The 56,250-nt window shown below is 45.1% G+C and carries 67 protein-coding genes, 1 tRNA gene, 9 pseudogenes and 2 CRISPR repeat arrays (1 of these 79 only partly in view); of the genes and pseudogenes, 43 read left to right on the forward strand and 34 right to left on the reverse strand.

The window, feature by feature from the left end; genetic code table 11:
- Positions 1 to 37 precede the first annotated feature (37 nt).
- Both JCM16161_RS02400 and JCM16161_RS14300 read right to left on the reverse strand, forming a co-directional pair.
- A complete protein-coding gene (locus tag JCM16161_RS02400) occupies positions 38 to 955 on the reverse strand; it encodes a hypothetical protein (protein WP_243668730.1) in 918 nt (305 codons plus the stop codon).
- Positions 956 to 974: 19 nt separating this feature from the next.
- Positions 975 to 1,205, reverse strand: a complete 231-nt coding sequence (locus JCM16161_RS14300; protein ID WP_243668732.1) for a hypothetical protein — start codon at positions 1,203 to 1,205, stop codon at positions 975 to 977.
- A 625-nt stretch (positions 1,206 to 1,830) separates the two neighbouring features.
- Here JCM16161_RS14300 and JCM16161_RS14305 point away from each other — a divergent pair.
- The 3 genes from JCM16161_RS14305 (at position 1,831) to JCM16161_RS14315 (ending at position 2,836) form a co-directional block, all read left to right on the forward strand.
- Positions 1,831 to 2,019, forward strand: coding sequence for a hypothetical protein (locus JCM16161_RS14305; protein WP_243668733.1), 189 nt, complete (start codon positions 1,831 to 1,833; stop codon positions 2,017 to 2,019).
- Positions 2,020 to 2,213: 194 nt separating this feature from the next.
- A complete protein-coding gene (locus tag JCM16161_RS14310) occupies positions 2,214 to 2,429 on the forward strand; it encodes a hypothetical protein (RefSeq protein ID WP_243668735.1) in 216 nt (71 codons plus the stop codon).
- Positions 2,426 to 2,836, forward strand: coding sequence for a hypothetical protein (locus JCM16161_RS14315; protein WP_243668737.1), 411 nt, complete (start codon positions 2,426 to 2,428; stop codon positions 2,834 to 2,836). The genes JCM16161_RS14310 and JCM16161_RS14315 overlap by 4 nt, the downstream gene beginning before the upstream one ends.
- Before the next feature lie 481 nt (positions 2,837 to 3,317).
- Here JCM16161_RS14315 and JCM16161_RS02410 read toward each other — a convergent pair whose 3' ends face one another.
- The 6 genes and pseudogenes from JCM16161_RS02410 to JCM16161_RS02440 all read right to left on the reverse strand — a co-directional run bounded on the left by JCM16161_RS02410 (position 3,318) and on the right by JCM16161_RS02440 (position 7,207).
- The gene (locus JCM16161_RS02410; protein WP_054854885.1) at positions 3,318 to 3,521 is read right to left on the reverse strand and encodes a hypothetical protein; all 204 of its coding nucleotides are present in this window, start codon (positions 3,519 to 3,521) and stop codon (positions 3,318 to 3,320) included.
- A 30-nt stretch (positions 3,522 to 3,551) separates the two neighbouring features.
- Positions 3,552 to 3,809: a hypothetical protein gene (locus tag JCM16161_RS02415; RefSeq protein WP_243668739.1), complete on the reverse strand. Its 258-nt coding sequence runs from the start codon at positions 3,807 to 3,809 to the stop codon at positions 3,552 to 3,554.
- Positions 3,806 to 4,279, reverse strand: a complete 474-nt coding sequence (locus JCM16161_RS02420) for an 8-oxo-dGTP diphosphatase (RefSeq protein WP_054855049.1) — start codon at positions 4,277 to 4,279, stop codon at positions 3,806 to 3,808. The genes JCM16161_RS02415 and JCM16161_RS02420 overlap by 4 nt, the downstream gene beginning before the upstream one ends.
- A gap of 134 nt (positions 4,280 to 4,413) precedes the next feature.
- Positions 4,414 to 5,564, reverse strand: a pseudogene (locus tag JCM16161_RS02425) (MFS transporter).
- A 49-nt stretch (positions 5,565 to 5,613) separates the two neighbouring features.
- A complete protein-coding gene (gene rtcA, locus JCM16161_RS02435; RefSeq protein ID WP_054854889.1) occupies positions 5,614 to 6,666 on the reverse strand; it encodes an RNA 3'-terminal phosphate cyclase in 1,053 nt (350 codons plus the stop codon).
- Positions 6,647 to 7,207 carry a hypothetical protein gene (locus JCM16161_RS02440; protein WP_054854890.1) on the reverse strand — a complete coding sequence of 187 codons (561 nt, stop codon included), beginning with the start codon at positions 7,205 to 7,207 and terminating at the stop codon, positions 6,647 to 6,649. Before JCM16161_RS02440 ends, rtcA begins: the two co-directional genes overlap by 20 nt.
- Before the next feature lie 78 nt (positions 7,208 to 7,285).
- On the opposite strand from JCM16161_RS02440, the pseudogene JCM16161_RS02445 reads away from it, so the two are divergent.
- From JCM16161_RS02445 to JCM16161_RS14320, 3 genes and pseudogenes are all read left to right on the forward strand, one after another.
- Positions 7,286 to 7,727 (forward strand): annotated as a pseudogene (locus JCM16161_RS02445) (peroxiredoxin).
- Between the two features lie 86 nt (positions 7,728 to 7,813).
- Positions 7,814 to 8,389 (forward strand): G1 family endopeptidase, encoded by a 576-nt coding sequence (locus JCM16161_RS02450; protein ID WP_243668741.1) that lies wholly within the window; start codon positions 7,814 to 7,816, stop codon positions 8,387 to 8,389.
- Positions 8,353 to 8,613, forward strand: coding sequence for a hypothetical protein (locus tag JCM16161_RS14320; RefSeq protein WP_243668743.1), 261 nt, complete (start codon positions 8,353 to 8,355; stop codon positions 8,611 to 8,613). The genes JCM16161_RS02450 and JCM16161_RS14320 overlap by 37 nt, the downstream gene beginning before the upstream one ends.
- Positions 8,614 to 8,922: 309 nt before the next feature.
- Here the strand turns inward: JCM16161_RS14320 and JCM16161_RS02455 are convergent, their stop codons facing one another.
- The 4 genes from JCM16161_RS02455 to JCM16161_RS02475 all read right to left on the reverse strand — a co-directional run bounded on the left by JCM16161_RS02455 (position 8,923) and on the right by JCM16161_RS02475 (position 11,855).
- Complete coding sequence (locus JCM16161_RS02455; RefSeq protein ID WP_243668744.1) at positions 8,923 to 9,168, reverse strand: hypothetical protein; 246 nt, start codon at positions 9,166 to 9,168, stop codon at positions 8,923 to 8,925.
- Positions 9,169 to 9,310: 142 nt separating this feature from the next.
- Positions 9,311 to 10,003, reverse strand: a complete 693-nt coding sequence (locus tag JCM16161_RS02460; RefSeq protein ID WP_054854892.1) for a hypothetical protein — start codon at positions 10,001 to 10,003, stop codon at positions 9,311 to 9,313.
- 142 nt (positions 10,004 to 10,145) lie between these two features.
- Positions 10,146 to 10,691, reverse strand: coding sequence for a type IV pilin (locus tag JCM16161_RS14325; protein WP_243668745.1), 546 nt, complete (start codon positions 10,689 to 10,691; stop codon positions 10,146 to 10,148).
- Positions 10,692 to 11,498: 807 nt separating this feature from the next.
- Positions 11,499 to 11,855, reverse strand: a complete 357-nt coding sequence (locus JCM16161_RS02475) for a GIY-YIG nuclease family protein (protein ID WP_243668746.1) — start codon at positions 11,853 to 11,855, stop codon at positions 11,499 to 11,501.
- 127 nt (positions 11,856 to 11,982) lie between these two features.
- On the opposite strand from JCM16161_RS02475, the gene JCM16161_RS14330 reads away from it, so the two are divergent.
- On the forward strand, positions 11,983 to 12,381 hold the full coding sequence (locus JCM16161_RS14330; protein WP_243668747.1) for an EVE domain-containing protein: 399 nt from the start codon (positions 11,983 to 11,985) through the stop codon (positions 12,379 to 12,381).
- Positions 12,354 to 12,857 (forward strand): hypothetical protein, encoded by a 504-nt coding sequence (locus JCM16161_RS14335; RefSeq protein ID WP_243668748.1) that lies wholly within the window; start codon positions 12,354 to 12,356, stop codon positions 12,855 to 12,857. The genes JCM16161_RS14330 and JCM16161_RS14335 overlap by 28 nt, the downstream gene beginning before the upstream one ends.
- A gap of 52 nt (positions 12,858 to 12,909) precedes the next feature.
- Here JCM16161_RS14335 and JCM16161_RS02485 read toward each other — a convergent pair whose 3' ends face one another.
- Positions 12,910 to 13,674 (reverse strand): hypothetical protein, encoded by a 765-nt coding sequence (locus JCM16161_RS02485; RefSeq protein WP_243668749.1) that lies wholly within the window; start codon positions 13,672 to 13,674, stop codon positions 12,910 to 12,912.
- Between the two features lie 418 nt (positions 13,675 to 14,092).
- Here JCM16161_RS02485 and cas4 (JCM16161_RS14340) point away from each other — a divergent pair, with 418 nt between their 5' ends.
- The 6 genes and pseudogenes from cas4 (JCM16161_RS14340) to cas4 (JCM16161_RS02505) all read left to right on the forward strand — a co-directional run bounded on the left by cas4 (JCM16161_RS14340) (position 14,093) and on the right by cas4 (JCM16161_RS02505) (position 16,735).
- Positions 14,093 to 14,473, forward strand: a complete 381-nt coding sequence (gene cas4 / locus JCM16161_RS14340; protein ID WP_243668750.1) for a CRISPR-associated protein Cas4 — start codon at positions 14,093 to 14,095, stop codon at positions 14,471 to 14,473.
- 2 nt (positions 14,474 to 14,475) lie between these two features.
- Positions 14,476 to 14,900 (forward strand): annotated as a pseudogene (cas4a, locus tag JCM16161_RS14345) (type I-A CRISPR-associated protein Cas4/Csa1).
- Entirely contained in the window at positions 14,890 to 15,066 is a 177-nt protein-coding gene (locus tag JCM16161_RS14350) for a hypothetical protein (protein WP_243665637.1), read from the forward strand. The pseudogene cas4a and the gene JCM16161_RS14350 overlap by 11 nt, the downstream one beginning before the upstream one ends.
- Positions 15,063 to 15,884 carry a CRISPR-associated endonuclease Cas1 gene (gene cas1 / locus JCM16161_RS02495; RefSeq protein ID WP_054854896.1) on the forward strand — a complete coding sequence of 274 codons (822 nt, stop codon included), beginning with the start codon at positions 15,063 to 15,065 and terminating at the stop codon, positions 15,882 to 15,884. Before JCM16161_RS14350 ends, cas1 begins: the two co-directional genes overlap by 4 nt.
- Positions 15,885 to 16,160, forward strand: coding sequence for a CRISPR-associated endonuclease Cas2 (gene cas2, locus JCM16161_RS02500; protein WP_054854897.1), 276 nt, complete (start codon positions 15,885 to 15,887; stop codon positions 16,158 to 16,160).
- Positions 16,157 to 16,735 carry a CRISPR-associated protein Cas4 gene (gene cas4 / locus JCM16161_RS02505; protein ID WP_054854898.1) on the forward strand — a complete coding sequence of 193 codons (579 nt, stop codon included), beginning with the start codon at positions 16,157 to 16,159 and terminating at the stop codon, positions 16,733 to 16,735. The genes cas2 and cas4 (JCM16161_RS02505) overlap by 4 nt, the downstream gene beginning before the upstream one ends.
- A gap of 65 nt (positions 16,736 to 16,800) precedes the next feature.
- Positions 16,801 to 17,665: direct repeats of the CRISPR family, unit length 25 nt; unit sequence CCTTCTATTCTCTTTAGAGATTATC.
- A 279-nt stretch (positions 17,666 to 17,944) separates the two neighbouring features.
- Here the strand turns inward: cas4 (JCM16161_RS02505) and JCM16161_RS02510 are convergent.
- Positions 17,945 to 18,373, reverse strand: coding sequence for a hypothetical protein (locus tag JCM16161_RS02510; RefSeq protein WP_054854899.1), 429 nt, complete (start codon positions 18,371 to 18,373; stop codon positions 17,945 to 17,947).
- On the reverse strand, positions 18,366 to 18,725 hold the full coding sequence (locus JCM16161_RS02515; protein WP_054854900.1) for a hypothetical protein: 360 nt from the start codon (positions 18,723 to 18,725) through the stop codon (positions 18,366 to 18,368). The genes JCM16161_RS02510 and JCM16161_RS02515 overlap by 8 nt, the downstream gene beginning before the upstream one ends.
- Positions 18,726 to 18,906: 181 nt before the next feature.
- On the opposite strand from JCM16161_RS02515, the gene JCM16161_RS02520 reads away from it, so the two are divergent.
- From JCM16161_RS02520 to JCM16161_RS02570, 12 genes are all read left to right on the forward strand, one after another.
- Positions 18,907 to 19,206: a hypothetical protein gene (locus tag JCM16161_RS02520; RefSeq protein WP_054854901.1), complete on the forward strand. Its 300-nt coding sequence runs from the start codon at positions 18,907 to 18,909 to the stop codon at positions 19,204 to 19,206.
- A gap of 108 nt (positions 19,207 to 19,314) precedes the next feature.
- Positions 19,315 to 20,157 (forward strand): DevR family CRISPR-associated autoregulator, encoded by an 843-nt coding sequence (locus tag JCM16161_RS02525; RefSeq protein WP_054854902.1) that lies wholly within the window; start codon positions 19,315 to 19,317, stop codon positions 20,155 to 20,157.
- A 13-nt stretch (positions 20,158 to 20,170) separates the two neighbouring features.
- A complete protein-coding gene (cas5, locus tag JCM16161_RS02530; RefSeq protein WP_054854903.1) occupies positions 20,171 to 20,374 on the forward strand; it encodes a CRISPR-associated protein Cas5 in 204 nt (67 codons plus the stop codon).
- Positions 20,375 to 20,390: 16 nt separating this feature from the next.
- Positions 20,391 to 20,894 carry a hypothetical protein gene (locus tag JCM16161_RS02535; RefSeq protein WP_054854904.1) on the forward strand — a complete coding sequence of 168 codons (504 nt, stop codon included), beginning with the start codon at positions 20,391 to 20,393 and terminating at the stop codon, positions 20,892 to 20,894.
- Positions 20,894 to 22,039, forward strand: coding sequence for a hypothetical protein (locus JCM16161_RS02540; protein ID WP_054854905.1), 1,146 nt, complete (start codon positions 20,894 to 20,896; stop codon positions 22,037 to 22,039). Before JCM16161_RS02535 ends, JCM16161_RS02540 begins: the two co-directional genes overlap by 1 nt.
- Before the next feature lie 3 nt (positions 22,040 to 22,042).
- Positions 22,043 to 23,752: a DEAD/DEAH box helicase gene (locus tag JCM16161_RS02545; protein WP_054854906.1), complete on the forward strand. Its 1,710-nt coding sequence runs from the start codon at positions 22,043 to 22,045 to the stop codon at positions 23,750 to 23,752.
- A gap of 2 nt (positions 23,753 to 23,754) precedes the next feature.
- Positions 23,755 to 24,372, forward strand: a complete 618-nt coding sequence (locus tag JCM16161_RS02550; protein ID WP_054854907.1) for an HD domain-containing protein — start codon at positions 23,755 to 23,757, stop codon at positions 24,370 to 24,372.
- 113 nt (positions 24,373 to 24,485) lie between these two features.
- Positions 24,486 to 25,325 carry a CRISPR system precrRNA processing endoribonuclease RAMP protein Cas6 gene (gene cas6 / locus JCM16161_RS02555; protein WP_243668753.1) on the forward strand — a complete coding sequence of 280 codons (840 nt, stop codon included), beginning with the start codon at positions 24,486 to 24,488 and terminating at the stop codon, positions 25,323 to 25,325.
- 181 nt (positions 25,326 to 25,506) lie between these two features.
- Positions 25,507 to 26,167: a CRISPR direct-repeat array (repeat unit 25 nt; unit sequence GATAATCTCTAAAGAGAATAGAAGG).
- 6 nt (positions 26,168 to 26,173) lie between these two features.
- Positions 26,174 to 26,551 carry a hypothetical protein gene (locus JCM16161_RS14355; protein ID WP_243668755.1) on the forward strand — a complete coding sequence of 126 codons (378 nt, stop codon included), beginning with the start codon at positions 26,174 to 26,176 and terminating at the stop codon, positions 26,549 to 26,551.
- A 271-nt stretch (positions 26,552 to 26,822) separates the two neighbouring features.
- A complete protein-coding gene (locus tag JCM16161_RS02560; protein WP_243669141.1) occupies positions 26,823 to 27,830 on the forward strand; it encodes an ATP-binding protein in 1,008 nt (335 codons plus the stop codon).
- Positions 27,831 to 27,894: 64 nt separating this feature from the next.
- Entirely contained in the window at positions 27,895 to 28,272 is a 378-nt protein-coding gene (locus JCM16161_RS02565) for a retropepsin-like domain-containing protein (RefSeq protein WP_054854908.1), read from the forward strand.
- Between the two features lie 46 nt (positions 28,273 to 28,318).
- Positions 28,319 to 28,681, forward strand: a complete 363-nt coding sequence (locus JCM16161_RS02570; protein WP_054854909.1) for a hypothetical protein — start codon at positions 28,319 to 28,321, stop codon at positions 28,679 to 28,681.
- 271 nt (positions 28,682 to 28,952) lie between these two features.
- Here JCM16161_RS02570 and JCM16161_RS14360 read toward each other — a convergent pair whose 3' ends face one another.
- Both JCM16161_RS14360 and JCM16161_RS02575 read right to left on the reverse strand, forming a co-directional pair.
- Positions 28,953 to 29,105 (reverse strand): hypothetical protein, encoded by a 153-nt coding sequence (locus JCM16161_RS14360; protein ID WP_243668757.1) that lies wholly within the window; start codon positions 29,103 to 29,105, stop codon positions 28,953 to 28,955.
- Between the two features lie 161 nt (positions 29,106 to 29,266).
- Positions 29,267 to 29,390: transfer RNA gene (locus JCM16161_RS02575), tRNA-Pro, on the reverse strand.
- A 169-nt stretch (positions 29,391 to 29,559) separates the two neighbouring features.
- On the opposite strand from JCM16161_RS02575, the gene JCM16161_RS14365 reads away from it, so the two are divergent.
- Positions 29,560 to 29,715, forward strand: coding sequence for a hypothetical protein (locus tag JCM16161_RS14365; protein WP_243668758.1), 156 nt, complete (start codon positions 29,560 to 29,562; stop codon positions 29,713 to 29,715).
- 91 nt (positions 29,716 to 29,806) lie between these two features.
- Entirely contained in the window at positions 29,807 to 29,950 is a 144-nt protein-coding gene (locus tag JCM16161_RS14370) for a hypothetical protein (RefSeq protein ID WP_243668760.1), read from the forward strand.
- Positions 29,951 to 30,466: 516 nt separating this feature from the next.
- On the opposite strand, the gene JCM16161_RS02580 is transcribed toward JCM16161_RS14370, so the two are convergent.
- Positions 30,467 to 31,255, reverse strand: coding sequence for a dienelactone hydrolase family protein (locus JCM16161_RS02580; protein WP_054854910.1), 789 nt, complete (start codon positions 31,253 to 31,255; stop codon positions 30,467 to 30,469).
- 139 nt (positions 31,256 to 31,394) lie between these two features.
- On the opposite strand from JCM16161_RS02580, the pseudogene JCM16161_RS02585 reads away from it, so the two are divergent.
- A pseudogene (locus JCM16161_RS02585) lies at positions 31,395 to 33,322 on the forward strand (beta-CASP ribonuclease aCPSF1).
- Here the strand turns inward: JCM16161_RS02585 and JCM16161_RS14375 are convergent.
- Both JCM16161_RS14375 and JCM16161_RS02590 read right to left on the reverse strand, forming a co-directional pair.
- Positions 33,288 to 33,701 (reverse strand): hypothetical protein, encoded by a 414-nt coding sequence (locus JCM16161_RS14375; protein ID WP_243668762.1) that lies wholly within the window; start codon positions 33,699 to 33,701, stop codon positions 33,288 to 33,290. The pseudogene JCM16161_RS02585 and the gene JCM16161_RS14375 overlap by 35 nt on opposite strands.
- A complete protein-coding gene (locus JCM16161_RS02590; RefSeq protein ID WP_243668764.1) occupies positions 33,623 to 35,200 on the reverse strand; it encodes a glycoside hydrolase family 15 protein in 1,578 nt (525 codons plus the stop codon). The genes JCM16161_RS14375 and JCM16161_RS02590 overlap by 79 nt, the downstream gene beginning before the upstream one ends.
- Positions 35,201 to 35,369: 169 nt before the next feature.
- On the opposite strand from JCM16161_RS02590, the gene JCM16161_RS02595 reads away from it, so the two are divergent.
- The 6 genes from JCM16161_RS02595 (at position 35,370) to JCM16161_RS02610 (ending at position 39,502) form a co-directional block, all read left to right on the forward strand.
- Positions 35,370 to 36,140 (forward strand): DMT family transporter, encoded by a 771-nt coding sequence (locus JCM16161_RS02595; RefSeq protein WP_243668766.1) that lies wholly within the window; start codon positions 35,370 to 35,372, stop codon positions 36,138 to 36,140.
- A gap of 215 nt (positions 36,141 to 36,355) precedes the next feature.
- Entirely contained in the window at positions 36,356 to 37,777 is a 1,422-nt protein-coding gene (locus JCM16161_RS02600; protein ID WP_243668768.1) for an AMP-binding protein, read from the forward strand.
- Complete coding sequence (locus JCM16161_RS14380; protein ID WP_243668771.1) at positions 37,774 to 37,926, forward strand: hypothetical protein; 153 nt, start codon at positions 37,774 to 37,776, stop codon at positions 37,924 to 37,926. The genes JCM16161_RS02600 and JCM16161_RS14380 overlap by 4 nt, the downstream gene beginning before the upstream one ends.
- Positions 37,927 to 37,958: 32 nt before the next feature.
- Positions 37,959 to 38,105, forward strand: a complete 147-nt coding sequence (locus tag JCM16161_RS14385) for a hypothetical protein (protein WP_243668773.1) — start codon at positions 37,959 to 37,961, stop codon at positions 38,103 to 38,105.
- 55 nt (positions 38,106 to 38,160) lie between these two features.
- Positions 38,161 to 39,036, forward strand: coding sequence for a recombinase RecA (locus JCM16161_RS02605; protein WP_054854911.1), 876 nt, complete (start codon positions 38,161 to 38,163; stop codon positions 39,034 to 39,036).
- Entirely contained in the window at positions 39,023 to 39,502 is a 480-nt protein-coding gene (locus JCM16161_RS02610; RefSeq protein ID WP_243668775.1) for a hypothetical protein, read from the forward strand. The genes JCM16161_RS02605 and JCM16161_RS02610 overlap by 14 nt, the downstream gene beginning before the upstream one ends.
- Here the strand turns inward: JCM16161_RS02610 and JCM16161_RS02615 are convergent.
- The 4 genes and pseudogenes from JCM16161_RS02615 to JCM16161_RS02625 form a co-directional block, all read right to left on the reverse strand.
- Positions 39,489 to 39,898: pseudogene (locus JCM16161_RS02615) on the reverse strand (Zn-ribbon domain-containing OB-fold protein). The gene JCM16161_RS02610 and the pseudogene JCM16161_RS02615 overlap by 14 nt on opposite strands.
- Before the next feature lies 1 nt (position 39,899).
- Complete coding sequence (locus JCM16161_RS14390; RefSeq protein WP_243668777.1) at positions 39,900 to 40,070, reverse strand: hypothetical protein; 171 nt, start codon at positions 40,068 to 40,070, stop codon at positions 39,900 to 39,902.
- Positions 40,071 to 40,117: 47 nt separating this feature from the next.
- Entirely contained in the window at positions 40,118 to 40,762 is a 645-nt protein-coding gene (locus JCM16161_RS02620; RefSeq protein WP_243668779.1) for a hypothetical protein, read from the reverse strand.
- Complete coding sequence (locus tag JCM16161_RS02625) at positions 40,699 to 41,055, reverse strand: hypothetical protein (protein WP_243668781.1); 357 nt, start codon at positions 41,053 to 41,055, stop codon at positions 40,699 to 40,701. The genes JCM16161_RS02620 and JCM16161_RS02625 overlap by 64 nt, the downstream gene beginning before the upstream one ends.
- A gap of 55 nt (positions 41,056 to 41,110) precedes the next feature.
- On the opposite strand from JCM16161_RS02625, the pseudogene hmgA reads away from it, so the two are divergent.
- The 5 genes and pseudogenes from hmgA to JCM16161_RS02650 all read left to right on the forward strand — a co-directional run bounded on the left by hmgA (position 41,111) and on the right by JCM16161_RS02650 (position 45,032).
- Positions 41,111 to 42,360, forward strand: a pseudogene (gene hmgA / locus JCM16161_RS02630) (hydroxymethylglutaryl-CoA reductase (NADPH)).
- Positions 42,361 to 42,474: 114 nt separating this feature from the next.
- Complete coding sequence (locus tag JCM16161_RS02635; RefSeq protein WP_243668783.1) at positions 42,475 to 42,882, forward strand: hypothetical protein; 408 nt, start codon at positions 42,475 to 42,477, stop codon at positions 42,880 to 42,882.
- A 69-nt stretch (positions 42,883 to 42,951) separates the two neighbouring features.
- Complete coding sequence (locus tag JCM16161_RS02640) at positions 42,952 to 43,563, forward strand: cysteine hydrolase (protein ID WP_054854916.1); 612 nt, start codon at positions 42,952 to 42,954, stop codon at positions 43,561 to 43,563.
- Between the two features lie 138 nt (positions 43,564 to 43,701).
- A complete protein-coding gene (locus tag JCM16161_RS02645; protein ID WP_054854917.1) occupies positions 43,702 to 43,968 on the forward strand; it encodes a hypothetical protein in 267 nt (88 codons plus the stop codon).
- A gap of 50 nt (positions 43,969 to 44,018) precedes the next feature.
- The gene (locus JCM16161_RS02650; protein WP_054854918.1) at positions 44,019 to 45,032 is read left to right on the forward strand and encodes a flippase-like domain-containing protein; all 1,014 of its coding nucleotides are present in this window, start codon (positions 44,019 to 44,021) and stop codon (positions 45,030 to 45,032) included.
- Here the strand turns inward: JCM16161_RS02650 and JCM16161_RS02655 are convergent.
- The 5 genes from JCM16161_RS02655 to JCM16161_RS02665 form a co-directional block, all read right to left on the reverse strand.
- Positions 45,010 to 47,292, reverse strand: a complete 2,283-nt coding sequence (locus tag JCM16161_RS02655; protein WP_054854919.1) for a DEAD/DEAH box helicase — start codon at positions 47,290 to 47,292, stop codon at positions 45,010 to 45,012. The genes JCM16161_RS02650 and JCM16161_RS02655 overlap by 23 nt on opposite strands.
- 86 nt (positions 47,293 to 47,378) lie before the next feature.
- Positions 47,379 to 47,693 (reverse strand): hypothetical protein, encoded by a 315-nt coding sequence (locus JCM16161_RS14395; protein ID WP_243668784.1) that lies wholly within the window; start codon positions 47,691 to 47,693, stop codon positions 47,379 to 47,381.
- Positions 47,639 to 48,187: a hypothetical protein gene (locus JCM16161_RS14400; RefSeq protein ID WP_243668786.1), complete on the reverse strand. Its 549-nt coding sequence runs from the start codon at positions 48,185 to 48,187 to the stop codon at positions 47,639 to 47,641. Before JCM16161_RS14400 ends, JCM16161_RS14395 begins: the two co-directional genes overlap by 55 nt.
- Positions 48,188 to 48,238: 51 nt before the next feature.
- Positions 48,239 to 48,547 (reverse strand): hypothetical protein, encoded by a 309-nt coding sequence (locus JCM16161_RS14405; RefSeq protein WP_243669144.1) that lies wholly within the window; start codon positions 48,545 to 48,547, stop codon positions 48,239 to 48,241.
- Positions 48,532 to 49,605 (reverse strand): phosphoglucomutase/phosphomannomutase family protein, encoded by a 1,074-nt coding sequence (locus JCM16161_RS02665; RefSeq protein WP_243668788.1) that lies wholly within the window; start codon positions 49,603 to 49,605, stop codon positions 48,532 to 48,534. The genes JCM16161_RS14405 and JCM16161_RS02665 overlap by 16 nt, the downstream gene beginning before the upstream one ends.
- 100 nt (positions 49,606 to 49,705) lie before the next feature.
- Between JCM16161_RS02665 and udp the strand changes: the two are divergent.
- The 3 genes and pseudogenes from udp to JCM16161_RS02675 all read left to right on the forward strand — a co-directional run bounded on the left by udp (position 49,706) and on the right by JCM16161_RS02675 (position 51,982).
- Positions 49,706 to 50,536 (forward strand): annotated as a pseudogene (gene udp, locus JCM16161_RS02670) (uridine phosphorylase).
- The gene (locus JCM16161_RS14410) at positions 50,533 to 50,754 is read left to right on the forward strand and encodes a hypothetical protein (protein ID WP_243668790.1); all 222 of its coding nucleotides are present in this window, start codon (positions 50,533 to 50,535) and stop codon (positions 50,752 to 50,754) included. Before udp ends, JCM16161_RS14410 begins: the two are co-directional and overlap by 4 nt.
- Positions 50,755 to 50,764: 10 nt before the next feature.
- Positions 50,765 to 51,982, forward strand: a complete 1,218-nt coding sequence (locus JCM16161_RS02675) for a cytosine permease (RefSeq protein ID WP_243668792.1) — start codon at positions 50,765 to 50,767, stop codon at positions 51,980 to 51,982.
- Positions 51,983 to 52,362: 380 nt separating this feature from the next.
- Here JCM16161_RS02675 and JCM16161_RS14415 read toward each other — a convergent pair whose 3' ends face one another.
- From JCM16161_RS14415 to JCM16161_RS02695, 5 genes and pseudogenes are all read right to left on the reverse strand, one after another.
- A complete protein-coding gene (locus JCM16161_RS14415; RefSeq protein WP_243668794.1) occupies positions 52,363 to 52,611 on the reverse strand; it encodes a hypothetical protein in 249 nt (82 codons plus the stop codon).
- A 70-nt stretch (positions 52,612 to 52,681) separates the two neighbouring features.
- Entirely contained in the window at positions 52,682 to 53,878 is a 1,197-nt protein-coding gene (locus tag JCM16161_RS02680; RefSeq protein ID WP_243668796.1) for a hypothetical protein, read from the reverse strand.
- A gap of 276 nt (positions 53,879 to 54,154) precedes the next feature.
- Positions 54,155 to 55,415, reverse strand: a pseudogene (locus JCM16161_RS02685) (MFS transporter).
- Positions 55,416 to 55,449: 34 nt separating this feature from the next.
- Positions 55,450 to 56,096, reverse strand: a pseudogene (locus tag JCM16161_RS02690) (protein-L-isoaspartate(D-aspartate) O-methyltransferase).
- 59 nt (positions 56,097 to 56,155) lie between these two features.
- A protein-coding gene (locus JCM16161_RS02695) for a DUF779 domain-containing protein (protein ID WP_054854920.1) crosses the window boundary here: on the reverse strand, positions 56,156 to 56,250 show its final stretch. It continues 286 nt past the right edge of the window; 95 of the gene's 381 nt are visible here — the last part of the coding sequence; its start codon lies beyond the right edge, outside the window; it ends in the stop codon at positions 56,156 to 56,158.

A 56,250-nucleotide genomic window follows, 5' to 3' on the forward strand; every position in this document is an offset into this window, starting at 1 on the left:
GCCCCACAACCCGAGCTTCGACATACCCATGGTGAGCCTAGCCCTCTTTCTCCTTAATGTTCACATAGCCATCGCCGAGTACTGCATACAGCATAAACGTTGGGAGCCCCTCATCACCGAGCCCGCTAGCCACTTCGGCTACCTCGGCCTTATTCTTGAACGCGCCCTTGTAGTCAATAACCGTTAAGTGCCACATGACGCTCACATCGCCATCGTTGAGGCTTAAGCCATTTGTGTACGCGTGGTTCTTCCCTGGCCAAGCAGTTAGCCAGGCAAAGACTTGCCAGAGCTGGTTAGTACTCATCATCGGATAGCCATCATTGTCGATTGAGCCATCGGTAAGCATTAACCCGCACTGCATTGCCCTTAACTTACCATCACCGAATAGCTTGGGTATAGCAACATGAACACCCTTGAGGCCGGTAAGCGTTATGTTTACCGTTATGTTCCCCCTCTTAGCTACCCTCGCCATTTCAATCGCCAGGTGCTTCATGAACAAGTGCGCCACGAAAGACTTGTCCTTATTGAACGGCTCACCGCTAATGATTAACCTTGCTCCTCCACTCCCTAGTTCGTTGATTAACTCCTCAAGCTCTGGTCTATAGGTCTCGAGCCACTTTTTGCGTGCCCTCTTGGCTAGTTCGAGCATCCTCTCGCCAATGTCGAGCACCGCCCTCCTCAGGTTGGCTATACTCTCGTCATTGTTGCCCTCCTCGACCTTAGCCCTGATTTCCCGTAACCAATTGCTCAGCGCCCTTATTGACTCATCAAACGGTGTGGCTGATTCACTGAGCAATACACTCTTATGCCTCTCGACCCTGCTTAGGAACTCATTGATTAACTTCATGGCTTCTTCAACGACCCTCGGGTCATCAACTTCCTCACCGCACCTTAGCCTTGCCGAGCCCCTCATCTTAACGCCCCAGCAAATCCCTAGAGCCATGGAGACATCCAATGATTGACTCCCAACAGAACTAATAAGTCACTGCCGGACTAGTGCTGAATCGGCTTAAGTAAGCAATTGAGAGGTGGTCGATAAGGTCAGTGTAGTTCACATGCATTACGGGGAGAGCCCTAAGAGAGACCATGAGGTACACGGTCGAGTCGTTAATGGTCGGCGATCGAACCAACAAGTCTACGGAACCACAGACCACGTCCACGGCGAATGGCGTTAGGCCCAAGGCGCACATCAAGGGGGCACCCATTGCATAGGGAGGCTGTGAGGAGGACGCTGCAGGAATTAATGCATTAACCGAGACAGGGCAAGGACTAAGCCTAGGGGAGTGTTGCGTTAGAAATTTCTAAACGTGGCGGGTGTTCATTCATTAGCCGCGGATTGGCACGTGTTTTGTCATCATCCTGTGTTTTGTTGTGCTTGTTTTATGTTTTCTACGAATTTGCTTGTGGCATCCCTTATTATGTCGCCCCATGTAATTACCTACAATGCTGTGCATAGGATGCTTATCTAGGGCCTTCTTTATCGTTGATGTGAATGATGCTGGTGGTAGGGAGTCCGTAGATAATGGTTAAGGTAATGGTGGCTATGCCATGCCGATGTTTCTAGAGCGTTCAATTGCGAGAATGTTGTCAGGGAAACCGTAAATTCAAAGGATATCACCTAGGTATATTTGCTGATCCAACTGAGATAGCTAAATTCGTGCTTTCCTAACGTCAGTTGATTCATCATACATGAATGGGGCTGTAGTCATGGTTGACAGCGCAATATCTGTAGCATGATAAAACTAATTAATGTGGTATCAATTCCTAATGGATCGCTAATCTTATTGCTGTAGCTAAGTTGATTAGTGCTTACTTATTGGGTTTTGGTGAATGATTAGGAGTGTTAATTTGATTTTGTTTGTTAAGGGGTTGAGGACCTTTGTTTTTGGTATTGTTAGCGTTTTGACGCCTATCTACCTCGCCATGCTGGGTTTCTCGCCTATTTATGTTGGTGTTTCCCTGTTCTTTGTGGTTCTTGGTAATGTATTTTTCCAACGTATTGTTGACCTGGTTTGGTGATGTTCTTGGTAGGAAGAGGTTGTTGATTATTTTCAGCTTTCTTATGTTCATGTCTGGAGTATTGCTATTCTCATCCTCGTTATACCTGTGATTGCGTTGGCGTTATTTATCGGCAATATCAGTATTACGGGGACTGAGACTGGCCCTTTCAGTCTATTGAGGTTGGTGTTTTACCAAGATTTACAGGTAATAGGTTGGGCAGGATTTTGAGTGTGTATAATTTAATTGGTTATTCTGCCTCGTCAATTGGCGCCCTTGCATCTTCGTTACCGGCATACCTAGGCAATAGTCTATACGTCATTAGGTCTATGTATTTGGTTTATGCCATTGCCGGTTTAGTCATGGTGATAGTCTATAGCGCATTGGGTGGTATTGAGTCGTCAAGAAGGGGTATTGGCTTAAGGGGTTGAATAGGTCTGCCGTTGTTGATATTAGGAATTTATCGGTATTGTTCTCTATGGATGCCTTTGGTGGTGGGTTAGTAACGCAGTCCTTATTGTCGTATTGGTTTTATGTTCGTTATGGGGTGTCCTTGAGGGAATTGGGTATTGTGTTCATGGTTGTTAATGTAATTACTGCATTATCGTTGATGGTTGCACCATTGATTGCCGAGAGGATTGGTAATTTAAGGATTATGGTATACACTCACATTTTATCAAACTTATTTCTAATCCTAATACCATTCGCTGGAACATTCCCTGGAAGTCTCGCGTTTCTTCTGCTAAGGCAGAGTGTTTCTCAAATGGATGTACCCTTAGACAGGCATTTATGGCGCAAATATTTAGTGATGAGGAGAGGGTCGCTGCTAACGCAATAACGAATACCGCGAGGAGCATCAGTTCTCTGCCTGGATCACCGATAGTTGGTTATTTAATATCCATAGGACTCTATTCTCTACCTTTCGTGATTAGTGGATCGGTAAAGATAATTTATGATTTAACAATATACTTTATGTACAGGGAAAGGGCTAGGTAGGGTCATGAACCTTCACTCGCATTTTCTAGGTGAGGTATGTAATAAGATTATGATAATTACCTGCCAAGTAACCAAATTTATGCGTATTTTCGATGGATATTATCAGTAAGCTTTTTAAATCTGAAATAGAAAGTAACCAGAAATGTCGGCTTCATTTCCAATGATGCAGGATCCACCATAATCCTTTATTACCAATTCAACGGTAAATCACCAAGAAGGAAGATACCCGAGGGAATTAAGGTCCTTGAGAGGAAATACTATGACTTAGGCTCCCTCCTTTGGTTTATCGAGGCCTGGTATTGGGAACCAAGGGACGGCAACTTTTACTTTGAGAAAGGCTCAGATATACATCCAAAGGTGCCGGCCGTATACCTAGTATTACCACCGCTAAGCGCTTCACCACAGAAGGTGGCTACCGATGGTGGATCAGGGAATACTGATAATGCTAACAAGAATTTCACCATCTTATCACTTATACTCATGCCAGTGCTATACATGATTAATGCTATGATCTCTAACGTAAACACCCAGGCAAGTACATATACGCTAGATACCGTTTATGAAGTTTCTTCAACGGCTATTACCAGGGCATCAATGCTAACCTTGAGTTTAGCGAAACGTAGCTTTAGCAGTACGTAGCCTAGGAATGGAGGAATAAGCCATGGATACTTGTTATACTCAGTGGTCGGTTTTCTCGTCACCAATCCGTCCTGGAAGGAATCAGCACCAGGGTTATTAAGCCCAGTCCCTATTAAGTATTTAGTGATGATTAGTGACACAACCGAGCAGTGAGGAACGAGGGCGTGACTGATCACACGCTCCTGACTAACTCGAAGACCTGCCCACCAATGAGCCTCCAGTGGTCGAAGTCGAACCTGGCATAGACCTTTTTACCGCCCAGGACCTTTGGCAACCACATCACGTCATCACTCCACATGTTACCGTATGGAACACAATCCACGCTAAACCAAATGGGCTCAGCCTCATCGGACTCCCTAGGCGTGCCTTCGAAGTCCCTGGCCAGGAAGACATGAACAAAGTGCACAGACTCAACCCGACCATCCTCATAATTCCAAAACTCAAGAAGCCCCACCCACTCCAGGTTCTTCGGCGTAATACCAACCTCCTCCCTACACTCCCTAACTGCGGCAGAGACCACGTCCTCACCATCCTCAACCTTACCCCCAATCCCATTGTAATAACCAGCACCGAGCCCGCGCTTCTTCCTTATCAATAGTACCCTGCCATCCTTAACAACGTAGACCAGGGTCTCTATGAATATCATTACCTGGTTCATGTTGCGCCTAAAATTAAGGATTCTTAGGTAATTAATCGTAAATTACTTCCTGGCGATCCTCTCTATCTCCTCAAGATCCTTCCTTGCAGTTTCTATTCCAGTCAGCAATGCGGTTACGGCCATTAGCAGTACGAAGGCCCCAACCAGCCCAGGTACAGCATTATTGAACCAGTGTAGAGGAAGATTGGCGTTAATGCCCCAAACACGAAATTCACAACCCTATTTAGTGAAAAGGCTATGCCATCGGCGAAGGACTTAACCTCCACCGGGAAGACCTCTGTCTGAACAGTGTACGCACCACTAACCACTAGGAATGTCAGGAACATAGCCAAAGACAGTGAGTACCCAAGCCCTGGGGTTTTATACGTAACCGCCACATACCAGAAAATAAGACCCAAACCAACCAGGGAGGCCATTAGTAGGATTCTCCTACCAATCCTATCAAGCATTAGTGAACCAAGCATGGCGCCCAACGCGGCGAAGATCCAAAGAGTCAGTACCGTATTTAGCATATTGCCGTAGCCGCCGCCCCTGAGAGCCACGAGCATTGGCGTGAATATCGTGAATATCGACGTCGTACCCGCACCGACCCAGGCAGCCGATGAGTAAATAAGCATCTTCCAATAACCCCTCCACACTTCCTTAAATGATAATCTTCTACGCCCTGGGGCACCCCTGAGTAGCCACCTTGATGACTCCGGCAACCTACTCCTGAGTAGTATTACTATGGCTGAAGGCACAGCACCGGCGCCAAGAATAATCCTCCAGAGGGTATTGGGTGGTACACCTGCAGTGAAAAGCAGGTAGGCCAGTAAGGCGCTGACTAAACCGCCGAGCGGCATCATTATTAACGAAATGCCCAGTAGGAAGCCCCTCCTCGACGCTGGTGACTCCTCAGACAGTAGGGCTGGCCCAGACACTATATCGCACCAATGCCAAAACCAATCAAGAACCTAAGCACTAAAAGCTGCCCTGGGGATGTGACAAATGCAGAAATGAGGGAGCTAATTAGAAAGAAGATAATGTCACTCAGCAGCGCAGCCCTCCTGCCCCTAAGGTCGCTGAACACGCCAAAGACCAGGGCACCAAATACACCGCCTATATACGTAAATGTACCAAGTAACCCCTGCATCTCCGGACTCAGGTGCATTAAGCGTGTTAGGAATGGCAGGACAATGCTAATATTGAGTAGATCATAACCATCGAGAAACGTCCCCAAACCAATAAGTATTGACAGCGGTACACCACCCCTATATCCAGCGCCTGGGTTCATTAACCAGGTGAATCAGCGATGCGCCTAATTAAAAAAATAACCAAAGCGATTAAGCATGGACAACCCTAATGATGCCAGGCTCACCCTCCCTACCGCTGACCTCGAACCTCACGCCGAGCAATTTCTCGACTATGTATATATTCGTTAGTGCGTGCAGGGTTATTTTAGAGACTCCGACAATGCCTCCGCCGGCGAGCGCCATGTAGGGTATCACCATGTCACCCATGTGCTCATCAAGCGCCATACCACTCCTCAAGTTCTCAAGCAGCTTACTGGCCGCCTCCTCACCAACCACCTCCGCAGGCTTACCCCTCTCACCAAGCGCGTCCGCGCCCTTCACCAAGCCCCGGTTTGACACGGCCCACAGCACAATACCACTGCCGGGCCCCAGGTGTGGGTCCCTGCCCTGCTCGTAGGTCTCCACGGCAATGTCAATTGGGGCCTTAACACCAGCCCTAACCAGGTACTCCCTAGCCGAGTTGGCCTGCCTATGAGCCACGTGGGCCGGCAACCTAACCGCGTGCGAGATCCCCCTGACCTCTCTCAAATCACCAAACTCAATGACCTCAACAGGCCTTAGCTTACTCGGCTCTACCGTAAGCACAACCTCACCACCACCCCTTGGGTAGTGGCCTCGCCTGATTAACCTCACCTCAGCCTTGACACCGAATAGGCTGAGTATTGGGAGCATGATGAACCTCACGTAGTCGATTGGCGGTGACCAGGGCACGTCAGTGCCGCCGGTTATCGTAACCACACTCCTACATGGAGCAAACACGAGTATTGGCAATATCGTCTGGATGACCAGCGTAACTGCACCTGCAGTGCCAATATCAAACCTAAACTCGCCGCAGCCAATCCTCCCCGGCCTAAACATAAGCTCCGTGGAGCCCTTCACGGCGCCCGTAACCTGGGCATTGGATATCCTGGCGGCAGCAATAACGCCGGTCAGGTGCTGCTGTTGAAGCCCCGGATTACTCCTCTTGGCCCTAATGTTGTATATCCTAACGGGCTTACCCGTAATTGCCGATAGCGCCAGGGCAGTCCTAAGTATCTGCCCACCACCCTCAAGTACAGAACCATCAATCTCCACAAGGCTCATCACGCAAACAACCAACAAGGACTTTAATACTTAACGCAATCACCATTAAGCCTCCTAAGCTCATCAACAACATCAGCACCAACCACCCTCGCATCAACATAATCAACGAAGACGGAGAAGACGCAACAGAGGAGCCTAATGACCGTTGCAACGCCGTCTCTACCCACAGAGGCCCTATCACCGGCTCAGCCGTTTCCCTCGTAAGGTGAAGTACATACTTATTAACATCCCTAATGACCCTCTGGGCATCCTCATAACCAGGGCATGCCTTAACCTTGCGCCTAAACTCCCTGGCACTCCCGCGTTTGAGGTATGGCAGGTAGTAGGTTACGTCCTTATACCTCCTACCCCTAACAATCTTGAAGAACTGAATCAAACTACGGGAATGAGCAAGTATGGACTCAATAAGCGCCGCCTCAATAACACCCACATACTTGCCCGAATCACATACAGCGCCTAGGTTCATCAATACCCTATACATGCTCAACACCCTCTCATACTCACGGGCAACCTCAATCAGGTAGCCCCTAAGTGAACTCATGCGATTAAGTGCCTGGGACTAGTTATATTAATTTAATTCAAACTAAACATAGAAAAGCCTAATCGCGGTGTTGACTTGATGGTCAACGAGGGCGAGGAGGCTCCTGACTTCGAGTTACAAAGCCACGATGGAGAGACAATAAGGCTATCAAACTACAGGGCAGGTGGGTAGTGCTCTACTTCTTCCCAAAGGCCTTCACCAGCGGCTGTACGAGGGAGACCCAGGAATTCACTAGGCTCTGGGATGAATTCGAGAAGCTGGGCGTGACGGTCCTGGGCATAAGCATAGACTCCGTAAGCACACAGAGAAGGTTTGCGGAGAAGTACGGCGTGAAATTCAAACTACTGAGCGACAGCCAGAAACGCGTATCGCAGGCATACGGAGTGCTAAGGCCCACAGGGACTGCTGAGAGAGTCACATTCATAATAAACCCGGAGGCAAGGTGGCCAAGGTGATTAGGAGGGTCAAGCCGGAGGAACATCCTGCCAAGGCCCTGGATTTCCTGAGACAAAGTATGTAAAATAATGCGGTAACAATAATACTTATTCAATGAGTTAAACCTGCCCAAGGTAATACTTTTAAGGGATGACCATGACCAGTCAGCTAATGACCAGGAACAAACTAATACTCATACTCACAACACTCACATTAATAGCTGTCACATCAATAATCACAGCCCACGTACTTGCGGCAACACCCACGATGCACCCAATGATTAGGCATGGCATTGGCTATGCATCAACAGTCTACAGCCTAAACTGGGCTGGCTACGTAGTACCCGCACGGGAGGGTACTGTGACCAGTGTCGCGGGCTCATTCATCGTACCATCCGTGACCTGCACCAAACAAACAACCTACGTAGCGCTCTGGGCAGGACTAGACGGATACAACGACAGCACAGTGGAGCAGGCAGGGATAGCCGTAGAATGCAGCGGTGGTAAGCCCATGTATTGGTCGTGGTACGAATTTTACCCATCACCCTCCGTTGAGATAAGCGGATTCACGGTCAAGCCCGGCGACGTGATATACGTAAACGTGACATACGTAGGGGGTAACTCATTCCAAATAACCATTAAGGACCTGACAAGGAACGAGGCATACACGGTGGCGGGCAGCGTAAGTGGAGCACTACTCTCATCGGCCGAGTGCATACTGGAGAGCCCACCGTTAATGGGCAATTAACGGCACTGGCAAACTTCGGAACTGCGTACTTCGGGCAGGACTACACGGATGTAATGGGCACGTGTTATGCAACCGTGGGCGGTAGCACTGCTGCCTTCGGAAATTACCCATCAACCGTAGAAATAGTGATGACTGCGTACAACGGGAAGATCCTAGCACAACCAAGCACACTAACGCCTGACGGATCAAGCTTCACAGTAACATACGTAAGCAGCGGTAAGTAATGATCGTCGTATTCGCTTACTTACGGCATTAAAATATATTATGAGATTAATATTGGAATATAAGAATTAATTCAAATTGCAAAATCTTATCATTTATCTTAATTAGTACTTTGCACCACCTTGCATCTAACCCTTTAAACTTTGATATTGAACAGTTAGCAAAATCAAGCGTCTCTAATAAGTTAACTAAGTTAGAATCCTTAGTTAATAATGATGCATTATTTTTATAAGCATGAATTATATTAATGACATCTCTACCAAGCTTTCTTAATTCTCTCTTACGTGAATCTTTACTACGGGATTTTGTACTTATTTTTCATTTACTATACGAGACACTTCGTATGCATCATTTAATACCTCGCCATTAGTATTGACTACCGATATACCTAGATTATTGATTAGTCTCTTCACAAGTTCGTCAGTGAACTCCACTAAGTTTCTATTACCCAATTCTTTAGGTGGTGGTGTTAACGATTCCACAAACTTGTCAATAAGCTTAAGCATAAACTCACTCATACTTAAGTCACTCATTAATAATCTTTCGGCGCTAACCAATAGGTCTCTTAATGATTTACAATACTTGGCTTGCTTTATACTATCTTCAACGCTATTACGGTAACTAATCATGTGAAAGCACTGATAATAATCAATAAGGATATTTGTATCCACTAAATACATCGTACCTCCCTACGGGTAATCACTTTTCCGTAAACCTGATACCAAGCTCATACAATGTAGCAAATGAAGCGCAGGAATTTAGAAATCTATCTAATTGCTCATAACCATAACCAGCCTTAATCAACACATTTTCTGCCTCACCCTCCTTACCATAAAATACGAGAAACGAGGAAGCTAATAAATACATGGCCCTTTCGCCATCACCGAGCAATGCCTCGTCCATTGCCATGCCGAGTAGGAGTAATGCCTTATCAAGTATGTAATTACCAACTCTAGATACGCCTCTATAGCGTGCCATGCAGGCTGCGTGCGTGAGTACCCTACCTGTGTTTATAAATAATATTTGAATTCTATTTAAATCCGTAATAATCTCGCCACCTTCAATCACGACCTTCTTAAGAAACTCCTTATACTCAGTATTAAGCAGGCCAAACCTAGCCAGGTACTGAAAGACCTCATACATTGCCCTCGCGAAATCAACAACAAACGTCAATCGACCCCTCCTAACCTCACTCACTAAGTATTGAGCATCAGCCCTTAAATCATTAATCTCCTCATTTACTAAATCAACGCACTCATTACCCCGGCAATCCCTAATCGTGTTAATCAAATTCGTGGCATGCTGGAATAACGTACCAATAGCTTTACGAAACATATTATCCAATTCCACAACATCTGCCTTACTCATCCCTAATGACTGAGCAGATAGCATGAGAACCAACTACTTAATACTATGGTTAAAATAAATATTTAAACATTGTCTTTCAATTAAATAAAATATATCGAAATTAACAATATCATTAACATAATGAAACGTTATTTTTAATAGAAAATATCAAGACACTGACTAAATACTATGAGCTTGCTGTTACTGTGAATGGGTATGTTTGGCCGCTGACGGTTGTTATGTAGCCGCTGTATTGTATTCCGACTGCGGCTGTTTGAGTGCCGCTGCATGTTGCCGTGATGCCGCTTGGCACGGTTACTCCACCATTACCACTGACGCTTTGGACTCCAGTGAAGGCGCCATTACTTATTGTTAGCGTTATTGATAATTGACCTCCCTGAGTTCCAGCCGGCACCTGCACTGGGCTTGAGAACACGCATGATAAACTACCCAACGTGAAACCATTAACGCCAACACCACTACTCGACGGATTACTAATCAAAAGCGTTAAGGTAGCAGAACTACCCGAACTAACACCAGTCAAACCAACAGCCTGCACCTGGAGGGTGGGGGTTGTTGGGGCGCATTGTTGTAGTTGGGCTTGGCATGATTGATACTGTCCCTGTAGGTTATTGTACTGATTTTGTAAATTCATCAACTGGTTTTGGCACATTGAGTATTGGCTTTGTAAATTACTGTACTGGCTCTGCAGACCCGAGTACTGGCTCTTCAAGTCATCATACTGAGCTTTAAGGCATTGTATGCAGCCATTAACGTTGAGTAATTCTGGTTACTCACAAACCATAGAGTACCGAAGACCGCAGTTAGGGTGAGAAACACCATTGAGAGAGCTATCCATAGACTGCCTGAGTCATCACTTACTTTCAATCCTAAATAATTAATAAACCATTCTATAACAAACCGAAGACGATACACAGAAAATTTACAATCACCGAGACAATGATGAAGAATAACCACACCAGTTACAAATACTAATAGTACCAACATGAGAATCCCATAAGCAATAAACTACATTAATAACATCATTAATAACATCACTAACCATTAGACAAATCTTTATGGGAATTGTATCTGATAAGGGTAATGAAGACTTCATGTTTAACGTAATCAATGAAAATAACAGAATACTATCAAGCAATTTAGAGATACGAAAACACATCTAACTAACAATTTAGGTAATTAATGCACGTTTACGAAGCTAAGCTTGACGGAAACAAAAGGCTGCTTGACGAGTATGAGACGCTAGAGCCAAGAATTGAGTATATCATAAAATAGAGAATTAACGAGAATACAACGAGCCCAGAGCTTAATATCTAAAGCCCAACAATCAATGACCTACCCTGAACAAGGATACAATGAAACATGCTCGCTAAAGATTACCGTCTAGAGCTATTACGGGTTCAATATGGGCCTTAACTTCTTCTTTAAACACTTCTCAAGCTTGTACCTTAACTTGTTCCTCTTATTGCCTTGCTCCTCATTTCTTAATTTCTCGCACGTGACCACGTATATCTTTAAATTATTGATTTTTTTCTTTCAGAACTTTATTCTTAACGAACTCCTCCCTACCCTTGGCATCAAGCCCAGCCCATTCATTACTGTTGGCGCAGATTTCCTCAAGGTGATGCATTAGGAACCTAACAACACCCTCGGAACCACCTATTTTACCATTGCAGTGATCCTGCAACCTATTGGCCATATTATTAGTCTCACCCACGTAATAAACCCCAGAGTCATCAAAGAAGACGTAAGCACCAGCCCCATTAACATCAATGCTCCTGCAATCATAAACACCAGACATGCAATCATTAGCAGAAACACCAATAATATCCAAACAACCCCTAACGGCTCGCTCAATGTCGCTAACCTGAACCATCAATTTAACTATCAATTGTCCTCTAATTTAAAACAATTATTTAATAAAGAGTAGAGTAATATATTAGTATCCTGATATTAGGAATTAATACTAAGTGTGCCAATATATGGCTGGGTATTGGCTATTGATGATGAATGAGGAGAATTACAGGTACGCAATTGAGAACGGCATTTACGGCTTGCCTGAACAATCAAGCAGGCTCAGGAAGCTCATTAAGCCTGGCGATAAGTTCATAGTTTACATAATAAAGAGAGATTGCAAGGAGCTCTGCGAATCTTTCGTAGCAACCCTAGAGATCACCAGTGACTGGAGAAGGTCTAACAAGCCATTGTGGCCCGATGAAGTTAGGGAGGGCAAAATATTCTATCCCTGGGTAGTTAATGTTAAGGTGATCGTGAGTGGTAAAGTGGAGTTTAATGAAATTAAGGACGAATTATCGAAAATACTTGGTATGAAAATTGAAAATCCAGGAAAACTTAGACTTAACTCAATGTATTATTGTATTATTCAAGAAAACCACTGCTAAGCGAAGTAGGCGAGCTTATCAAGGAGAGGTTGAGGAAGAAAACCGAGGCAACGGAATTAATGAAGCAAGGTGAGATCGGCCATGACGAGTTAATCAAGATGGCTAGAGATATCGGTGAATGGCTCGGCTTTAGGGTTGAGAAGGAGTATAATATTGATAACTTTAGGGTTGACCTAGCCCTATTTAAGGAGCCCAGAGCTGTGCCTTTCGCCGTTGTTGAGGTTCACGTTGGTGGTGACATGTATAAGGACCTAGCCTTCCTAAAACATGCCTATGATAGGTACGGCTCCAGGCTAATCTACGTAATCACCAAGGACGAGGAGACCGTGATGAGACTAATAAACGAGGCAGTACAGGGCGCATTTCACGAAATCAAGGACCAAGTAATCATAGTAAAAGCTCAGGAACTAAGGCAATTACATGAAGCATTAGAGCCGGAAGGCATAAGGAGGCTCATCAATGAATTAATACAATAAGACCATACTAATACTTAACTGCCTTAAGCATGGGCATTGCTGAGGGTCTCGATCATGAGTATTCCCTGCCAAGAACCAATACTATACCCAACTCATTAGCCCTACGCCTTAGGTATTCCGCGACCTGCTCAGGCGCGGTCTCCACAGCAAGTACTAGGGCGTAAACCCTCCTATTGAAGAATTTCTCCGCGGCCCTGGCATTATCAAGGAGCTTCCCTACCTCCCTCTCAGCCTCATCAACGGAGGAAACCTTAATGGTTGCCTCGCCAATAACCAATGGATCATAACAAATGGCATCTATCTCCCTGGAGCCATCCACCGGTATCGTCACGTTCACCCTAACATCACAGTTAATGCCTCTACCCTCGAGCCACCTCTCGATCCAATGAGCCGTGTAATACTCATAGGCACCACCAAGCGAATCCCTAAACTCAACCAAGGCACTCAACATCCACCTATTGAACCTCCCCTGCTCCTCCCTAAACGCCCTAAACTCCTGCCAAAGCTTTTCCTGATTCTCGGATAATCTCCTAATCTCCTGCCAAATCTTGTTGTTCTCCTGCCACAGTCTCTCTATATTCTCATTGATCCTCTTATTCTCTTGCCAAAACTTCTCAATGTTCTCGTTAATCCTCCTATTCTCCTCCCAGAGCCTGTTTATGTCCGTTCTCATGGCATCCTGACCCTCGGCAAGCCTCTGAACGGTCCTAGTCAATTCATTAACCGCATTAATTAATTGCCTAATCGAAGACTGAACATCAGAAATACCCAAAAGCCCAACCACCGCCAACCTAAACTCCTCATCCTCCCTCAACAAACGCAAAAACTCATCACGAAAAGATATCCCAACACTACTCCTATTTAACTAAATAAAAACCTATTGATAAGGCCATGGAAAATAAATACATGTAGCAATGAATATGCCACCACGTGTATAGCATCACTAAATATCGCACCGCATTTAACCATCAACAGTAAGCAATAATAATTACCTAACAAGAAACCCATTACGACTTAACCCATTGGCTAAATAAAGACTTATCTCAATCATCAACATTATCAGCATAATAATATGGCACTCACCCTGATACTCCGCTAAGGTTAATTAATTCAAGACGCGTTAACGCGTCAAACAATAATAGTCGTTTCAGAACCATTAACATTGTTTAATATTGATTTATTTCTCAATTAATTAATATGTATTTCACAATTAAGAATAAAATACGTAAATAAGTTTGAGCAAGCATATGGTACTGCCCAGGTGGGTTTGGGACTACATTAAAAACACGATGGAGAACGGATACTACGCAGAGATAAGAGGCTGGGTTAGAGACGCAGTCGCACCAAGACACTCAGTTAGGCCAACGGTGTCTGAAGTCTCATCACCATGCCCAACAAAACGCGACACATACCTAAGACGCGTCGCTAAGATACCTATGGAGGACAGTGAGAGCCTAAGGCTTGGCAGGTTAATTCACGAGGTCTTCCTGGCACCATTTAGAGAGTCAATACCATTCTCGCAACTTGATACTAAATTCGAAGGCATAATCAGTGAGTACGGCGATTTAGGCTCTAAATATAGGCTCAGTTATACGAGGTCTATACAAAGGCCGTGACCATGGCCCTCAACGCCCGTGAGGAGGGAATACCAATCAGTGTCGAACCAGCAATACCAGGAGCCCCAATTGGGCTCTCCGACATTATTAAGCCGGACATACTCGTGGGCTTCATACCGGTGGAGTTAGTAACTTCGTCACCAACGGAGGAATTAATTAATAGGAAGGACATAGCCATTACGGCATACGCACTGGCCATAGAGCTTGGATAGGCCACCCAGTGGACATTGGCGTAGTACTCCATATAAGCATCAACGGTAAGCCAAGACTTAACTGGAGGGTTGTTAAGATAGATGATGCTTTAAGGAGGGCATTCCTGGACATGAGGGATACCGTGGCAAGAATAATTGAGAATGGCGATGACCCAGGGCCAGCGAGTTCCTGTCCAAGGACATGCCCATTCTACGGTGTCTGCCATGGCCAATGAAATATACATAACAGAGCCAGGGACGAGAATTATCGCCAGGAAGGGCTCTATAATAATCATGGGCAGGAACGGCAATAAGCAAGTATTGCCGCCAAACACAGAAGAAGTGATAATCGCGACATCGAGAGCCTCAATAACCACAAAGGCAATTAGGATACTAGCATGAAGGGCATAAACCTAGTAATCCTAAGCCCACTCGGGGACCCGGTGGCCATCATAACACCCCCGGTGATTAATAAAACCGTAATAACCAGGGTCAAGCAATACGAACTATTCTTAAACAATGAGGCAAGACTCGAACTAGCGCGCAAAATAATTGCATGCAAGATCGAGAACCAGGCAAGACTAATTAGATACTTCGCCAAGAGCCGCAGAGAACCATCACTAAACGACATTGCCTACTCAGTATCATCAATGGCAACGCAATTAATGTCCATAGAAACCAACAGGTTAAACCCCGAGCTCATTGAAAGCATCGAGGCCCAGACAGCCAATAAATACTGGGACGCCGTAACATCACTACTCCCCAATTGGCTTGGGTTTCACGGCAGGGACCCAGAGGGCACAGACCTCATGAACCTGGCCCTGAACTACGGCTACGGAATACTCTACTCGACAATGGAGAGGTACCTAATAATGGCCGGACTAGACCCATACCTAGGCATACTCCATACAATAAAGAGCGGAAAGCCGTCACTCGTCTTCGACATAGTCGAAGTGTTCAGGCCCGTGGCGGTGGATAAGCCATTAATAACGGAGATAAGCAATACCAAGCTAAGCACCATAAACGGCTTCCTGGACTACGACTCAAGGAGGACCGTGGCCAGGATAATACTAAATAACCTAAACAGGGACTACGTAAACCCAAGGACAGGGAGGAGATCACCATTAACCGAGATAATGAAGCACGAGGCCTGGCACCTAGCCTCAATAATTAGGGAGGGCAACGTCAAGAATTACGAGTGCTTCACCTGGGTGTTCTGAATGTACGTGGTCGTCTCGTACGACATAAGCAGCGATAGGAGGAGGCTCGAAATAATGAACAAATTAAAGGCAATGGGCTACATAAGGGTACAAAGAAGCCTATACATAGCCAGGGGCGGCAGCGCCTTAGCCAAGGATACGGCAAGGGCATTAACGAGACTCATGGGCCGGGAGGACTCCGTGATAATACTAATAATTGATGGGCAAACACTAAACAACGCAATAAAACTGGGAACCGCAAACCTAACAATACCAAATGGGCCCATGGTGATATGATGGACTACATACCAATAAGCATGGTGAAGGAATATGTCTACTGCCCAAGGCAGGCATACTTAAAACTAATGACCATGAAGGAACCACCCACGGAATCCATGAAATACGCAAAACAATTAACAAATACGGAAAACATAACTAAAACCATAAAAGAACAGGGAATACAGGGAGAAATAAAACTAGAAGTACCAGTGAAGTCCACAAGTCTCGGTATAGTGGGCAGGGTGGACGCCATAGCAATAAACGGAAACAGGGCAACCATAATAGAAACAAAACTAAACATAGGAAACAAAAAGAAACTATACACAAAGTACAACCACGTACTAGCCCAAGTAATGGCGTATACAATAGCCGTAGAAGAAACAATGAAAACCACCGTAGACAAAATAATAATCATAAACCAAGAAAAACAAACAACAATAACCATAAAACCCACACCAAACCTAAAAACATGGATAAAAAAGAACAATCCAAGAAATGAAAAAAAACACATACAAAACCAAGAACTACCACCAAAAACAACAAACAAAGCCAAATGCAAAACCTGCCACTACAAAAACATATGCCCACCATAAAACACGATTCAAAACAAACACAAACCAACCCACCATAGACCAACCACACCAAACACAAAGAAGAAACCTTACTATTCTTTAAAGAACATCTCGAAAGGCACACCTGAGGAGATCCAGCAATAGTTATCTATTAAGCCTTATATTCTCTTTAAAGATTATCGTACATCTTAAGGGCATTTAACATACCAAACGAGCCAAGAAAGGCCTATCCTTCTATTCTCTTTAGAGATTATCTCCATTAGGTAGGACTTACCACTGCCCGAGTCGCCATAAAGCAGGACTCCTTCTATTCTCTTTAGAGATTATCAATGGTTCCCAGACGGCTACTGTGGAGTGGTACGGCGTGCCAAGCCTTCTATTCTCTTTAGAGATTATCCACCTACAACAACAACAATTTCGCCAACTGCTCAAGTAGTCTCGCCCTTCTATTCTCTTTAGAGATTATCACCCAGGCCAATACGAGACGTTGAAGGCATGGTGTAATAATTACCCTTCTATTCTCTTTAGAGATTATCTCGATCTTCACCCTACTCGCCAGGGGACCATGCCTGAACAGTTTCCTTCTATTCTCTTTAGAGATTATCAGCCCCTACCCACGAGGGGCTTCTCAGTGAGTAGGTTTTTCCACCTTCTATTCTCTTTAGAGATTATCGCAAACGATCGTTAAAAACTCCCCCGGGGGGAGTAAGTGTTTTTTTCTCCTTCTATTCTCTTTAGAGATTATCCATCAATCATGTTCCCAATGAACATTGTTCCTGCAAGTAGCCTTCTATTCTCTTTAGAGATTATCTGGACGGTAAGATAGGCATTTTCATCATTGCTAAATCAAGGAACCTTCTATTCTCTTTAGAGATTATCGGGACAGGGTATTTAGAGGCGTAATCCCTCAGGCAATCGGCTTTCGTCCTTCTATTCTCTTTAGAGATTATCCGAGGCGTTACTATATAAACTTATTTATAAGCTTTCCCCACATAGTCTTTTCTAGCCATTAGAACAGGTATGCCCACGATCATTCACGGTACGGGTTTGTTCCCACGATATGCTTAATGAGCTAATCATCGTTCTGATGCTTGCATTCATTTTTACATGAACATACCTGTTCCCACGATAGTGGCGCCGTGGTTAAATAATGAATCACCTCAGTCCAGCCTCCACATCTAATTCATAGATAACACCGATGCCCTCACTAATGACTAAGTCCGCATCGCATCACTGGGTCTTCGCCCTGCCCACGAGCATTAGGCCTAGGGGCGTTAACTCGTAGTAATGAGCCTTACCCCTCTTTTCATAACCTATCAATCCCTTCTTGATGAGCCTCACGAGTATTCTCTGGACGGTGGCCATGGATATGCAGCCTCCCGGCTTCCTACAATCCCTATTGAGCTCGCCGTATATGTCCTTAGCCCTGTGCCTGCCGAGGCCTATTAACTTGAGGACCCTATACTCATCATACGTTAAACTGGCCAGCCTAGGCACCACGGGCCAGGGGACAACCCTCTCCTCAACACTCCTAAACAAGGCCCTAACAGACGGACTCTCCTCCTCAAGCATCGCAAATACACTATCCACCGCAACACCCACGTAGGGGCCCACGGAGCTAGGGCTAGGGCCAGGAACATCAACGCCGCGCTTAGCCACCTAAACCCACCAGCCATACCAATGATGACCCTACACGGCGCGTGATCCTCAACCAACGACCTAAGCCTAGCCACACTACCCGCAAACCCATCCCTAGGTCAAGCCAAACATCAACAACCTCAATCCCACTATCCAGCTCATTAACAAACTTATGAAGCGCCTCCATGGCCTCAACCGGAGGCTGCTTCCAACGCCCCCTAAGCGCCTCCCTAGGCACCTCCCTAGGCTCACTATTAACCAGGAAAACCACATCACCACCCACGGGCCCAGCCCTAGCTAAGGCCTGCCTAGCATTACCTGGATAAAGCCCAACACTAATCATCACACACTTCCTAACATTCAACTTCTCCATAGATGGAGAAACACCTCAGCAGAAAGTATATAAAACTGAGCCTGTGGTCTCAATTTGATATGGAGGAGGAAAAGAAAAAAAAGATAATGAAGAAAATATTGGCAGAGTTATTAAAAGCTTACAAAATATTGCATCAGATAAGGACTTAGCATATCCGCTTAGAAATTACGCCTTTAGGCTTATGAGACTTCATGATGTTGATCTTGATCTTTATAAGGAGGAACTCATGGATTTTCTATACTTCCTAAAATCAACAGAAAAGGTTAGTCAAGATATAATTGAAAATATATCTAGGCTAAAGTGGCCTAAGCTTAGGGAAGTTTTGGTCTCAATAATACCGTATTTAAATATAAAGGGTGAAGAGCAAGTAACTCAACCAACCCAAAGCGCACAGGGTGATTTAAATGCAATCGCAGGCAAATCAGAGCAAGGTGGAAAACGTGTTCTTCTCAATGTCCATGAGGTTCATAGTACCTATTGAGCATGCGAATATGATAGGTACAATAGCTGAATCAAACATTACTAAGCATAGATTTATACACATACCAGTCCTCATGAAACTCAAGATGGAAAAGTTAAATATAGACTGGTGAAAGTTCCGGCAATTTCCGGGCAAGCCGTTTTGAATGCTTATGAAAGGGCGCTCGTTGATTATGCCAACGAGGTGGGTTTACCTGTGGATAGCGATTGCAAACAATATAACTTCATTAAGCATACTAACGACAAGCAGGGAAATGAAGATGATTGGATCAAGAATTGCGTTGTTGAGGATATCACTGGTTACTTGGCACCGCAGATCGGCATTAAGAAGACGTCGACCATCTGGTTTTCATACATTGTACCTGACTTAACTACTGGAAAGGCATTGCTCGATTATCAAATGTTCACTAGATTCACGCCAGAGGCAAAGAAGGGGGAACAATTCATCGGTGAGCGTGAGAGTGGACATGCTGTTTATAGGCTTAGTGTGGCGATTAATGTTAATGCGATTGGACGTAATGGTAAAGGTGAACTTGTAATAATTAATTATGAAGATAGAAAGAAAAGGATAGAAGCTGCATTTAGGGCATTAATGCTTATGCTTAATGGGGGTTACATAGGTGCTAATAAGACCCGTGCCTTAATGATTGAGTACACTAAGCCCGCGTCCTTCGTGGCAGCCGTATCGGTTGGTTTACCATTTATGGTATCACCGGCGGAGGGTTATGACTACATAGACGACACCTGCCAGAGGGCTTCAAAATTCGTTGAAGAGTTAGGTGGTGAAGTTCATCTATATTACTTGGCCGGCACCGACGCAAAAGAACCTCAGCAATGCAAAGGTAATGGATTAACAGCTGAGCTTGTTAGCACTCTTAATGAGGCTATTAGTAAGGCTCTCAGTATAGTGCTTGAAAAATTAGGGTTAAAGGAGCAGGGAAATAAGGCATAGTAGGGTAAAAAGTATGACTAGGGCATTTGCCGTTAAGTTGAAATTACATGGCCCGATAACAATTCAATACCCATCCCTGAGCACCGCAGGTGGTTCATACCTACTTCCACCACCATCAACACTAATTGGCGCCTTATACTTTGCGTATACATCTAAAAAGGGTGTATATAAGGAAGTTGAAGAGATTAATGGCAAAAAAATGTTCACCAATTTATAAATGGATTAGCGAAAACGTGGTGCTTGATGCTGTTGCAATACCGTTAAGTAAGATTGCTATGGCAAATACTTTATTAAGATTATTTAATTGGACCAGGAGTGTTAAAGAAAACCCATACACTGTTGGTTATGTGGGTTTATCCTACATAACAGAGCTTATTGCCATATACGCTGTGAATGATGAATATTTCAACGAATTAAAACGAAGCGCATGGGGTATTATCAGGCTTGGAAAGAAGGAAGGGCTTGTAAGCGTCTTAGAGGTTACTGAAGTTAATGTAGAGAGACCCGAACGACTGATAATCCATAGCTATCTCCCAAAGAATGCAGCAAAAATAATCAGCCATAGCTACGATGTTTTTATGTTCCCTAACCCATACTATGATGGTACATACTGTGGCGGGAGACCGGAAATAAATGAATACGTATTTGCTGAGGAAGGAGTTGAGGTATCTGATCCTGGTTCAAATTATAGAGTTATTAGGTACGGCAATAAGTACGCCCTACTAAGGTGGTCTTAATGACCGCTTGGGAATATACAACACTAGGATGGTTTAAGAAAAACGCAGTAGCTATATCCACTGATAAGAGCTACTTAATGGATTTTGTAAACGCATTAAGGCAGATGAGAGACATAAACAATGTTAGTGTGCCCTTAATGAGAAATGACCTACAGGGAAGAAACCTTAGAAGCGGCCCGCTCGGCAGGATAATAAGATTTATTGAAGATAGGACGAGCAATAGGTTCGAAATTAGAAGGGCAGATTTCATACCTGGTAATATTGTATTAAATATAATTTCATCGGTTCTCGGAAATGACGAGTTATGGAGTGCAAGTGTACCTGGTCTTAACACATTGCCTAAGGTGCTCGTTGCGGAGTTGCCAGCAAACGTGAGGGGGTTCTTAAATGCTGGCGAAACTAGTAGGTCAGGGCTATTTGTACCACCACTAGGGGATATAGCACTAGGTTTTCTTGGTGCCGTTCTAACGTATGTTAATAGCATTAGGGATAAAAAGGGAGATCATTACATATATCTTGGCTTATCACGTGACTTATGGATTAGATTAGGTGGTGGAAGTGCTGTGGATGTGCTGAATCAATTTAACGACATCCGTAGATTATTTAGAACAGTCTTAGATCGGGTTAGGGAAAAGAGGGGCTTAATCATCGATTACGCATTTATTTATATAGCAGCAAAGATTAGGCAATACCTGCCCAAGGGAATAAGTATTAAGGAGGATATTATTCATAGTAATTATTATGTAGATCTTCTCACGTTATTCAGGGAGAGGAGAAGCCAAAACTTTATTGCAACGCTTGACACAATTTCATTAAATGACTACATCGCCGCAATTTTAAGGTCGGGAACCAGAAGCATAATCCTCGGTATGGGTAAATTACTGGAGAGCTATAATGAATTAACCGAGATTAAAAAGGGTGGACGTGAGCTTGGGAAGGACTTAATTGATGTCTTAAACACAATCACCGAGGATATTATTAGGTTCAGTAGCAATAATGATTGTAATGAAATTGCTGAGTTAGGGTACGTAGTCACACTTTTCATTAATGAATGGCATGATACTCTTAGAAACTTGGCTAATAGCGATGCAAATATTTCAGGGGCATTAAAGCTATTGGATGGCATTAGTAGTATTAGGTGCTGATGTATGAGGGAGTTGATTAATGAGGCTCTTGACTACTTAGTCAATAATTATCCCAGGGTTAGGGTAGTACTCATTGAGGCTCCCACGGGCTATGGTAAGACCTATAACTCGCACATCCCATTTCTTGAATTCAATAAAAAGGGATTAGCTCGCGGGTTCATTTATGTGGCGCCTACTAGGTCCTTGGTTAGGCAGCAGGCAAGGGACTTCCTAAGTAAGTTACAGGGTTACTCAATAAGTTATCAGTCAATGGATATAAACTTAGAGGTTCAAGTACCCAATGCTGGGCCTGTACAGCTGAAGAAGAATCCTAAACTTAGTAGTAACGTTAACATCACAACGATAGATTCATTCATGTTTAACCTAATGCGCATGCCTGTTGAATCCCTCAATAAACCGGCCAAATGGCGCTACATGACTTATAGAAGCTATATATTCACATCATATGTATTCCTCGACGAAGTCCATTTAATGGTCGAGGATTCCAGCATAACGCTGGCATCATTATTACTTGGACTTTACGAATTAATACTCTCGGCAACCCCTACAGTCGTTGCGACGGCAACGCTTGGTGATAATAGGATCAAGTGCTTAGCATTAGGTGAGTGCGGCAGCATTAAATTAGGGACCTACTCCTCAGTAAAGGATAGTGTTAGGGTCTTCAGGCTTGGAAATAAGGAGTCTAAAGATAGTATCTTCATAACCGTCCGAGACAAGGACTGGGAATCCAAAACAACAGAGCAGATTTTCCAATTCAAAGAATTAAATAATTACAAGGAAATCATCAGTGTGATTAAGGAATATGGCGATAGGATCCTCATTTTAACAAATACGGTCAAGAGAGCAGTGGATATATATGAATTAGTCAGTGAAGAGTTGGGTGATATTGCACTATTCCATAGTAAGCTAGATGAGTATGATAGGGACGCGAATGCTAAGATTATTGATAGCGCAAAGGTCATAGTGGGGACTGACGCGATTGGCGTCGGTATAAACCCTAAAAATGTTAAGATACTGATTATGGACATACCGCCTAACGTAGATACATTCATCCAGAGGATAGGGAGAATATGCAGGAACATTGATAATGATAGGGACTGTACTGTTTACCTATTAAAAGATAATGAGAATTTACCTAAGTATTACTTAGATAATAAAGATAAATTAGGGAGCATTAATTGGCGCCTACCCTATAGGTGCTGCGGTAAAGAGGGCTACTCAGCCTTAATCAATAATTATATGCCAGAACCAAAGCTCGACGTTACGGCTTATCAAGACCTCCTCTCATCCCTATCCTTCGTAATCATTGAGCAAGAGGATTTGAAGAAGAAGTATAGGAGGTACTGCAACCTTGTTAGAGACTCCGTAATAATTAGGGGCATTACGAAAAGGGACGATCCACTCATTCACTCACTCCCACTGTCTATGGAGGATGCAGAAAAGGTCATTAAAGAACATGGTAAGGAAATTGATATAGTGGCATTCTTATTGCATATTACCGATACTGATGTTAACGTGAATTATTTAAACATTGATGATAATGATAAAAAGATAATAATTAGGATTATACAAGATAGTAATCGCAATGAATGTGATAGGTATTTTGAAATTAATGATCTCATTAATAAGAAGTATAGTAAACCTAGAGACATTATTATGTGGGGCTTAGATGTTTCACGGATTTACAGAAGTGGTATTGGGTTGGTGATTTAATAATGGGGTGCTACTCCTTTTATAATGAGGATTTTAAGGAACATGCATTGAATGTTTACAAATGTGTTAAAAATGATGCTAGATTACCTATAATCACAAGAAAATTCTCCCTTATCATGAATGCCTCCAACATCGAGAAGATGATCAAAGACCTAATACTAATCAGTGCATTGTTTCATGATCTAGGAAAGGCCATTAAATATTATCAGGAGGGCGACTTAAGAAGATTCCCTGGTCATGACTTTGTCGGTGCATTAATAATGAAGGAAGCGATTACATACATAAGTAATAAATGTAGTTCAACATCAACAATATATAATAATGACTATATGAAATATATTATTGAGTATATTTTAATCAGTGGTTCGCTTTTCCATCTTTATCTACATAGAGGTAAGGAGGAAGGTTGGAAGATTTATGGCATGGAGGAAATTAGAGAAGACGGCTTAGAAATATCTAAGGAGTGCATACATAGCATCCTTGATACCTTAAATTCATTTAAGGGGCAAGCATCTAAAGAAAGTAAGGCATTAATAGAGTGCATAGCCGAGGCATTTGAAAGTGGTAAAGTCAATGAATATCTTAAACAGTACTGGAGGACTGACTTAAAAAAATATTGATGGATATTATAAGGAAATTAATAAAGTTAAGGAATATGGATGGTTCTTCGAGAGCGTTACGGCAATGATTAATGAGTGTGATGATGAAGCTGCAAGGAAAAGAGGGATAGTACGTGATTAATGGCGTGAGTGTCGAGGTTTCTTTCTCCGTGGATTACCCAATTACGTTCAGTACCTGGGTTGGCCGTTTTGTTAATCGTGTGATTAGCGAGGTCTTCGAAAGCGCCGGAATCAAGATACTGCATAATGCTAGGGAGAAGCCTTTCACGGTAACGCCGATACTTGACACTGAGGGTAGGGTGGTAAGTGAATTGGTTCCTGGTGGTCAGTATTGGTTTAGGGTTTCGTTGTTTTGTGGCGAGGTTGATTGTGGTAGTGTTGTTGATGCGTTTGCGAAGCCTTCGCTCACGCTTTCGACGGGTGAGGTGCTTAATATTGTGAGGATGAGTATTAGTGATGGAGGGTTTTCGGTAAGTAGTGATGGGGCTGAAAAGGCTGTTTTTCGTTGGCGTGTTAGGTTTTGGCCTACTTCGTTCATTTTCAGAAGTAGTTACATTACTTGGCCTAGCCCTGCCAGGTTTTTCTCGTCGGCTGGCTTGACCTTGGCTAGGGTTTTGAGGGGTAGTGATTTGTTGATTAGTAGGGGTGGTGAGGCCTTGTTGGGTGCTGTTGGTGATGTTGATTTTAAGGGCTTTGTTAAGGACCTTGCCTTTAATACGGAGGTTCTTAGCATGAGGTTTAGGAGGGTGGTTCTTAACCTCGGTAGGGGTAGGAGGGCGCCTGCCTTTGAGGGCCTTGCTGAGTACGTCACGTACACGGACAGGCCCGGCTTGTTTAGGCTCCTCCTTGATGTCGCTAATGCCTATGGTGTTGGCAAAAGTAGGGCCTTGGGGCTTGGCTACGTTGTCGCCGATGTTGTGGAGGAGAGGAGGTTGTCGATAAATCGGCAGTGATTGTCGTGGGAACACCCACGGCGTTGGGTAATTGAACGTTGAGGAGAGAACAATTATTGGGCATTGAATGTATACCGTCGGAACAAGCACGTACCGTGAGCGGTCATGGGATAATTGTTCCAATGATTAATGAGTATTTATGGGGAAAGGCTTATAAGTAAGTTTATATAGTAACGTCTCGGATAATCTCTAAAGAGAATAGAAGGATCCTAATGGCATACTTCATTGATGATGCGAATAATATTAATATTGGATAATCTCTAAAGAGAATAGAAGGTTTTAAATACGTAGCCCCAGTCCTAAAAGGCAATGAGTCTCTGATAATCTCTAAAGAGAATAGAAGGAAGCCCCTCTCCAGTTCCTCGGCCGTGAAGCCCGGCGCTACGTTGAGGGATAATCTCTAAAGAGAATAGAAGGAGCAAGTTACATGAATGCAATCATAATGGAGTACTTAAACAGGATAATCTCTAAAGAGAATAGAAGGTCCCTCTCCGAGCCTTGTAGGCTAGCGCAGCAACGCTCGGCTTCCGATAATCTCTAAAGAGAATAGAAGGAGGAGAGGGTGCTTATCGTGTGGAGACCATGGAAGCCCCACCTGATAATCTCTAAAGAGAATAGAAGGTCAATTATTGACTTACCACAGGGACAATACACAGCGGTTATATACCCAGCACGATAATCTCTAAAGAGAATAGAAGGAATTAAAAGGATCATTGACTTTAGTAAATTACCTAGAGATATTAAGGATAATCTCTAAAGAGAATAGAAGGACGCAGTATTGAGTGGCTTGCTTGGTAGAGCGTTGCGTAGTCAATCAGATAATCTCTAAAGAGAATAGAAGGATAATAATGTCAGCACCCTCACTCAGTTGGTTAGCCGCAGCCTACATAGGCATACCGCAGAGGAGGGAACTCCAGCTGGCGCAGAGACCAGTAACGCACTCACTAAGAATCTACCTAATATTTTTAGTGCTGTTTATTACGTTGACAATATACATGACGCCCTACTCCTTAGCCTTGGTGACTATTTACTACCCAAGATTATCCATATTAGGTTTAATAGGTGATGCATTTACGGCATTAATACTCGCGGCATCAACAGCCTTCTTCTACTACGCAGTGGTTTCTGAGAGGGGTCAAGGAATGTGGGCTTGGCTTGCGAATAGCTGTCGGAGAATGGCTACGTGTAAGATCCTCAAGGTCAATCAGGACTGCGGTGTAATCTAACGACATCACCCACGACAAGTTGACCCACGTAGGCCGCCTAACGGCACTGCACAGGAGGATGCACCTAAGGGATAAGGAACTAGGCAAACCACTGGGAATGTATCGCAATAGCTTAAGGCCTTGGCATGAATCAGGCAATTACGAAATACACTTATAAACTTCTGGGGGTGGAAGTAACTTCTGGGGACAGAAGTGCTCTTTGACCTGAGGCCCAAGGATAGTAGGTCTGACCTCTTTGATAGGGATGTTGAGCTTAGCAAGGTCATTGAGTATGTTGGTAGGTTGGGAGTACCCATTACCCTGGTTCTTGGCTTCCGTAGTTGGTAAGTCCTCCCTAATACTCGTCGCCCTCAGGGAGTTGGGCCTTCCCTCGATATACATTGACCTCAGGAAGTTTGAGGAGAGGCAATACCTTTCTTATAGGGATTTCATCCTTGAGCTTCAGCGTGAGGTTAACGGTCTCACTAGGAGGTTCCCTGGGTTAATCGACTTCCTCAGAAACATAGGCGGTGTCAGCATTATGGGTAACCAAGTCCTCTTCTCCTGGAAGGGCAGTAATAGGGTTTCCCTGGCCTCACTGCTGGATGCATTGAATGATTGGGCGAGTAACGGAGTCGTCATCATCCTTGATGAGGCGCAGGAGCTTGTTAAGGCTAGGGGCTTCAACATACTACCCGTACTGGCCTACGCATACGACAACCTGAGGAGGGTTAGGTTCATAATAAGTGGCTCTAAAATAGGCCTCTTATACAGGTTCCTTAAGGTTAAGGATCCAGAGTCCCCACTCTTCGGTAGGGCGATGGGTATTGTTGAGTTAAAGCCGTTCACGAAGGAGCAGGTTGCTGAATTCCTAAGGCGTGGTTTTGAGGAGTTGGGCATTGAGTTCAGTGACTTTGATAAGGTGTACGAGAGGCTTGGCGGTATTCCGGGCTGGCTCACGTACTTTGGCCTTAAGTACTATGAGTATAGGGACTTGGAAAGGGCAATTATTGATACTGTGAGCTACGCGACAGCGTTGATAAGACAGGAATTTAATAACTTCCTAACCGATAAGACAATCGCCAGGGATAGGTACCTAGCAATAATGAGGATAGTAGCGAGGGAATGCGCAGGATGGACTGAGATTAAGAACGGGCTTGAGGTGATGCTTGGCATGGAAATCAGCGATTCAAGGATGAGTGAGTATCTAAGGCAGTTACTTGATTCGGCCTGGATAATCAAGGCCGGTAATAAGTACTGCCCAGCCGAGCCATTGATAGGCGTGGCGTTCAGAACTTGAAGACTAGGTAAGGTAGGAGTTAAGATTAAATAAGTGACGGAAATAATAAGTGACTAAATAAGCCATGGGTATATTCAGCGTTAAGGCGCGCATTTGGAACGTTAAGGAGCCGGCGAGGTCTGCCACGGTTGACCTACTCGTGGATACAGGATCAACGTACACTGTGATACCTAGTAGGGTACTCGAGGATTTAGATATCAAGCCCATTAGGTCAGTTAGGCTTAGGCTGGCTGACGGTAGGGTCATTGAGAGACCGTTGGGTGAGGTGGGTATCGAGGTTGAGGGGTTCACGGCATCAGCAACGCCGGTTATCTTTGGCGATGAGGGTATTTACTTACTTGGTTCGGTGACCATGGAACAACTCGGCCTGGCGCCAGACCCCATTGAGAAGAGGCTAAAGCCCACCGAGGCATTACTAATGAAGGCAATGGTCAAGGACTAGCCCAGTCCAGTTAACCTTATTAAATTCCCTGGCAATATAATGGCTAATGGAAAATACCGTGGCTAAGGTCAGGCTTTGCAACCCAAGGGACTCGGGCAGGTGCCTAGAGCTTGATTTACTCGTCGACACGGGCAGCACCTACACGTGGATTAAGGCCTCGAGACTCAGGGAGTTGGGAATAGAGCCGATGAAAAGGTGGAGGTTCAGGACGATCGAGGGCAGGATAATCGAGAGGAACCTTGGCGAGGCAATCATTGAGTGCATGGGCGAGAGGGCAACAACAATCGTAGTCTTCGCCCAGGAAAACGACGCAGAAGTACTAGGCGTATACTCACTAGAAGGCCTAAGACTAGAGGTAGATCCAGTAACAAAGCAACTAAAGAAGACCGAGGCATTACTCGCCATATAATTAATCATCCTACTCGCCCTTAACTGATGAACATCAAAGACCGATTACCGATCACGCCTATTCACACGTAATGAGCAAGGGCGTTGGTGAGCAGTTACGGCAGCTCTTGGTAATTGACGAGGCTTATTATGTGCTTAATTCGCCATTGGTCATTCGCTGTGGTGCATGTTTCCCAGGTCATGACTGCCGTGCTCCTAACCTACATCAACAACCGAAGCACGTATGAGCCTTGTGATTCACCTCATTACCTAACCAGCAGCACGACCTACTCCTAGGTGATTAGTTTCGGAAACAAACCATCCAACGCAATCACGGCTTCATTAAGTGGAACAGCCCTCTGGCTCCTCGCCGGTGATGCGATCATTGGCTTATCAACGGGCATCGGCAACTCGATGACCCACCAGTACCAGTAATGGAGCAACATATACAAGCACTTAGCAAATTCTTGGGAAAGCAATAAACAAGAACAGCACCAAGAGGGAGAAAATAACAAGGACAATAAGAAGGGTATGCAATGTACGACGAACCAAACATCCCACCAAAATCCAAAACCCAAGCGAAACAAAAACGCACTAACAATCTTCGTGGTGGGGCCGCCGGGATTTGAACCCGGGATCACTCGGGCATACCCCGCCACCACCGGTTCCAAACAATGTCCCGGTGGTGGACATCCAAGCCGAGCATCCTAGCCAGGCTAGACTACGGCCCCGCTCTCCATAAACTTAATGTAGTTTTTTTAAGCTTTTACTGATGGTTCGCCTTATGGATAAGTAATGCTTTATTCCTTAAGCAATAACGTATTTTCTTAATGCTTACTAATATCAGGGAGTATTCACGCCATATCACCAAGGCTGTTTGACAATAATGTATTAAGAGCCATGCAATATGGGTTGTTGATAGATGGTAATGTTGATAGGGATGGATATCCTGAAATAGGCACTACCCACCTTTGGCAGGGTATTATTTGGCCATTGGTATTTCTAGGTAAGAATAATATGTACGTGAAGAACATTAATATAAATAAAAGGATATAACCATTACATGGTTTTTAACATCCATTGATTGTAGGTTTAAAGGTGGAAGTGCGGTTGATATTGAGCGTGGTTTTGTTGTTTGCTGTGTTTGGTGATGGTGATATTCAGGATGAGTATGATGTGGGGGATTAGGTTGTTCATGGGTGGTGGGTATGGGTGGGAGTGGGTTGTTAGGGTTAGGTCTTCGAGGGTTGTTAAGTTGGCTGGGGAGTGGTTGGGGCGATCCCGTGTTTAGGGTTGTTATTGGGGATTTGGCTCGATTTATTGATGCGTTAAGCTTAGGCTGTTGATTTATTTGGCCGGCATGGGCTATAGGCCGAAGGGTAGGTCTTCCGTGTTTATTGGCGGTGTGAAGATGGTGGTGAGGGCTTGCGATGGTTATGTGAAGTTGATCGCTGTTTGAGCGCGTACGTGTACGGCGGGGCGAGGTGATGAGACATGGCTGGATTAGGGCAGTAGTACGTGAGACTTTCCGAGATATTAAAGGAGACTATGGGTAGCGGTAATGATGGGGGATCGCGAAGTATTGATGACGCCATGGCTAGGCTCGGCTGCCAAACCGCTACCCCAAACCGCTACCGAGGACTTTGTGAGAACTCAGCAGGTGAATAAGTTTTACAGTTAATCATCACCACCCTTGTTCTCGGTTCTGCCTTCCTTTCCTTTCGCTCCAGTATTTCCACCCATGTTAGGAAGCAGTCGGTGATGGTGTTCCCAGTCCACCTTTGTTCCTTTTCATAACCCATGCCCATCAACCCAGGTACTTCCTGAAGAAGTTAACCGTCCTCTCCCAGGCATCCTTCGCGGCTGCCTCATTATATACAGGCCCACCCTCGGTGGCGAAGGCGTGGTACGTACCTGGGTAGAAGGCCATCTCAAACCTCGGTTTGTAGGTTAGTACAGCCCTTATTAGGTCTGGTATTCCCTGGTTTATGGCTGGGTCCTCACTGGCGTAAATAGCCAGTATTGCCCCCTTGATCTTGGCTATGTCGTTTATATTCTTCGGGTTCCTACCATAGTAAATCACCAACGCGTCAAAGGGCACCCTCGTTGACGCCTCGAAGGCTAAGCCGCCGCCCATGCAAAAGCCTATTATGCCCATCCTCTCCACCTTGTACGTACTCTTTACGTAGTTGTACGTGTCCACTATGTCCCTGACCATCCTCTCCTCAGTGGTCTCCCTATTAATGACCAGCTCCTGCACTATCTCCCTTTCCGTTGGTGATAATGAGCTCATTAACTCGCTGATTGCCTTTAGGTCAGCTCTCCTCTCTGGTGGTATTGACCAAAATCTTCTCATTACTTCAGCTATGTTCTGCTCAGTAAATATATCGGCTTTTCTCGAATATAGATTTGGCGCTATTGCCAGATACCCAAGCCCAGCCAATCTTCTGGTTACATTCCTTATGAATTCCGTTATTCCGAAGATTTCGTGAATCACGATTACTGATGCCTTATGTGGCGTGTCTGGCGTTACCTGAAAAGCCGTTAATTCACTACCATCGCTCACCCTGTACCTTATGTATTCCTCCCTTGGCATGCAAGGGTTTTACTTGCTGTCTTATTAAGTTTCCGTTATCGGGTTGCGGGATGTTTTACCTGTTATTTCCCATGCTTCTTTAGAGATAATTTTTTTAAGTGTCTGCGGTATTCGTTCCTTAGTTCTCGAGGTTTTGAGTATGGCATCCTTAAAGGAGGAGATGGAGAAGAAGATTATGGAGATTCTACCGCCCGAAGCCAAGTTTTCTAGGGTGGATTTTGAGGGGCCTAACGTCATTATCTACGTAATGAACCCGAGGTACGTGATGGAACACAGCGAGTACATAAAGACCCTGGCTAAGGAGTTGAAGAAGTACATAATCATTAGGGGTGATCCTAAGGTTAGGATTAGGGAGGTTGATAAGTTAAAGAGGGTTATAACGGACATGGTAACTAAGAGTGTTGGTTCGAATATAATCGATGATATTGTGGTTGATGAGCCAACGGGCGAGGTCTACGTCTACCTGAAGAAGCCTGTTAGGGAGAGGAGTAAATTGGAGAAGGAGATACTGGCTGAGACTGGTTGGAAGCCATGGATAATACCCACAGCGCTTGAGATGGGTAAGGACTTGCCCAGGTCGGACATCGACGCGGTTAAGCAGATACAGATAGCCACCGCCAAGGATAGGCTCGAGTTCCTAAGGAGGCTTGGCATGAGGATTCATAGGGAGCCCATTTACAGGGATGCTAGGATAACCGTTACGGGCTTAGGCGCACAGATGGAGGTTGGTAGGAGCGCCATACTCGTTAGGACCAAGGAAAGCTCAATACTACTGGACTGCGGCGTTAAACCATCGAGCTCCGGTGATGAGGCGCCATTACTTGATGAGCTCGACCTGGACTCATTAGACGCCGTCGTCATAACCCACGCGCATATGGATCACATAGGCTTCGTCCCATACCTATTCAAGTATGGTTATAAGGGCCTGTCTATATGACGGAACCCACGAAGTACCTAATGGAGGTGCTACTCACGGATTATATCGAGCAGGCCGAGTCCGAGGGCAGGTACCACCGTACACCAGACAGGACCTCGCCCAAGCCCTCTATCACACGATAACCCTCAACTATGCTGACCACCCAACCGACATATCGCCGGACACAAAGCTCATGCTCTTTGACGCCGGTCATGAGGTCGGGTCGGCAGTGGTTCACCTACACATTGGTAATGGCCTTTACAACATCATTTACACGGGCGACATGAAGTACGGCCCAACAAGGCTCCTGAACCCAGCCCATAACAAGTTCAAGAGGGCTGAGTTGCTCATCATGGAGAGTACGTATGGCGGTAAGGAGGATATTCAACCACCGAGGCAGGAGAGCGAGCAGAGGCTTGTTGAGTTGGTTAAGCACACCGTTGAGCATGAGGGTAAGGTTTTGATACCCGTGTTCAGCACAGGTAGAGCTCAGGAAATACTCCTGGTGCTTAACGAGGCGATTAACAATAAGCAACTGCCCAAGATACCGATATACGTTGATGGTATGGTCCTAGAGACACTGAACGTACACCTAATGTTCCCAGACTACCTAAACAGGACTCTTAGGGAGATGATATATGACGGCGTAAACCCATTCCTAAGCGAGTACGTTAAGCCATCGAGAGGGCTAGGGATCCTGAGAAGCGTAAGGAGCAGGTCATGGAAATACTACAGGGACCACCAGCAGTCATACTCGCCCCACACGGCATGCTCAATGGAGGGCCTATAATGGACTACTTCGTGCATGCCTCCGAGGATGAGAAGAACATGCTCATCTTCGTATCTTACCAGGCAGAGAATACGATTGGCAGGAGGATCCAACAGGGCGAGAGGAAATTAACCGTTAGGTACTACTCAGACAGGGTGACGCTTGATATTAAGATGAAGGTTGAATCCATACCCGGCTTCTCAGGCATAGTGATAGGAGACAACTAATTAATTACGTGAGAAATATGGAACCAAAGCCCCATAAAATAATGCTTGTTCACGGAGAGCCAAGTAAGATAATGAACCTAGCCCTAACCCTGGAGCTCCAGCTGAAGATACCGACGGTCTTCATGAATAATGGGGAGACCCTAAGGCTCGTCTAGTCTCTGTCCTTCCGTAAACCACGAACATCACAATTGCCAATAGGATCACCACAACCGCCACTAGGACTAGGGTGGTGATCACGGGCTTCTGTGGCGGTTTATAACCGAGGGCCGCGAGGACGTACATCGCCGCCGACCAGGTCAATGGCGATGTTGTTGGCAGTGGGTAGCCAAGCCTAGGATCAATAGCCTCGGGGAGGAGGCCATGCTGTGAATGCTCAACGCACCACATAAGTATGTTGTTAACACCCGCGTAGTTTCCAATGTCCTCGTAGTACATTGCCAGGAACAACGTGGTTATCAACCAGGGCGGGTCTGGCGCCGTACTATCGTAGAGGCTTGAATCGTAGTGATAATCATCGCCTGGGAATCTTGCCAACCTCCATTAACTGTTAATACGTGTATTATGGTTTCGACTGTGCTTACCGCCCTAGCGCTACGCGGGTTCACCAGCCCCATGGCTATGGGTAAAATTACTGATGAGTCGGGTATTCCATTCGGTACATAGGTCACCTGCGAACCACTGCTTGTGTATACCACCGTGCTCGTGATTGCTTGTGAGTAGAACTTGCCGGTATAGAAGTACCTCTGTATCGTGGAGTTTAATTCATTGGCGGCCCTGAGGATCTCCGTGTCATTGAGACCTAGCGCCCTGTATATCTGTGCCGAGGCGTATAGGCCTTGGTCATCAATTGCCTGGGTCCAGAAGTTATAGGCGTAGTTGCTCTCCCAAATGCTTAGGTCCCTGGGTATCAAGCCATTATCCTCACTAATACTATTCAACTCCCAGTTAAGGGACTTATTGATGCAGGGTAGCACCGCCATTAGGAATGACTTATTGTGGGTGTACTCATAGAATTGCCAAACACCTATTTGGAATAGGCCGACGCTATCGTACTCCGGAATTCCGAAGGTCCTGTCTGGAGTTCCGTACCAGAAGTTATAGCGCGTGTACCAGGTGCCGCTTGAATTCTGGGAATTGCACATCCATAGCCAGTACTTCATTGCCGGTCCATAATAACCAGCGGCCTGAAGGGCCATTGCCGCGAAGGAGGAGTCCCTGACCCAGCTGTAGAAGTATACGGGCTCTGGCGATGCAATGAATTCCCCAGTGACTGGGTTCTGATCATCCATAATGAGGAGGAGGCTCAGGTAATACTCAGTTAGCAATGCACCGCTTAGCCTGGGCTTTCTCGCCAGCCCCAGCCAATTACTGACCTCGTTATTGTTAATACTCATTAATTCATTAATTGGGATTATTGACGCACCACCGAGGTTTAAAACCACGTATGTGTAATTACCACTTACGCTTAGTACCGTCCATCCATCCACGTTCCTTACCGTAATCCCACTACCTGAGTATATACTGAATAGTAATGGTGATTTAATAATCACGAATGTATCATTAATTACCTGATAAGTATAAGACCCCGGCATAAATACCTCAATAGTCAGTAAGCCTCTGGACCTAGCAATAACGGCTATGGTTGTGTAGTTCGGAGGTATGAATATTGATACCTCACCATTACTTCCCCTGATAATGACCGTATTATTAAGCGCCAGGTAGGCCTCGCTAGTGTTTCCTAGATTTGCAATTGTCACATTAATATTTAGCAGTCCGTATTGACCATAAAACACCTGAAGTATTGATGGTGGCCTAGAGGACTCGCCGTTTAATATGGGTTTTGGTATTGGGTATCCCGTGGATATGTAGACGCTCAGGTTCCTCCAATTACTTAACAGTAGGTAAGCAGGTGATGAGGTGTTTGTCGGTATTTGAACAGTGATTTGCCGCTGGGTTAGTGATAACGCGATCATTGATGCGCCAATTACCAGTAATGCAATTCCAATGATTAGGAAGATGAGTCTCCAATTCATTAATTATTGATTTCACGAAGGACTTTAATACTTTATCTAGAGTCAACGTTCAATTAATCAATTAGGAGTATACCTTTTAATGCCTTGGATTATGCATTTCATGAAGTGAGGATATGTTGACATACTTACTTGGTATTGTATTGGCTGTTGCTGCGTCACTCACCTGGCAGTGTCGCCAATACTCTACAGGGTGGGCGCAACGGACAGCGCGCTCGATGACCTAGTATCGAACTCGTTAGGTGCTTTCATACTAGCAATACCATTCATACTACTTAAACCACCGCTAAATGGCGGTGCCTGGCTTTACGGCACCATCTTCGCAGTGCTTGGGCCCGTCTTCGGCACCTACGTATTCCTGATCTCACTGAGGTATGCCGATGTCGGTATTGCCAACGTGATCTCCTACGCCTACGTAGTCCTACTCCCAATACTACTACTCGTGATAAGCCCATCGTACTTAACATACACGTGGCCAGCCATACTAATAATGATTGGTCTCTACCTAATAATGGGTTCTGGCAAGGGCACGTTTTATGGATACATCATGGCGCTTCTCTCGGCAATACTCTACGCCTTCTCCTTCCTGGCGCTTTACAGGGCCTATGAGTACACAAATCCCTGGGGCATAATATTCATTAGGGGCATCACACTGATGATAGGTGCATTAATATTAAAGATCGTGGTTGAGGGCTTCAGGTTTAAAGTTAGTAGTAAGGTCTTCCTTGCCGGATTGATTAGCTACGGCGTTGGGGGTCCCCTCTACGTATTGTCCGTGGATTATGCCGGAATCGCCGTACCAACGCTAATAACAGCATTATCGCCTGTGATTACCGAGGTCCTGGCAATAGTTAAGCTTAAAGAGAAGCTGAACCTAAAATCAACGCTTGGATTTATAGCCGTAATAACGGGCATAATAATAGCATCAGTAATCGGTATTTAGATTTAAAATCTGGGCACAATAATTTACTCCGGTGATGATGGGTCGATGATATGGATGATAAGGTGATTTAGGAAGAGACGAGCTGATCAGGATTCCTATTTTTGACAAATTATAGCATTACATGGTAATGCTATAATTTGCTTTAACGAATATAATTACTAAGTAGTAGGATAAATAAGATAAAATTTATTAATATCAAAAACTACCAAATTATAATGGCTAGCATAGTTCTTGATGAGTTCCTTAAACAGAGAAACACGCTCCTAAATGCAGGTAGCTATGAGGAGGCTAAGGCTAACTTCCGGTGGCCACCGCCTGGTGAGTTTAATTGGGCTGTGGATTATTTTGATAAGTATCTTGCCGAGACGGCCACAAACCCTGCCCTCGTATACATAAATGACGAGTTATTCAGGACCGGCGATTCTAGGACCTTTAGCTACCTTGAGCTTAGGGCTAGGTCTAATAGGTTAGCTAACGCACTTACTGAGTTGGGTATTGGACGTGGGGATGTGGTCATGGTAATGCTCAATAATAGACCTGAACTCTTTGAGACCTTCCTTGCATTAATGAAGATGGGCGCCATAATAGCGCCAGCAACAACACTATTATTGCCGGCGGACATTGAGGACAGGGCCGCGAGAGCCCACTTCAAGGCTATAATTGCTGATCCTGAGGTCGTCAGTAGGATCGATAAAATTAGGGATAGGCTTGAGAAGCTTGGTGTTAAGTATTTTATAACTCTCGGTAAGCCGGGACCTGGTTGGATTGATTATTACGAATTAACCAGCGGTAAGTCAGAGAACTTCCAGGGAGTTAGGACTAGGACTGATGAATTACTATTGATATACTTCACGTCTGGAACAACGGCTAAGCCAAAGATGGTAATGCACACCCACTCAAGCTACCCAATTGGCCACTTAACAACCATGTACTGGGTCGGTGCTAAGCCAGGCTATAGGCACATGAACATATCGAGCCCAGGCTGGGCAAAGTGGGCTTGGTCAACATTCTTCGCGGCATTCAACGCGGGCGCGACTACAGTTGTTTATGACTATAGCGGCAGGTTCAGTGCGGCAAATCACCTAAAGGTTCTTGAGAACTATGGCGTTGATACACTGTGCGCACCGCCAACTGTTTGGCGTATGATAATACTCGAGGACTTAACAAAGTATAACCTAGAGAAGATTAAGAGCTTCGTAAGCGCCGGCGAGCCCCTAAATCCAGAGGTAATTGAACGTGTTTATAAAGCCACGGGTAAGTACATACGTGATGGTTATGGACAGACAGAGACCACGCTCATGGTTGGAAACTTCCCAGGTATGAAGATTAAGCCTGGCTCAATGGGTAAGCCAGCCCCTGGCTATGACGTAGTCCTTGTCGATGAGGATGGGAACCCCGTGGGTACCAACAAGGATGGCCACATAACCGTTAGGACAAGCCCGAGGCCCATTGGCTTAATGGTTGGTTATGATGATGAGAATAAGAATAAGGAGGTGTTTAGGCTCGGCCTTTACTTCACTGGCGACGTGGCTTCATGGATGAGGAGGGCTACCTATACTTCGTTGGTCGTGCAGATGACGTCTTCAAGTCAAGTGACTATAGGATTAGTCCGTTTGAACTCGAGAGCGATTTATTGAAGCACCCGGCTGTTGCCGAGGCTGCCGTGGTCCCAAGCCCAGACCCAATAAGGGGCTTCATACCAAAGGCATACATAGTGCTGAAGCCGGGCTACACACCAAGTAAGGACCTCGCCCATGACATCTTCAAGTTCATTAGCTTAACATAGCGCCATACAAGAGACCTAGGGTCATTGAGTTCGTGCCTGAGTTACCTAAGACCATCAGTGGTAAGATTAGGCGTGTTGAACTTAGGGGCCTTGAACGTGAGAAGAGGAATAAGGGCATTAGGAGTGAGCATGAGTACTTCGAGGACGACTTCCCAGACATTAAACAGATGAGGGTGTAATATGGCTAGGTCATTATTAAAATGATTTTTAAATTTAGTATTGTCTTTTTCCCTAATGTCCAGCACAATAAGGAGGATTAGCCTTGGGGTTGATTGGCTTGATTACGCAATGCTTGGCGGTGTGCCGAGGGGCAATTGGCTCCTGGTAACCGGCGAGCCTGGGGTTGGTAAGTCAATACTCACGATACAGGCGGCTGGGGCTAATGTGGATGCAATGCCGGTGGTCTACGTCTCCACGGAGACCAGGTTCTTCGACGTTGTTAGGCAGGCTAGGCAGTTCGGTATTGACTTATCTGATGCGGTTAGTTTGGCAGACGTCCTGGCTGGTAAGGTTAAGGACGTGAAGACGAACCTAGTCGTCATCGACCTCTTTGGGTTGGCTAGGGAGTATAGGGAACTACTCAAGGCGAGTGAGGAAGAGGAGGGTAAGTCTAAGGCTAAGTCACCACTGAGTATGGAGGTCGTGATGGCATCAATAGAGAAGGCTTATGAGGTGCTTGGCATTGCGGAGGAGGGTAGGGTCACGAAGGACGTGCTAGTGATTATTGACTCCCTGGCCCCAATGTGGGCCCATGCCCCCGCAATGGCTAGGTTGATTACGTATAGGCTCAGGCAGAGGCTCTACCGCTCTAACGTTACCGTCCTAATGACTAACCAATTCGCCCCAACCACAGGCATGACCTTCGGGTTCGGCGCCGAGCACATCGCCGACGCAATAATACACATGTGGATTGAACAGCCCGAGAAGAAGAAGGAGATTGAGAGGTGGCTCATAATCAAGAAGGCTAGGCTAACGAATCACTACAGGAAGGCCATGAGGTACGAGATAGAGCCTGGCAAGGGATTAACACTTATAGAGCCCAGCATTGAGGAGTTGAAGAAGTGGTTTGATGAGTATGCAAGTAAGCAGGAATCAAGTGGAGAGGAATAACTGTAGCCAAGAAGTAATAAGGGCAATGGAGGAGTTTCTATGGGCATTATTAAACGGTGGCAGCAAGGAGAACGTGATGAATAGATTAATGGCATGCGGTGAGTACGCCAAGCCCTACTTAAACGTGATCAATGGTAATGATCCAGGCAATACAATATCGGCCGCAGTGTCGTACTACCAATACGTTAAGCTCGCTAAAGGTGAACTACGCATAAATGGGAATTACATAAGGGGCATTGATGAAGACCTTACAAGACCTGATACAACCTACTCACTCATTATTGATAACATGGTCAATGCATTGAAGGCTCAGGACTACGTAACTGCGGGCTTCCTAGCTGACTTGGCGTTCATTACTCGGTCATATATACTCTGCGTAAGTAATAATGGTGAGGATTCATGTGATTGGATTAGGAGGGCATTTAATGTTAGGATTTTGATCCTAAAACGATTTAGCAGGTATTGATTGGCCTAAACTTATAACCGTAGTTTATCAAGCCGTAAGTACCATCCATCTTAACCATTCTAAACACAACCTCAACATCAATACCTGGACTCAGCTTCTCAGGGTCCATGCAATCCACTATCTGTCCAACAACCTTAATACCACCAAGATCCACTACACCAATAATTAGTGGCTTCATCTTCTCAAACTCAACAGGTACTGAGTAAAGTACCGTGAAGTTAATGAGCTTCCCAGTGCTTGGTAATGGGTACGGCTTAAACTCCCTGGAACCGCACTCACACACAGCCCTTGCGGGAAGTAAACCCTGCCACACTTAACGCATTGAACACCCTCAAGCCTATAATACTGAGGCATCCTTCTCCAGTACCTTGGTATGGATAGTCTCTGGTCCACCATGTCAGCTCACCCTCCTGAGCACTATTGATGTTGATACCAGGTCGAAACCAGCCATGTCCTGAACAATACCCAACTCAGCCTTACCCAGCGACTCAAAGGGCTTCACATTCATTAACTCCATAACCATTAATACCAATTCATACATACCCGACGCACCACCCGGAAATCCCATGGCCTTAAGTCCACCACCAGCATTAACAACTAATTTACTGCCTACGTCTAAGGCGCTGTGGATAGAAGCCTCGGTGTTTCGCCGGGCCTCACGAGGCCCATGGACTCCAGCGCCAGCATACCGAGTATGCTGTATGTGTCGTGAACCTCCACAAGGTTTATTTCGTTTACTGAAGCATGGGCCATCCGGAGAGCCATGTTAGTGGCGTCCCTAACCGAGTAGAGCTCGGTTAATGAATCCCTTTGGCCGAGGTATGTTCCATAGGCACCAACGCCAATGCCATCAATCCTAATCACAGCGTCACTCCTAATAGGCTTGTTACATAATACAACAGCGGCTGACCCGTCCACGGCAGGCGCAACGTCATAAAGCCTCAGTGGGTCAGCAACGACCTCCGACTCAAGTACATCCTTAAGTGATGCCTGCTTCTTCATATACGCGAGTGGGTTCTTGCTACCCCTCTCATGCATCTTTATTGGCCATATTGCCAAGTCCTCATAATCATAGCCATACTTAATCATGTACTCCTTCATCGCCATTGCCGCCTGAGCCGCCGGTGTCACTCCGAAGAAGCCCTCATACTCATAGTCCGTGATTGTCGATAATGCCTTATTCAACTTAACATTAACTACGTCATGCATTTTCTCAACACCAACAACCGCGACGCAGTCGTAAATGCCCGCCCTAACCATGTTATAAGCCTCCAGTACCGCGATTCCACTCGACCGTCACCACTCTCAATCCTAATGGCAGGTATCCTCCTAAGCCCAACATAATCCGCCAAGTAGGCGCCTAATACGCTCTGGTCCTGAAGCACCTCAGAGAAGGCGTTGGCTACGTATATAGCACCCAGGTTTGCATTACCCACCTGGTCAAGGACCTTTAGGAAGGCCTCTGCGAACAGCTCCTTCAACCCCTTCTCATAATGCCTACCACCTGGCACTAGGGAGTGGGCTACGACATATACTTCTGTCGTATTAAACACCAGCAATTGCCATAAATGTGAAGTTTTTAAATATTCCCTGGATATAGCCAATATAATGGTTGAGGAAATAAGCCTTGAGGACGTATTCGCAAAAATAGACAGGGGCGAACTGAAGCTTCACGAATTAGATAAGTTCTTTAATGACTCGAACAGGGCGACTGAGGCGAGGAGGAGGTACATAGAGAGCCGAGTCAATGTGAAGCTGGAGAATGTTGGTAAGACCGTCATTGATTTCAATACTGTGGTTGGAAGGAACATAGAAAACACGATAGGGGCTGCGCAGGTGCCGATAGGGATTGCTGGGCCATTACGCGTAATCGGTGATTATGCTAACGGCCTCTATTACATACCATTGGCGACCACCGAGGGCGCGCTCGTAGCTCCGTGAATAGGGGCACTAAGATAATTACTGAGGCGGGCGGTGCCAGGAGTAAGGTCATTAATGATGGTATGACCAGGGCCCCCGTCATAGCGGTACCAAGTGTTATCGATGCCGTTGAGCTCGTTAACTGGGTTAATGAGCATTTTAATGAGGTGAAGAGCGTGGCTGAATCCACCAGTAGACATGCTAGGCTGATTAGTATTCAACCGTTTATTGTTGGTAACAATGTTTGGCTTAGGTTTAAGTTCACGACGGGGGATGCAATGGGCATGAACATGGTAACAATAGCCACTGATAAGGCCGTTAAGTACATACTTAGCAATTTCCCAAGGGCGCGCTTAGTCGCACTTAGTGGCAATATGTGCGTAGATAAAAAGGCCAATGCCGTAAACTTCCTGCTCGGTAGGGGTAAGACCGTGATTAGCGAGGCCGTAATACCGAGAAGCATCCTGGAGAAGTGGGGCGTTACTGCGGAGGATGTGGCCGAGGTTAATAATAGGAAGAACCTGCTTGGTTCCGCATTGGCCCATTCATACGGCTTTAATGCCCACTTCGCTAATATAATTGCGGCGATATTCATAGCCACGGGCCAGGACGTGGCCCAGGTTGTTGAGTCTAGCATGGGTATTACCTGGATGGAGCCTCTTGATAATGGCGACCTCTACGTATCAGTCACATTGCCAAGTCTCGAGGTTGGTACTGTCGGTGGTGGCACTGGATTACCAACACAGAGGGAGATGCTTCAAATGCTCGGTGTCTATGGACCAGGAAATCCACCTGGGACAAATGCGCTGAAGTTTGCCGAGATAGTGGCTGCCGCAGTGCTTGCAGGTGAGGTTAACCTGGTCCTCGCCTTAGCGAGGGATGAATTGGCGAGGGCTCATGAAATGCTCGGTAGGGCTGGCAAAAGGAGTAGCTCGTAGTTTTAACATCAGAGATATATTTTTGTCTATATATGATTACGTACTCTTTATAGTACATAAATTGAAGCGATAAGGCTTATAAAGAGTTGCGCTAGCAATACTATGGGGATTAGTTTGGTAATTTACGTTTCTCCTGATAAAAAGGTCGTTGAGAAGACGCTTCAAACCGAGCTTAAGCGGATAATGCTTAGCGAGCTCATAGACGGCGAAGTAATTATTGGCGCCGCAATCATTGATTCAAATGGCATCCCCATCATTTATCACATCCCAAACACCCTCACCGTTAAATCCCTTAAAAACCTCCTCTCCCTCATAGAGTTCGTCGATCATACCGCTAAAATTAATGATGACCTCCTCGGTTCATATCAATACCTCATAATTCGCTTCTCAAACTTCAAAATCGCCTTCTTCGAGATGGGTTCTAAGGGCTGGTTGATGGTTTTCGTTAACCCTGTCTGGCACGTTGAGAATGTGATGTCAAAGATTAAGCAGTTCATGCTTAGGGTTCAAAGGATGATTTAAAATCGACACAGTATTTTGGTAAAAAATTGCCGCTTCAAATATATAAGGTACTTATCCAGCCCTGGAATGATGTCGAAGGTAACAGCTACAGTTAAAGTACCTGAAATAGAGATTAAGGAGGAGCTCTCATTACCGGCCTCAGGCACTGCCGTAATAGTCGTTGATATGCAGAATGACTTCGTAAAACCAAATGGGAAGCTTTACGTACCAACGGCGCAAGCCACAATACCTGCAATAAGGAAGCTACTTATGAAGGCTAGGGATGCTAATGTACCCATAATATATACCCAGGACTGGCACTTCAAGAACGACCCAGAGTTTAGGATTTGGGGCGAGCACTGTGTAATGGATACGTGGGGTGCCGAGATAGTTGACGAACTTAAACCCATGCCTGATGACATAGTAATAAGGAAGCGTAGGTATGACGCATTCTTCGGCACAGACCTCGATTACGTGCTTAGAAATGTCGTTCACGCAACTAACCTCGTGATAGTGGGTACCGTAGCTAACATATGCGTACTGCACACTGCGGGTAGCGCCGCACTTAATTGGTACAACGTCGTCGTACCAATTGACGGAATCTCCGCACTAAATGAATTTGATTATTACGCCGCACTTAGGCAAATATCATTCCTATATAATGGCACACTCACTAAGGTTGATGGTATTAAATTCGTGTAAGTATATGTAGTCGATATAAATCCTAATTAATTTTTAATATTATTACTCAATATCGAGAATTCACTTTGATTCATAACTTTAATTCACGTATTTTATTTTGAGAAAAATTTAAATAGAAGTAAAAATAAGGAGAAATAGATGAATAAGGAGTTTGACGTCAAGATTGAGGATATAATTAAGCTCCTGCTTTACAGTGATTCCCACTGGATTAATTCTTTAAGAAAAATTGACTTTAGTGAGAGGATGAAGATCGTCCACGATGCTGTGAATGCCGTTTTCCCTGACTTCGTTGACTGCGTTAATAAATCGCTGGACAGTGATGTACCTAGGCTAATGTTTGTTGGATGTTTTGACATGGTATGGCAGAGTGTTGAGTCTACGGCTAAGAACTGCATTAGGGACTAGGGTTTTGTGTGAAAGTCTTTAAAGCGGTAGATAATTAATCAAGGATTAGATTGAGTAGACGCAATAGTATTAGTGGTGAAGATTGGCGTAGGGATGCTATATTCATAGTAATTTCCATAGTCGTTATAATGGCAACAATAATCATATTAGTAAGATCAGGGTTGGCAAGTGCCAGGTATGAGACCCCTAAGTACCCATTCTACCTAGTAATTTCTGAACTCATATATCTAGCCCAATTATCGCTTATTGGCCTTAGACTCAGTATAATATTTAATAGAGGCATGGGATATAGGGTAGGGACTACGGAACTTATTAAGATTGCTGCTGCCCAGACATTCACGTCACTACTCATGCCGGGATTTTACATAGGTGGTGAGGCAATTTCGATAGCCTATCTAACATCTAAGGGCTTGCCGACTACCAGGGCTACCGAGGGTATTGTTCTTCGTTATACCGTTGATACGATAACGCTGACATCAATCATACTCATTCTTTACCTACTTAGTCTGGTGTTGGTTCCCTACATAGCGCTTATAATGGCGTTAATACTACTCATAGCATATGTAGTATTATTCATAGCAATAGTGAGCGCGAGACTTGGTAAATACATAGAGCGACTGTTCAGGTTTATTAATTCACGGGTAAATTTTGCGAGCAATTTCATATTAATAAATGAGGATGAGGTTTACGGCCTTAAGCTCTCATTAATTGACTACCTAGTGATCTTCCTAATATCGATAATTCAATGGGTATTGTCGGGACTTAATGTAATGCTGATTTTCTACGCCTTCGGCGTTCACATAAGCATGCTAACGGGCATCCTGATCTCATCCTCGTATATAGTACTCACATACATATCGGTACTGCCCGGTTCAGCGGGTATTGGGGAACTCGCCAACCTATATGTGTTGAATAGTCTTGGGCTTGGTAATTATTACCTAATGTATGATGTATGGTTTAGGGTAATAACGTATATCATACCATTGATAATACTCATGCCGGCATTCCTAAGCATATCCAGGAAATTAACAATGATAAGCACTAATCATAGGAACCTCCGGTAGGTAGTTCGGTGACCCTTGACGATGCGCCCTTAATTATTGCGTCAATGACCTTTATCGCATTCCTCCTTGATAGGTAATGATTATCATTACCGCAATAAGGTGAGTAAACGCATTTAGGACAACCATCAATGCATGTACAATGCGTCAGTACCTCGAGGGATATCCTAAGTACGTCATCAATCCTCCTAAGGAGCATCCTGGCGGTGCCTGAACCGCCTGGGTATGAGTCATAAATTATTATGTGCCCAGTTGGGTATGAAATACCGCCGAGGTCCGTTGGTCCTGCGCCAATCACGTTCTCGCCAACCATGATCATGATGTGCTCAGTTGCATGGTAAGCCCTCCCTCTCTCAACAACATCGACATTCTCGAATGGACTGAAGGTTATGAATGGCGCGTAAATAACAATGCCCTTTGTCTTGAACTCATATGTAAATGGTTCATTGAATTCCCTCCTCTCAACAACCTCACCATTGCTGAACCTCTTAACCACGTAGCCATGGACCACCTCCTTGATTGTTAACCTAACGTATTGATAAGGCACTGACTTTATGAAACCCTCCTCAAGGACCTCCTCAATCCTGGGTTCAGAGGTGTATAGCGCCGTTGTGTAGAAATCATAATTATCTGGCAATCTCCTCACGTGGGCGGTCCTACTGTTTATGTCGAGTTTGTAAACCTCGTAGACCCTACCACCATGAAGATAAATGGCGCCTTCATGAAGCTCCCTCAGCGCCATAGGCAATTCCCTATAGCCAATGACCTTTCTACCTTCGACGATCTTAACGACATCGCCAATACCCCTAATACCATGTATCGCCTTAACAACCTCACGTCCCTTATTACTCACGACGTAGTAATTACCCCTAACCTCAACCAAGCCCTCACTAACCAGGGACTTAAGAATCTCCTCACAATACATATCCACTGAGCCGCTCTTCACGGGCTTCTCATAGGCCATCAATAGGCAGTGTCTCTTGGCTATCTCGTCATTCCTCCACTCAACGTATAAATCCTCAGGTCTCCTCATGTAGAACTCACGGGGATTTGAACTATAGTAGGTGCTCATTGGGTCATCCCCCAGGACCTGAATCACATAGGCCCTTTGGCCTCTCCTACCAACCCTACCACTCCTCTGCAGGTACTTCGAATAGCTAGGTGGTATCGTTGCCATGACCGCGACGTCGGCATCACCAACGTCAATACCCATCTCGAGCGTTGGTGTGGTTAGGAGCACTAGGTACCTGCCCTCCCTAAACCCATCCTCAACCTCATGCCTTTCCTCGATCGTGAGACCAGCCCTATGAACCCTAACCCTATCACCAAAACCAGCCCTATCGACAAGTCTCTTAATTAACTCAACAAACCTATGGCTATCAGCAAAGACTAGGCACTTCATACCTTTCTTAACACACACCTTAGCCAACTCAGCAGTCTCAGCAAGCCTACCCCTACTTATCGGGCTAACCAATACGTGCCTAACCAAGCCCCTCCTACCCTCCGGACCCCTGACTAGCCTAACATCATCAACGCCAAGTAACTCCCTGGCAAAATCAACTGGGTTACCGACTGTGGCCGTGGAAACAACGAATTGGTAATCCCTCATGAACCTCCTTATCCTCTTAAGAACGTAATGAACATGGGCCCCAAAGACGCCGTTGTAGACGTGGAAGTCGTCTAACACGATTACCCTGTAATTATGGAGTAAATCCCTGAACTTACTAACGTGGGTTAACGCCTCACTGACCATGTCGGGGTTTGTAATGAGTATGTCAGGCGGTGAGGAGTATATGCGAGACCTAATATCGCTGGGTGTGTCGCCATCATACGGCATTACAGACATGTTGATGGTCATGAAGTACCTCTGCATCCTGAGTAATTGATCCCTGGCGAGGGCCTTTGTTGGGTACATAATTATTGCCTTAATACCCTCCTTACTGATCATCGTTATTAACGGCAATAGGAATGCCTCGGTCTTACCAACGCCAGTACCAGCCATTATGATTGTGTTATCGCCATTGATAATCGATTGATAAGATTCCCATTGAAAGTCGTAAAGCCTATCAACTCCGAGACTCCTCAACCTATCTATCAACTCCTTCGGTAGGTCCAGGGAATCGACTGATGGTCCATAATTAGGCTCTAAGGGTTTATCCTCATGAACGTAGAGGATCATCCTGGCCCTATCACTACCCAATTCACCAATGAATTCATCCTCAAGCATGTACTTAGCCACTGTGAGCCTATCGCCCCTAATCATTGACTAATGCCATAAGTTACCTCAGTAATTAATAACTTTGGGTGTGCCTAACCGCATATACCTAATCTCATCATTAGCCTTAAGCCTCAGCACCCTCGCTCAATCACCATAAACTTATCCCAATGCTTGATCACAGGTCTCAACCTGTTACCACACCTGGGGCACTTCCTCATTTCGCCCTCAGTCTCAAAATCAATATAGCAATTAACGCATCTAAACACATTGAACGCCCTATAGTCATCAAAGTCCAGCGACACAAGACTTGGCACCTCCGTAATTACAATACCATCAACAACATCCTGTAATCTATCGATAATCTCCCTCCTTAGCGATGAATTATCAAGCATTACCAGGAATTCCCTACTACCATAAATAGACCTAAGCCTATCCCTAACGCGCAATAGCCAGTCAGTATCAATAACCACATCCTTAATAATAACGCCATAAGCCTGACGGACTGTTGATAGGGATTGTCAGGATTCATTACTATGTAATTCACAGAATTATCACCAACCTTCTGATTAACACGAATAACATCAATTAAGTCACTATTGATACTTATGAAATCATCAATTAATACACCATCAGCACCACCAGCCAACGCAGCCTTAATAAAGTCATTAACCGGGTCAGGCATTGCTGAACCATGGATAAAGACCCTAAGGCCAACCCTCTTGACCCACGCAACCGCGCTAGCCAACGATATTAACTGCCTAAGCCTACTCAACAACTGCCTAAGAACATCGCCACTCACATTACCCAACTCAACTATGGGTTCTGGCGGTGCTACCGGCGTAGCATCCCTAACATACTTAACAACCTCCAAGCCCTCAAATAACCAGGAACCTGCAAACATGCACCAGGGCAATCCACACCACTTAATGAATACCCTCACATGACGAAGTTAACACAGCGCCATTATTAACCTTGCTATTAACATTAGGCACTAACCCAGGGACTTAATTAATGAGATAGTGTAATTAATTACCTGGTTCAACCTCTCCTCCAATAATGACTCAGCGTAAATCCTAATGATAGGCTCTGTGCCGCTACCCCTGATTAGGATCCAGGAACCATCACTAAACACAACCTTAACACCATCAATAGTTATCACCTGCTTAACATTACCCAGTTCGTGAAGTCTCTCAATGATTACCTCCCTATTCCTACTTACGAACTCCTTACCATTGCTAAACGGTATATCGACCCTCCTATAGAAGGACCTGCCATACTCCCTAATTATCTCATTAAACACATTAACCAAGCCACCATACTCAGAGCTATCGCCGTTAATAAAACCGCGGTGTAAATACCATCCTTATCAGGTACATGCCATGAATAGGCCAAACCACTACTCTCCTCACCAGCAACCTCCGCATCACCACTAATTAAGTACTTAACAGAGTGCTTAAAACCCACGGGAACCTCGTAAACCCTAAGTCCATACTTATTGGCTATTAGGTCTACGATGTGCGTCGTGGATATAGCCCTAACAACACTCTTCCTAATGACCCCCCTCCTGGCCAGATACTCAAGTACAATCGATATCACATTATTTGGGCTTAGGTAGCCATGTAAAGGATCGACCGCCGCTATCCTATCCGCATCACAGTCATGCGCAATGCCGACATCATAACCCTTACTCATGACCTCCTGAATCGTATCATGGATATTCTCAGGCTCCGGATTAGGATTTCTACCTTCAAAACCTGGGTCATAACTATTATGAACCTCAACAACATCCATGCCTAGCTCCCTAAGTATCTTAGCCGTGTAATTAATGGCCGTACCAAACAGGGGATCAACCACAACCCTCAACCTACTCCTCGGCCTAAACACCCTGAGAACATCACTAATTACGTGATCCACATAGTGAGGACCTGGATCAATTAATTGAGGCTTCACAACCTTAATGCTTGACACAGACCTATCAATATCCTGCCACTCCTGATCATATAACCTCTCTATTTCACTCGTATCCTCATCCGGAGCCGGCGCTCCCCTGCTTGTTATTACCTTGAATCCGTTGTATATTGGTGGGTTGTGGCTGGCGGTGATCTGTATCGTGAGGTCGAAACCAAATCGAGAACCAAACCAGGCAACCACAGGGGTTGGTGTTGGCTTCTCAGTGACCACGGCATCAACCCCATGCTCAGCGGCGACACCCGCGACTATGTCTGCGTAATCCCTGGATTTCCTCCTAACATCATAACCAATTAATAGTCTCCTTAGTCCGTATTTGCTGGACCAATAACGTAACGTAGACTCTGCAAGTACTGCCACAAGTCTCTCATTAAAGTCCCTATCAATCACGCCACGTACTCCATCAGTTCCGAATCGAAATCTTAATTCCCGGCTCATTTTACTTATATGGATAGGTAATTCTTTAAAAATTACTATTGTTCATTGATTAATGTCCGCGTTAAGACCAACGGTAGGTGCAAAGGTATATCACTTAATGGCTGGTCCTGGTGATGTGGCGCCATACGTTTTAACGCCAGGTGACCCCGATAGGGTACCTAGGATTGCTAAGTACTGGGATTCCGCCCGCGCCGTGGCAACGCATAGGGAGTACGTAACGTACACAGGGACTTACAAGGGCGCCCCAATATCAGCAGTATCCACGGGTATTGGTGGGCCGGCTGCGGCGATAGCCATTGAGGAATTACTCACGCTTGGTGCGAATACCTTCATTAGGGTTGGCACGACTGGCGCGCTCCATGAGTGGATTAGGATTGGCGATGTCATAATCAATACAGGGGCCGTCAGATTTGACGGAGCCAGTAATGCCTATGCAATGCCTGAATACCCAGCCGTGGCCAGTTATGATGTTGTGCTGGCCTCATAACGGCCGCCGAAATGCTTGGCGTTAGGTATCACGTCGGTTTAACGGCATCCACGGCCGACTTCTACGTTGGGCAGGGCAGGCCGGGATTCAAGGATTATCAGCCACCCTGGTCCAGGGATATCATCAACACGTTATCATCAATGAACGTACTTAACTTCGAGATGGAGGCAGCGACCATATACACGATAGCCAATGTACATGGCGCAAGCTGGTGGTATCATGGCCGTAATAGCCAATAGGAAAACCAACGAGTTTGTACCCGATGCGGGGGTTGACGATGCGATTAGGGTGGCTAATGAGGCCGTTAGAATACTCTATGAGTGGGATTCGATAAAGACTAACATGGGGCTTAGGTACTTAACGATGAATGTAATTAAGAAATGGATTAAGGAGTGATTGCCATGGTTCTTGAGGAGTTTGATGAGATAAAGCTTGAGGAGTTGGCTAAGGGATTGCCTGAGTTTGGTAGGTTCGGTAAGGAGTTGGAGACAATAGGTGTGTTACCAATACCATCAAGATTAAGGAGGTATAAAGCTTATAACCTATTCATATTCTGGCAATGGCGTCGGCATCAGCAGCAACGCCCCTTGCCGGTTACCTACTCTTTAATCTAGGTCTTAAAGCATGCTTATAGCGATAACCTTTGCCCTCATACTTGGTGTAATACCAACATTACTATTCTCCGAGATGGGTAGGCAAATACCATTAACCGCACTCGTGATTGCCAGAAAGACCTTTGGCTATGGAACAGCCCAAGCCTTATCATTACTATACACCGTGATTAATATTGGGTGGTTCGCCCTTAACAATGCCGTAGGTTCAGAAATACTATCAGCTGTGACTCACACATCAATCATGTACTGGTATGTCATAATGGGCGCTATACAAATATTCCTTGTGCTACTTGGATTTAAATGGCTAGAGTACTTCTATAGGTATACCTCAATAATATTATTAATAAGCTACGCCGTATTAACATATTACCTAGTCACTCAATATCACGTATCGTGGTCAACTCTTTGGTCAACAACGCCAAGCACAAACGCCCAATGGGGTGCCGCAATAGACCTAATGCTTGCCTTCGGTGCATTATCATGGGCTTACAAGACCTCAACAACCTCCAGATTCGCTAGGCCATCGGATAAGGTCAATATTCTCTATGGCTTAGCTACGCCAATAGGCATCATAATTCCGATATACCTAATGGGTATCTTAGGATTCGCTGGACAGTATTACGCCAATAATTGGAACGTGGCTGCCCTATCATTCCCACCATCAACACCAATATGGGTTCTAATAGCCGCTCTAGGCGCCTCGCTCGCAATAATACATACTAATGCAATGAATCTCTATCCATCGGCTATAGACCTACTTGTTGCCATAGATCCAGTGATAAGGAGATTCAGGAGTGAGTTTAGGGCTAGGTTAACGCAACCTGCGGCTATCTTAATACTAGGTATTGCGTCAATAATAGTCTCGATATGGATACTCTCATTAATTGAGAGCTTTCTAAACTTCGTGGGATTAACAATATTCCCATTAACGTTCATACTAATCTTTGACTGGTACTTAAGGCTTAAGAGAAATGTGCGCACACTAGACGATGTAAAAAGGTACTTCTACGACGTACCGAGAGAACCCCTTAAGCACATTGGCATAGCCGCAATAGTATCCTTTGTAATCGGTAGCGTTCTAATGAATTACCTGCCGATCGCAATTCCAACGGCATTTCCAAAATACTTACCACCTGAGTATACAGGAGCTTTAATAGGTGGTTTGATATATTTAATACTAATGTTACTGGCGATCAGGATTAAGAGGCTATCATGGTTATTACCATAAAATTAACTCGTAAGTAACTTCTTAAAAATTACAGACCTCCTCAAGATATACATAAATAACTATATAATGGCATGGCACTAAGCCTTTGTCTATATTTTAATTTTATATTATTTTATATTTTACTTCTCACGTAATAATGATGTGTAAACTCCGATAAAACTCAGTACGGCTGATATTATCAGCACTATTCTTAATCCCATAATGAATGATTGATATACCGCGATGTTACCCATCATTACACCCGTGAACAGGTAAAGGCTTGCATATCTACCCAGGTAACTAACCAGTATGGCGCTTGCCAGGTATAGTCTTCTAATTACACAAAAATATTAATTGTGAAGTCAGGCGATATTAATGACATAGCTTAGGTATATCGACTTTTATCGGGCCCGTGGGCACTGGGCGGGGCAGCCTAGGTACATCATCGCCTTGGCCGTTGCCCAAGCCCTCTCGATCTTGCCCTTACCGAGCGCCTCCTCGAGCATCCTCCTTAGGACCTCGCAGACCTTCCTCGCCATTTCCTGGTCCCTCTCAATTACGTACATGCCTATGTAGATCTCGAAATAATCGCCGCTGGGCCTCGGCCCAGCCTCGTAGCCGGCCCTCTTGAGCTCCTCCAAAATTGCCACGCATCCTCAAGCCCCTTACGTTTAGTCCTAAGCTCGACAGTGCCGTTGTTGTTCACGTGAACATTAATCCTTACGCCGGCAACCTCAATTGATGACCTACCCAAGGATTTAGCTCCATGCCCGATAGCTCAATCAGCTGCTTAAGCTTCTCTGCGTCCGGCAGTTGACTTAAGTCCTCGATTAATGCCTTAATTAAGGGATAGCCGAGCATCTTCCTAGCCAACTCAACGGCCTTTGATGGCTTAGCTGTGTAAGCTACGGCGTACCCATTATCACGGTCAATCCTAAACCCTAGGCTCCTTAACCTCTCGATTATGTCGCTCCATAGCTCTACCTTCGAACTACCCATGGTGAGCCTAGCCCTCTTCCTCTTAACGTTTACATCACCATCGCCGAGTGCTACGAATAACAGGAACGCCAAGAAATCCTCAACATCGAGCTTGCCGGCCTCCTCAGCAACCACGGCTTTACTTTCGAACACACCCCTGCGGTCAACAGCCCTTAAATACCACATGACGCTTACATAACCATTATTGAGGCTCAAGCCGTTTATGTATACGTGGTTCTTCCCAGGCCACGCAATCAGCCAAGCAAAGGCTTGCCAGAGCTGGTTAGTGCCCATCACTGGGTAGCCCTCCTCATCGATCGTGCCATCTGTCAATAATAAGCCGTATTGCATCGCCCTAAGCCTATTATCACCAAAGAGTCTCGGCACAACCATGCGAACGCCCTCGAGACCAATAAGCGATATATTTACCGTTATGCTCCCCATCTTAGCGACCCTGGCAATTACAACCACCAGGTTCTCCGTGTATAAATGCGCCACGAAAGACTTATTGCTGTTAAACGGCTCACCGCTTATTATTACCCTTGCTCCTCCACTCCCTAGTTTATTGATTAGCTCCTCGAGCTCAGGCTTGTAGGTCTTGAGCCATTTCTCTCTTGCTTGCTTTAGTAGTCTCAGCATTTCCTTGCCAATGTCAAGCATTGCCCTCCTAAGGTTGGCAATGCTTTCGTCGTCGCCCTCTCCAATCCTGGTCTCGATCTTCCCTAACCAATCGCTTAGCGCATTAATTACATCATCAAACAGCGTTGACGATTCGCTGAGCAACACGTCTCCGTGCTTTTCTACTCGGTTAATGAACTCGTTGATCAGCCTCATGACCTCCTCAATGACTCTTTCGTCATTGACCTCCTCGCCGCACTCGAGCCTTTTATCACCCCTGACCCTCCTACCCCAGCATATTCTTAAGCCGTTGGGAGCCATGAATCATCCATAGGGTTAATCCTCAACGGGGCTAATAAGTCACTGCCGGGGAGGTGCTGAATTGGCTTAAGTAAGCAATTGAAAGAGGGGCCGTAGCCCACGTCGATGCAGTTCGCGTGCACAAGGCAATCACCCACTCAATAGGGGAGGAAAGCAATGAGGACAGCACCAAGCCCAAGGCACGCGTTAGGGAAGCACCGCCTGATGCATGTCCGCTCAACGACATAACCAACTAAGGAGATAAGCATTTAAAAACCAAAACGTAAAACAACCCCCTTAAGAATTTCTTATTTCCTCCAAAATACCCATTATAAGGTTAGGTCGGTTGATGAGGCTATTGAGGTGGCTAACGAGGTCGTTTATGGGCTTGATGCCGCCGTGTTTGGGCGTGACCGAGCCCATGACAGAGTTCGTGTTTGGCGCTGAGAAGATGCCGAAGCCTATCCCAAGGACCATTAGGGAGATGGCTATGTAAATGGCATACCTAATATTTAGTAGTAGAAGCATCACGAAGGCCGCACCGATTAAGCCCATACCCAACGCCGCTATTTCCCTGGATCCATACCTGTCCGAAAGCTTGCCACTAATTGGTGATAGTGCTGCCATGAATACGGCTCCGAGACCAGTATCAAACCTGCAATGAATGGGTTATAGCCAAGCATAACCTGTAGATATAGTGAGAATAGGAATGGTATTGAGTACGTACTTATGTAGTTGAGTAATGCTGTTATGTTTCCTGCCATAAACGAGATATTCCTGGTGAATAAGTTCAGGTCGAGCATTGGACTTATAACCCTCCTCTCAATCATTATGAACATGACTAGGGATACAGTGCCAATAATTAGTAGGTATAGGTAATATAGCCAACCACTTATGGCTGATAGTATTAGGTACATTACGATGGATAATACGGATATTGTGAACGTAAGAGCACCGAGGTAATCAACCTTAACAGCACGCTTAGGAAGCTCAATACCCTCCATTGATAGCCAGGATATTGCCAGACCAATCGCCGTTAATATCGTCGTTATTACCAGGACAAACCTCCAACCAAGGAACTGCGTTATTAATCCGCCGAAGAATGGGGCTGAGGTCAGTCCAAGGTATACCGCCATCGCGTTTATGCCAAGGGCGAATCCACGCTCACCCTCAGGAAATACCTGGCTCACAATGGCCGCGGAACCTGGAGAAAGGATTGACGATCCGAACCCCATTATTAATGAGGCTATTATTAATACGTAAACGTTTGGCGCCGCGGAACCGAGTATTGAGCTATTAGGAATAGTATAAAACCTATCCTGAACATTCTAACCCTACCGTAGATATCACCTAACCTGCCGAGGGTTATCATTAATGTTGGTAACGGTATTAGGTATATTATTGGTACGTAGATTAAAACATCTAATGGTGTATGGAAGTACTTACCTAATACGGGCGTTATGAAGGAAAGCACTGTTGAGTTATAGGGTGTTTGGAATGCAGCTAGGGATGTCGTAAATAATATCAACCTTTTCCTACCACTGCTTAATTTTATCATAATCAATTAATTTTCCAATATCGGATTAAAAGCATTATTCCTCGCTATACCTCATCTTAACAAAGGATACGTAGGTCACAGGCCTCATGTGAGGCACATCATCCTCCTTAGTAACTACGTAGAGTACCTGGGTAAACCTCTCTTCGATAGGTATGACCATTACTCCATCACTTGATAATTGATTAAACAACTGAGGCGGCACCCTGGGGGCAGCAGCGGTGACCAGGATTCTGTCAAAAGGTGCGTATTTAGGTAGACCCCTTGAACCATCGCCAGTAAATACATGAACAATGTCTAGGTAACCTAACCTAGCCAGGTTTTGGGTGGCATAAAGGGCGAGCCCTGGGTAATACTCAATCGTGTACACCACACCTCTCCTCTCCATAGCCTCGGCGCACACGGCTGCGTGATAGCCAGTGCCCGTACCAACCTCAAGCACCCTAAGCCCTGGTTTAAGGCCTAGTAGCTCACACATCATGCGACCATGTGGGGCGCCGAAATTGTTTGACCGTACATGATCTCAAGTGGTGTGTCCTCATACGCATAGAGCTTTAGGTAATTTGGTAGGAATTCCTCACGGGGTACATTAAGCATTGCCCTCTCGACCCTGTCACTCTTAATTATTCCTTCGTCCTTGAGCATATTGATTAATCTCCTCCTTGCTGATGTAAAATCAATCATTACAATTACTCAACTACACTATCCTAAATAACCCTTCCCACTCAATAACCTAATTACCGTTATTGAGGAAACTCCATGCTTAGGTTCTTCGATAATGAAACCTTCATGGCCTTAAAACCAAGCCTTAACCTCACACCCTCAAGCACATCAAGTG

This window comes from Vulcanisaeta sp. JCM 16161, from assembly GCF_001316285.1.

Bases quoted from the DNA above. Each gene is read 5' to 3' on its own strand.
- JCM16161_RS02540 (WP_054854905.1), top strand. From the start codon at position 20,894: ATGACCGCTTGGGAATATACAACACTAGGATGGTTTAAGAAAAACGCA.
- JCM16161_RS14300 (WP_243668732.1), bottom strand. From the start codon at position 1,205: ATGGGTGCCCCCTTGATGTGCGCCTTGGGCCTAACGCCATTCGCCGTG.
- JCM16161_RS14305 (WP_243668733.1), top strand. From the start codon at position 1,831: ATGATTAGGAGTGTTAATTTGATTTTGTTTGTTAAGGGGTTGAGGACC.
- JCM16161_RS02570 (WP_054854909.1), top strand. From the start codon at position 28,319: ATGGAAAATACCGTGGCTAAGGTCAGGCTTTGCAACCCAAGGGACTCG.
- JCM16161_RS14330 (WP_243668747.1), top strand. From the start codon at position 11,983: ATGATGAATGAGGAGAATTACAGGTACGCAATTGAGAACGGCATTTAC.
- JCM16161_RS02460 (WP_054854892.1), bottom strand. From the start codon at position 10,003: ATGCTATCTGCTCAGTCATTAGGGATGAGTAAGGCAGATGTTGTGGAA.
- JCM16161_RS02440 (WP_054854890.1), bottom strand. From the start codon at position 7,207: ATGAGTTCACTTAGGGGCTACCTGATTGAGGTTGCCCGTGAGTATGAG.
- JCM16161_RS02580 (WP_054854910.1), bottom strand. From the start codon at position 31,255: ATGCCAAGGGAGGAATACATAAGGTACAGGGTGAGCGATGGTAGTGAA.
- JCM16161_RS02550 (WP_054854907.1), top strand. From the start codon at position 23,755: ATGGGGTGCTACTCCTTTTATAATGAGGATTTTAAGGAACATGCATTG.
- JCM16161_RS02680 (WP_243668796.1), bottom strand. From the start codon at position 53,878: ATGGCTCCCAACGGCTTAAGAATATGCTGGGGTAGGAGGGTCAGGGGT.
- JCM16161_RS02605 (WP_054854911.1), top strand. From the start codon at position 38,161: ATGTCCAGCACAATAAGGAGGATTAGCCTTGGGGTTGATTGGCTTGAT.
- JCM16161_RS14360 (WP_243668757.1), bottom strand. From the start codon at position 29,105: ATGTTGCTCCATTACTGGTACTGGTGGGTCATCGAGTTGCCGATGCCC.
- JCM16161_RS02560 (WP_243669141.1), top strand. From the start codon at position 26,823: ATGTTGGTAGGTTGGGAGTACCCATTACCCTGGTTCTTGGCTTCCGTA.
- JCM16161_RS02655 (WP_054854919.1), bottom strand. From the start codon at position 47,292: ATGATTAGGGGCGATAGGCTCACAGTGGCTAAGTACATGCTTGAGGAT.
- JCM16161_RS02565 (WP_054854908.1), top strand. From the start codon at position 27,895: ATGGGTATATTCAGCGTTAAGGCGCGCATTTGGAACGTTAAGGAGCCG.
- JCM16161_RS02620 (WP_243668779.1), bottom strand. From the start codon at position 40,762: ATGGTTAGGGCGGGCATTTACGACTGCGTCGCGGTTGTTGGTGTTGAG.
- JCM16161_RS02645 (WP_054854917.1), top strand. From the start codon at position 43,702: ATGAATAAGGAGTTTGACGTCAAGATTGAGGATATAATTAAGCTCCTG.
- cas4 (WP_054854898.1), top strand. From the start codon at position 16,157: ATGATGGACTACATACCAATAAGCATGGTGAAGGAATATGTCTACTGC.
- JCM16161_RS02590 (WP_243668764.1), bottom strand. From the start codon at position 35,200: ATGAATTGGAGACTCATCTTCCTAATCATTGGAATTGCATTACTGGTA.
- JCM16161_RS14355 (WP_243668755.1), top strand. From the start codon at position 26,174: ATGTCAGCACCCTCACTCAGTTGGTTAGCCGCAGCCTACATAGGCATA.
- cas2 (WP_054854897.1), top strand. From the start codon at position 15,885: ATGTACGTGGTCGTCTCGTACGACATAAGCAGCGATAGGAGGAGGCTC.
- rtcA (WP_054854889.1), bottom strand. From the start codon at position 6,666: ATGAGCCTTGTGGAGATTGATGGTTCTGTACTTGAGGGTGGTGGGCAG.
- JCM16161_RS02515 (WP_054854900.1), bottom strand. From the start codon at position 18,725: ATGGAGAAGTTGAATGTTAGGAAGTGTGTGATGATTAGTGTTGGGCTT.
- cas1 (WP_054854896.1), top strand. From the start codon at position 15,063: ATGAAGGGCATAAACCTAGTAATCCTAAGCCCACTCGGGGACCCGGTG.
- JCM16161_RS14365 (WP_243668758.1), top strand. From the start codon at position 29,560: ATGCAATATGGGTTGTTGATAGATGGTAATGTTGATAGGGATGGATAT.
- JCM16161_RS02450 (WP_243668741.1), top strand. From the start codon at position 7,814: ATGACCAGGAACAAACTAATACTCATACTCACAACACTCACATTAATA.
- JCM16161_RS02475 (WP_243668746.1), bottom strand. From the start codon at position 11,855: ATGGTTCAGGTTAGCGACATTGAGCGAGCCGTTAGGGGTTGTTTGGAT.
- JCM16161_RS02545 (WP_054854906.1), top strand. From the start codon at position 22,043: ATGAGGGAGTTGATTAATGAGGCTCTTGACTACTTAGTCAATAATTAT.
- JCM16161_RS14390 (WP_243668777.1), bottom strand. From the start codon at position 40,070: ATGGGATTTCCGGGTGGTGCGTCGGGTATGTATGAATTGGTATTAATG.
- JCM16161_RS02520 (WP_054854901.1), top strand. From the start codon at position 18,907: ATGAGACTTCATGATGTTGATCTTGATCTTTATAAGGAGGAACTCATG.
- JCM16161_RS02675 (WP_243668792.1), top strand. From the start codon at position 50,765: ATGCTTATAGCGATAACCTTTGCCCTCATACTTGGTGTAATACCAACA.
- JCM16161_RS14350 (WP_243665637.1), top strand. From the start codon at position 14,890: ATGGCCAATGAAATATACATAACAGAGCCAGGGACGAGAATTATCGCC.
- JCM16161_RS02420 (WP_054855049.1), bottom strand. From the start codon at position 4,279: ATGATATTCATAGAGACCCTGGTCTACGTTGTTAAGGATGGCAGGGTA.
- JCM16161_RS02640 (WP_054854916.1), top strand. From the start codon at position 42,952: ATGTCGAAGGTAACAGCTACAGTTAAAGTACCTGAAATAGAGATTAAG.
- cas5 (WP_054854903.1), top strand. From the start codon at position 20,171: ATGACTAGGGCATTTGCCGTTAAGTTGAAATTACATGGCCCGATAACA.
- JCM16161_RS02600 (WP_243668768.1), top strand. From the start codon at position 36,356: ATGGCTAGCATAGTTCTTGATGAGTTCCTTAAACAGAGAAACACGCTC.